This is a genomic window from Hymenobacter arizonensis (genome assembly GCF_900115775.1).
GTDB lineage: Bacteria > Bacteroidota > Bacteroidia > Cytophagales > Hymenobacteraceae > Hymenobacter > Hymenobacter arizonensis.
Map to the genome: position 1 here is coordinate 57672 of NZ_FOXS01000003.1, position 57042 is coordinate 114713.

Genomic DNA, 57042 nt, shown 5'->3' on the forward strand with positions numbered 1-57042 from the left:
TTACCAAGGCGTGCGCTACTATGAGATTAACAAAATGGAAGTAGCGCGGCAGGAGTTTCGGCAGGACCCGTCCGGGGCCAACTTCGTCGAGTTCTTCCGGCAGAATTTCCCCGACCAGCAAGGCTACGAGCAGGTAGGGGCCGCCATGACTCGTAACCCCACCGACACGGAATACATCAGCTCGGCCAACACCACCCTCGACACCCTTATCAATCGTAGTTACCAAGTGGGCATGCTGGGCGCCTCCGGGGCACTGTTCGGCTTGCTTTTCGCCTTCGCCTACTTGTTTCCAAACACCGAATTATTTCTCCTGTTTATCCCGTTTCCCATCAAGGCCAAGTACTTTGTGTTCTTCTACGCGGCCTACGAACTGTATGCCGGCGTGCACCGCACCCCCGGCGACAGCGTGGCCCACTTTGCTCACTTGGGCGGCCTGCTGGTCGGGTTCATTTTGGTAAAGTTCTGGGAAGGTGGCCGCGAGCGTTTCTATTAAGGTATTGATGCGGTTTAGCCGCCTATTGATAAAATTCGTCTTTTTCGCTTAATTCGAGATATGAGCATCGTTCAAGATATCCGCTCTGCTTTCAGCCGCCGCGACAACGCCCTCATGCAGCTCATCCTGCTGAACGTGCTGGTGTTTGCGGTGCTTATTGTGCTGCGCACCGTTCTCACCGTGAGCAGCGCCAGTGGCTACTTCTTGCCCGTGATGCGGCAGTTTGAGCTGTCGTCGGCGCTGCCCGAGCTGCTGCGCCACCCCTGGACGCTGCTGACGTATGCCTTCACCCACAAAGGCTTCTTCCACATCCTGTTCAACTTGCTGAACCTGTACTGGTTTGGCCAACTGCTGCGCGAGTACCTGGGCGACCGTCGCCTCGTGAGCCTCTATGTGCTGGGCGCGCTGGCTGGCGCGGCCATTTTCCTGCTCAGCTTTAACCTTATTCCGGCGTTTCAGCCCGGAGTGGGCACGCCCATGATTGGGGCCTCGGCGGCAGTTACGGCCATCATCGTAGCCGCGGCCACGCTACTGCCCGACTACACCTTTTCGCTGATTCTCATCGGCCCGGTTAAGATAAAATGGATTGCGGCCGTGCTTGTGCTCATTTCGCTAGCGGGCGTGAACGGCGGCAATGCCGGCGGCGAAATTGCCCACCTGGGCGGTGCGCTGGTTGGCTTTCTGTTCATCAAGCAGCTGCAAGCTGGCCGCGACCTGGGCCGCCCTGTGCAGGCCGTGGGCAATTTCTTTACTAAGCTGTTTGCCCGCCGGCCCGCCATGCGCGTGAGCAGTACGCGCCGCCCCGAGCCCGTTACTGCCACCGCCTCCAGCGGTGGCAAGAAGCCCGCTGTGGCCGGCCAGCCCCTGCAGGATGAGATTGATAACATCCTCGACAAGATTTCGCGCTCCGGCTACGAGAGCCTGTCTAAGGAAGAGAAGCAGAAGCTATTCCGCGCCAGTCAGCAGTAAAATAGGCTATTTGCTATCTAAGTTTTTGCCTAGCTTTACGATAAGTGTTGGCTAATAAAGAGACTTAGATAATATGCTGGTATATGCTTGGGGACTGCCATTGGCATTTAGCATATTGGCATGGCCAATACTAATTCTGCTGCACGAACTGGGGCACGCTGTGCCTGCACTGCTATTTACGCGGGCTAGGGTAACCATGTACCTGGGTTCCTATGGCGACAGCGAAAATTCATGGCGAATTCAGGTCGGCCTGTTGGAGATATACCTAAAGAAAGGAAGCATACTCTGGCCCGGGGGAATGTGTGTGTACAGCAGTCAAGACACAAGTAAAGCGCAACAGGCAATAATTCTTATTGGTGGCGTTGCTGTGTCGTTGGCAATTGCCACGCTGGGTTTCTATGGAACGCTGATGTTCGACCTACACGGTTCTGTGAAACTATACATGGCTCTGCTGACGCTACTCGCAGCAATAACCTTGATAACAAATCTGGCGGCTTACGAAACCGAACGTATGGCCACTGATGGCCTACAGCTTAAACGACTGATAACTGGTGAGAAAGCAGTTGCCCCTTTATCGCCAGAACTACAGGCACTAATTGCCCAATCAAGAGAGGTAGCCATTGACTTGGGCTACAATTACATCTCAACGCTACACCTGTTTCTGGCTGACTGCGCCATGCCTTACCACTATTCTTTAGGCAAGCTGTTTTTCCAGGATGAAGAAGCCCAACAAGCATTCTACGAGCAGCATAGAGTAGGACTGGCGAATTGCAATGCCGGCTCTCTGCCGCTTACAACGGAGTTCGAAGAGGCCTTGAGGCTAACTCCAACAACTCAGCGTCACGGCTTGTGTGAAGTACTGCACCCGTGTCACCTATTTCTGGCAGCCAGCGGGATGCCCAATTCCGAGTTCAGTCGAGTTATCCCCGAGCCAACCAATTTGCCGCAGCGGCTGCTGACTCACTACCGCGCTTTCAGCGAATTAGGGATTAATTAACAGTTTAACTATTCACAAAAAAGCCCCGCCAGTTAATACCGGCGGGGCTTCTTTATTGGGCTGACAAATCCTTAAGCAGGCTGGCCCATCTTGTCCAGGGCGTCCATTACTTCTTTCACGTGGCCGCGCGAAGTTTCGAGCATCTGCTTCTCCTCGTCGTTGAGCTGCAATTCAATCACGCGCTCCACGCCGTTTTTGCCGAGGATAACCGGGGCACCGAGGTACACACCGTTGATGCCGTACTCGCCTTGCAGCTCGAGGCACACGGGGAACACGCGGCGCTGGTCGCGCACGATGGCTTCTACCATTTGAGCGGCGGCCGCGCCGGGCGCGTACCAAGCCGACGTACCCATGAGCTTCACCAGCTCGCCACCGCCTACGGCGGTGCGCTGCACAATGGCGTCAAGCTCGGCTTTGCCGATGAGTTCGGTAACGGGGATGCCGCCCACGGTGGTGTAGCGGGGCAGGGGTACCATGGTGTCGCCGTGGCCACCCATTAGTACCGCCTGAATGTCTTTGGGGCTTACGTTCAGGGCCTCGGCCAAGAAGGCGCGGTAGCGGGCCGTGTCCAGAATGCCGGCCATGCCGAATACCTTTTCGCGGGGCAGCTTGGCAGTGAGGTGGGCCTGGTAGGTCATCACGTCGAGCGGGTTGCTCACCACGATGATGATGGCGTTGGGGGAGTGGGCCACCACCTGCTCGGTTACCGACTTCACGATGCCGGCGTTCACCGAAATCAGGTCGTCGCGGCTCATGCCGGGCTTGCGGGGCAGGCCCGAAGTGATAACCACCACTTCCGAACCAGCGGTGCGGGCGTAGTCGTTGGTGACGCCGACCGTGCGCGAATCGTAACCAATAACTGGGGATTTCTGCCAGATATCGAGTGCTTTGCCTTCGGCAATGCCTTCCTTGATGTCGACCAGTACAATTTCGTTGGCAATTTCACGGGTGGCGAGCACATCGGCGCAGGTTGCGCCTACGTTGCCGGCTCCGACTACGGTAACTTTCATAGGAGAGGGTGTTGGTGTTGGGATGGGGTTACGTGGCAAAAGTAAGTACGGGCAGCAGAAGCTTAGGCCCCTGAAGCGGACTTTTTGCTATCAGCTTAGTGGCCGCTGCCAAAGCTGGCCATATCACGGACTACAGCCGTTGTACGGTAAGCACCCGCTCGGTAGTGTCCTCCACCTTAAATCGGTCGTCGACGCGCCAGCCCACCACCCAGCAGATTTTGCCGTCGGCGGAGGTCAGCACGCGCACGTCGTCTTTGAGGTTAAGTGGTACTTTCTGGTCGATGAGGAAGTCGCTGAGCAGCTTCTTGCCCTTGAGGCCCAGGGGCATAAACCAGTCGCCTTCCTGCCACTTACGCAGTGTGAGCGGAAATTTGAGCTTGTCGGCGTCCATCGCAGCGGTGCTTTTTGAGCGCGGTATGATGAAGTGCTTGGCGTCGTCGTGCAGCTCGGCTTTCAGGCGCATGCCGTCGGCCAGCAGGTCGGTTTGGCCGGCTGCCAGCTGGAAGGTGCCGAACTGCGTGAGCCGCCGCGGCGTGATAACCAAGTGCTCCCGGTCCTTCACCAGGCGGTGCGTGGGCGAGTCAAAGCGCCGGCCCGACTCGCCGGGGAAGGCCGCCACAATGTCCTTCACCATCAGCCAGGAGAAGCCGAAGGGGCGCAGCATCTCGTGCAGCACCAGGGCCGTGGCGGCGGTTTTTTGCAGGGTGGCGATGTTGAGGTAGGTTACTTCGGCATCGTCGCGGCGGGCCAGGGCGGTGGTGTCTTCCACGTAGCGGCGCACAATTTCTTCGGCCCCGCCCACGCGCTCGGCGGTGCCGTGCATGGTCTGGTCGAGGTTGGGATTGATTTCGCGGAGCACGGGCAGCACCTCGTGGCGCAGCAGGTTGCGCTGGTACACGGGGCTGTCGTTGCTGTCGTCTTCGCGCCAACGCAGGCCGCGCTCCACCAAGTAGTCGTGCAGGTCTTCGCGGCCCACGCCCAGCAGCGGGCGCACCACAAAGCCGTTTTTCACCTGAATGCCGTGCAGGCCAGCCAGGCCGGTGCCGTGGGTCAGGTTCAGAATCATGGTTTCGGCCTGGTCGCGCTGGTGGTGGGCCGTGGCGATGTAGGCCAGCCCCTGGGTGGCGCGCACCTGCTCAAACCAGCGGTAGCGCAGCAGGCGGGCCGCCATCTGGGTCGAGATGCCTTCCTGCTCAGCAAATTCTTTGGTCCGGAAAAACTCGGCGAAGTAGGGGAGACCGTACTGCTTGGCCAGCTTGCGCACGAACTGCTCGTCGGCGTCGGCGTCTTCGCCGCGCAGGCCGAAGTGGCAGTGCGCCACCGCCACTTGAACCCCGAGCCGGTGCAAAATGTCTAACAATACCACCGAATCCAGCCCCCCACTCACGGTGACCAGAATGGGGTCGTTTTCGATGGAAAACAGGTTGTGCTCCTCAATGAAGCGGCGAACGGTATCGAGCATAGTAAATAAGGTGACGATTAACAACGTCATGCAGAGCGCAGCGAAGCATCTCGCGTGCTGTAGCAACCCAACCGAAACAACGAAGCGAGCGAGATGCTTCGCTGCGCTCTGCATGACGGCCCAGTTTGTGAAGCCGGCATGCCTTTGGGTACTACACCGCAAAGATGGCCGTTAGCGCGGGGCCCATCCGTACCTTTGACCACCGAATGTCCTCAACACGCATCTTTTTTCTTCTGCTCATTGTGCTGCTGCCGTTGCTCGGGCAGGCGCAGCGCTCCGCTCCGGCGCCCGCCCGCCCGGCGCCTGCCCGTCCGGGAGCGGCAAGCAAGGCCCCAGCAAAGGGCGCGCCCATTCAGCTGCTGACGGCTGGCTCGCTGGTGGGCGGCGATTTCAACGGGGCCAAAATTCGCAAGCTGCTCGGCAACGTGAGCTTTCAGCAGGAAGACACGTTCCTGTACTGCGACTCAGCCTACCAGTACCTCGACCGCAACCAGGTGGAAGCCTTCAGCAACGTGCGCGTGCTGCAGAGCGATACCATGACCATCACAGGCGATAAAGGCTTTTACGACGGCGACAAGCGAACAGCCCGCATGGAAGGCAACGTGGTGATGCGCGATACCCGCATGACCCTAACCACGCCCAGTCTGGTCTACGACCTCAATCGCAAAACAGCTTCCTACACCGAAACCGGCCACCTCACCGACCCGCAAAACACCCTCGATAGCCAGCAAGGCTTCTACGATACCAATTCCAAGGTCTTCGTGTTTACGAACAACGTGCACCTCGTCACGCCCGACTCTGAGCTGAACAACGACCTGCTGCGCTATAATACAATCTCGAAAATTGCCTACTTCGACGGGCCTACGCGCATCAAAGGCAAGGATGGAGACTTATATGCAGAGGGAGGGAATTATAACACCATTACCCGGGTATCGAACTTTCAGAAGAACGCCAAAATTGATACGCCCAACTACCGGCTAGGCGGCGACAAACTGGTGTACGATGAGGTGAAACAGTATGGCTTGGCCACCGGCCACGTGAGCCTGATTTCCAAAAAAGACAACCTGACCCTGCGCGGCGATGTGGGCCGCTACTGGCGGGGCCTGGGCCGCACCAAGCTCTACGGCGGCCGGCCAGTGGTGCGCAACATCAGCGAGAAGGACACCTTATATATGGCCGCCGACACGCTGATAAGCATGGAGGCCCGCCCCGGCCAAACCACCACCCGCACGGTACTCTATGCCTACCCCAAGGTGCAGATATTCCGGGGCAACCTGCAGGGCATCTGCGACTCGCTGACCTACGACCGGCAAGACAGCATCATTTACCTCAATCGCGGCCCCGTGCTGTGGCAGGCCAAAAACCAGCTCACGGCCGATTCGATGCAGATTCGCTCGAAGCGGGGCCGCATCGATGAGATGCGGCTGTATGCCAACGCCTTTGCCGTTGACCAGGATACACTCTTGAACTTTAACCAAACCAAGGGCCGCAACATGATGGCCTACTTCCGCGAGAACAAGCTGCGGCGCGTAGACGTGCTCGGCAACGCGGAAAGCATCTTTTATGCTCTCGACAACGACACCGCCACCACGGGCATGAACCGGGTGCTGTCGGCCAACATGCGGATGCTGTTCGTGGATAGCAAGCTGAACAAAATCACAGTGCTCACCAATCCGGAAGCCAAATTCTTCCCGCCCCATGAGCTGAAGCCCGACGACGAGCGTCTCAAAGGCTTTCAGTGGCGGGCCAAGGAACGGCCCACCCGCCGCCAGGTGTTGGGCAAGCAGTTCGACGACCGGCCCAAAAAGCGACCTGCTCCCAAAAAGAAGGCTGCGCCGGCTGCCAAGCGGAATCCCAAAGCAAAAACACCCCCCGCCAAAGTGCCTGCCAAAGCCACCCCGTCCAAGCTCCCAGTGCCCCCGAAGCCGGTGAGTTCGCCCGCCAAGCCCGCGGCCATTGCGCTGCCGCCCAGGCAGCCTGCCACCAAACCAGCACCGCGGCCTTAGCTGCAACCTTTCCTCCTCTTCTGGCACTCTTGGTTCCGGCGGCCCAACCCGAAGCGCTGCGCCGCTTGTCTTCGCCGGCTCAAATCGTTACCTTTGCACCCCTTATGCCGATTTCCCGCCTCACGGTTCTTTTTCTGCTTGTTAGTACGCTCGTACTAGGCTCCTGTGCCAGCAGCTACCAACGTTTGTTGAAGAGCCCCGACGTTAATAAAAAGTACGAAGCTGCCATTGCGTACTACGAAAAGGGTGACTTCTTCCGGGCCGGTACCCTGCTCGAAGACCTGATTCCGCTGCTGAAAGGCCGGCCCGAAGCCGAAAAGGCTCAGTTCTACTTTGCCAATACGAACTACAAGCAGCGCAACTACGTGCTGAGTGCGTTCTATTTCAAGCAGTTCAACGACACTTACCCAAACTCGGAGTATGCCGAGGAATCGGCGTTTCTGAACTCAAAATCGCTGTTTCTGGACTCGCCTGGCTTTGAGCTCGACCAAACCAATACCGTGTCGGCCCTCGAATCCATTCAGGATTTTCTGAACCGTTACCCCGAAAGCAAGTTCAGGGCTGAGACGGAGAATATGTCGCAGGAGCTGCAGAAGAAGCTGGAAAACAAAGCTTTTGAAAGCGCTAAGCTGTACTATCAGCTCCGCTACAACCAGGCGGCCGTGGTGGCCCTCACCAATTTTCAACAAGATTATCCGGCCTCGATTTTTGCCGAGCAAGCCGCGTTTCTTCGCCTAACGGCCCAATATGCGTGGGCTCAGGAAAGCATCGAGTCCAAGCAGCGCGAGCGGTTTTCGGAAGCGGTAAGCTTTTATCAGCAATTTCTGGATGCCTACCCCCGTAGCAAAAACATAAAGGCAGCCCAGGAAATGTACGACGTCAGCCAGGCCCAGATTGTCAAGTTGAAAGACGTTCCTGCGTCGGCCTCTAACTAATTTGTAATTAATATCAGCCCATGAAACCTAATCCTAACACCCCGTCGAGCTCCATCATCACGCGCAACGTGGCCGACATCACCGGCGACAACGGCAACGTGTACGAGGCCATCGCCGTGATTTCCAAGCGCGCCAACCAGCTGTCGGTAAAGCTGAAGGAAGAGCTGAACGACCGTTTGGCCGAGTTCGCTTCGACCGTCGACAACCTGGAAGAAGTGTTCGAGAACCGCGAGCAAATCGAGGTTTCCAAGCAGTACGAGCGCATGCCCAAGCCCACTAGCCTCGCCATTGAGGAGTTCCTGCAGGGCAAAATCCAGTACACCACGCCCGAGCCGGAAGAGATTCCAGTACCCCGCGAGCTGTTCTAGGGGCGTTTGACCCTCCTTCGAGGGTCCTATTATAAAAGAACGTCATGCTGAGCTTGCCGAAGCATCTCTATCGCAGCAGCTAACTAAGTTTAGTATTGCGGTAGAGATGCTTCGGCAAGCTCAGCATGACGTTCTTTTGTGCTACACACAAGCTGAATAGCAATGCCCGAATCCAGCAATCCGCTTCCTACAACGGTCCTTTCCGGACGCCGCATTCTGTTGGGCGTCAGTGCCAGCATTGCTGCCTACAAAGCCGCCCCGCTCACCCGCCTACTCGTCAAAGCCGGGGCCGAGGTGCAGGTCATTCTGACCGAAGCCGCTGCCGCTTTCGTGACGCCGCTCACGCTGGGCACTCTCTCTAAAAAGCCCGTGCTGACGGGCTTTTTGCGTGATGCCGCCGCCGGGGAGTGGCACAACCACGTAGAACTGGGGCTGTGGGCCGACGCCTTGGTGATTGCGCCCGCCAGTGCCAATACTATCGGCCAGTTGGCCAATGGCTTGTGCCCCAATCTGCTGTGCGCCGTGTATTTATCGGCCCGCTGCCCGGTTTTTCTGGCCCCAGCCATGGACGTGGATATGTTTGCGCACCCGGCCGTCACTCAGAATCTAACGCGCCTGCGCTCTTTCGGCAACCACGTGTTCGACTCGCCGAGTGGCGAGCTGGCCAGTGGGCTGAGTGGTCCCGGCCGCATGCTGGAACCGGAGGAGATTGTGGTGGAGCTAGAACGATTTTTTGGGGGAACATGGGCGCGATGAATTTGCTGAGCCGTGCATTTGGCTCACCTGCGTGAACCTCACCCCTGCCGGGCACGGCCCCGGCCCTGCCGGGTACGACCCCTCTCCAAAAGAGAGGGGAGCCTGACGATTAACGAACGTCTTCGTAAGTCTACATCCGCGCCGCCGTGGCTCCCCTCTTTTTTGGAGAGGGGTCGTACCCGGCAGGGCCGGGGCCGTGCCCGGCAGGGGTGAGGTTACCCGCGTCAGAGTTGCCCTAGCCGAATCCCACCGCCCCAAAACGTTTTATCCTTCTCATCTCCCAGAATGCACATCCTTCTCACCGCCGGCCCAACTTACGAGCCCCTCGACCCTGTCCGTTTCCTCGGCAACCGCTCGACGGGCAAGATGGGCTACGCCATAGCAGAAGCCTTTGCTGCCCAGGGCGCGGAAGTGACACTCATCAGCGGCCCCAGCTACTTGCCGGACCCGGCCAGCCCGCGCATCCGCACCGTGCGGGTGGAGACGGCGGCGGAGATGTATGCAGCAGCCTCAGAAGTAGCTTTGGAGGCCGATGTGTGGGTATTTGCCGCCGCGGTAGCCGACTACCGGCCGGCCAAGGTAGGGGTGGATAAGATTAAAAAGTCCGGTGAAACGCTCACCCTGGAGCTGGTGAAAAACGTGGACATCGCAGCTACCCTCGGCCAACGCAAGCGACCTGAACAATTTGCTGTAGGTTTTGCGTTGGAGACTACAAACGAGCTGGCCCACGCTCAGGACAAGCTGCGCCGCAAGAAATTCGACCTCATTGTATTGAATTCCCTGCGCGACGCGGGCGCGGGGTTTGGCCACGACACCAACAAGGTGACCGTGCTGGATGCCGCCGGCCAAATCGTTAATTTTGAGTTGCAGTCCAAAGCCGAAGTGGCCCGCGGACTGGTAAGCCTGATTATGGCCAAATTGAACCCTGCCCCATGATGCGAAAACTTCTCGCGTTTCTGCCGATGCTCTTGCTGCTACTAGCAGATGGGCCCGCGGCCCGTGCCCAAGAGCTACTGGCCGAAGTGCAGGTGACGACCCAAAACGTCACCATCACAGACCCCACCATCGTGACGCAGATGCAGAACGACATCCGCAACTTCCTGAACACCCGTTCTTTTTCTGCCCAAACCTATAGGCCTGAGGAGCGGATTCGGTTGCGTGTCTTCATCGGCATCACGGCCATCCCCCAGAACGGCACTTACAATTCCACTATGCGCCTGATTTCGACGCGCCCGGTGTACGGTACCGGCTACGAAACCAACGTCATCAGCGTGGTCGACCGGAGTTTTAACTTCAACTACTCGCCGCAGAATCCCCTGGACTTCTCGCCCAACAGCTTCGTGTCCAATCTCTCGTCGTTGCTGGGGTACTATGCCTATATGGTCATCGGCATCGACCGCGACACGTATGCCCGCCTTGGGGGAACGCAGTTTTACGAGCTGGCCCGCAACGTGGTAAACTACTCCGCGAACCAGACCAGCACCAGCGAACAAGACGAAGGCTGGCGCGGCACGGGCTCACGGGAGCGCCACTTCCTGCTCGACAACATCACCGACCCGCAATTTGAGTCTTTCCGCACGGGCTTGTATGGTTATTACCGCCAGGGTTTGGACCTGTTTATTGAAAAGCCCGACGAAGCCCGCGCATCGGTGATGACGTCGCTGAGCGGAATTCAGCGCGCCGCGGTCACGCGCCCCGGTACCTTGTTTGCGCGCGCTTTCTTCGATGCGAAAGCTGATGAGATTGCTAACATATTCCGCACCAGTCAGGACCAGCAGCAGAAGCAGCAGCTCGTGACCATGCTCACGGAAGTGGACCCGACGAATTCGGCCAAATACCAAACGGTACTTAAATAATTATGAGTTAAGAATTCATAACGGTCATGCAGAGCGCAGCGAAGCATCTCGCGTGTGTAGTGACTCAATGAGATGAATTACTTAAGCACGCGAGATGCTTCGCTGCGCTCTGCATGACGCAACAACTTTATGTTAGTCGATTTACGAATTAAGAATTACGCTCTTATTGAGCAGCTGGAGCTGCGTCCGTCGCCGCTATTAAATATAATTACGGGTGAAACCGGGGCCGGCAAATCTATTATGTTGGGTGCCATCGGCTTGCTGCTTGGCAACCGCGCCGACTCGCGCATGCTGTTCGATACGGAGCGTAAATGTGTGATTGAAGGCCAGTTTGACATTGCTAATTATCAGCTGCAGGACATCTTCGAAGCCGAAGATTTAGACTATGATGTGCAGTGCATTCTGCGGCGGGAAATTAGCCCCAACGGCAAGTCGCGTGCTTTTGTGAACGACACGCCAGTGACCCTGGATGCGTTGCGTAAAATAGGCGCCAATCTGATGGACATTCACTCACAGCACGACACTTTGCTGCTGGGCGATGCCGTATTTCAGCTCAACCTGCTGGACCTATATGCCGGCTTGGTGCCGCAACGCACCCACTACAGCAACGCCTACCGCCAGTACCGCAAGTTGGAAGCCGACTTGCAAACCTTGGAAAGCCAAGCCGCGCAAGCCAGCAAGGAACTCGATTACAATAGCTTCTTGCTAAACGAGCTGGAGGAAGCCCGCCTCGACACCGAAGACCAGGACGCGCTGGAGCAGGAAGTAAAGCAGCTGGAGCACGCCGAGGAAATTAAGTACAAGCTGAGCCAGGCCCTGCACGGCCTGCGCGACAGCGAGAGCTGCGCCACTGGCACCATGAAAGAAGCATCGGTGCTGCTGGGCCAGGTGGCCACCTATGCCGACAACTTCAAGGAACTGCGTGAGCGCCTGGAAAGCTGCCTGATTGAGCTGCACGACATCGCCGACGAGGTGGAGGTGGCCGAGCGCCGCACCGAAGGCGACCCCGCCCGCGCCGAAGAGTTGCAGGACCGCCTCAACGTGCTCTACACGCTGCAGCGCAAGCACCAGGCCCGCGACCTGCCGGGCCTCATTACGGTGCGCGACGAGCTGCGCCAGAAAGTAAGCTCGGTGTTGGGCCTCGATAAGGAAATAGCCCGCCTGCGCAAGGATTCGGACGCTGCCCTAGCCGCCGTTACCAAGCAAGCTGCCAAGCTCTCGGAAAGCCGCCGCAAGTCGTTCCCGACGTTTGAAAAGCAGCTGGGTTTGCTGCTGGCCGACCTCGGCATGCCGCACGCCCGCATTGTGGTGCAGCACAGCGTGGGGGCGCCTGCTACCAGCGGTACCGACGTGGTGAGCATTCTGTTCACCGCCAACAAAGGCGCCCAGCCCCAGACGCTGAGCAAAGCCGCTTCGGGCGGAGAGTTTTCGCGCCTGATGCTGTGCATCAAGTACATGCTGGCCGATAAAACGGCGCTGCCCACGATAGTATTCGACGAAATTGATACGGGTATTTCCGGCGAGATTGCCGTGAAGGTGGGCCGTATGATGCAACAGATGGCGCAGAAGCACCAGTTGGTGGCTATTTCGCATCTTCCGCAAATGGCCGCCGCCGGCGACGTGCACTACTTTGTGTACAAAGAGGACCGTGCCGACCGTACGGTGAGCCGCATCCGGGAGCTGAACCAGGACGACCGCATCAAGGAAATCGCGCACATGATTGCGGGGGCCAAGCCCAGCGAGAATGCGTTCCAGAGTGCGCGGGAGCTGCTGGCGCTACGGGGCGAAGTGGCTCCGGCGGCGTAACGTTTGTCATTGCGAGCGGAGCGAAGCAATCCGTCCTATTCTCAGCGACCAGCCTAATAATGTGACGAGCCATTTGAGACGAGCCCGCTAACTTGCCGGTGCAAATCCAATGGTTGGGTTTGTCGCATCTCAAGGCTAGTCGCTGAGACCAGGACGGATTGCTTCGCTCCGCTCGCAATGACAGGCTGCAACTACACATTCCACCACAACACCATGCCCAGTAACCTCCTCGCCGGCAAAGTCGGCATTATTTCCGGCGCCCTCAACGACCAATCCATTGCCTGGAAAGTGGCCCAACGGGCCCACGCCGAAGGCGCCCGCTTTGTGCTTACCAACGCGCCGCTGGCCATGCGCATGGGCGAAATCAACAAGCTGAGCGAGGAGTGCAACGCGCCCATCATCCCGGCCGATGCTACGTCGACGGAAGAGCTGGAGGCGCTGTTTTCGGGAGCACAGGAGCAGCTGGGCGGCAAGATTGACTTTGTGCTGCACAGCATTGGCATGAGCGCCAACATCCGCAAAAAGAAGCACTACGGCGAGTTGGATTACAAATTCTTCCAGCAAACCATCGACGTTTCGGCCATGTCGTTTCATAAGATGATGGCCGTGGCCGAGAAGCAGGACGCCATGAACGAGTGGGGCAGCATTGTGGCCTTGAGCTACATCGCTGCCCAGCGTGCCTTTCTCGACTACACCGACATGACCCAGGCCAAGGCCATGCTCGAAAGCATTGCCCGCAGCTACGGCCAGCGTTTCGGCAAGCTGAAGAAGGTGCGCGTGAACACTGTGTCGCAGTCGCCGACTAAGACCACGGCTGGCACCGGCATCACCGGATTTGATGCGTTCTACAACTTCGCCGACATGATGTCGCCGCTGGGCAACGCTCCCGCCGAGGCCTGCGCCGACTACTGCATCTCGCTGTTCTCGGACCTAACCCGCTACGTGACCATGCAGAACCTGATGCACGACGGCGGCTTCAGCACCACGGGCATCTCAGCTGAGATTGTGGATGTGATGACCAAAGCGGCCGGCGCGCAGGAATAAGTGCAGCACATCTTTGAAAGAGAAAGCCCGGCCGGTTGGTCGGGCTTTTTTGTGCTTCTATCATGCTGAGCTTGCGAAGCATCTTATCACGTCTGCTGTAATCGTTGTGGCGTGATAAGATGCTTCGCAAGCTCAGCATGACAGACGAAATGGAAAACGACTCTTGCTCACCTTGCGGATAGCGGCCTGTCGGCAACGTTGCCGGCATCGATTGCGCAGAAAAAACGCGGTTTCGGGGCAGTTACCCGCTAGGTTTACGGAACACTACCCGACAAACTATGAAGCATCTTGTGTTGATTTTAGCCTTGTGCTGGCTGGCGCTGGGCCGTGCTGGGGCTTATGATTTTGTGGTGGCGCAGGATGGCAGCGGTAAGTTTCGCACCGTGCAGGAGGCCATAAATGCTGTGCCCGATTTTCGGAAGAAGGTGACTACCATCTTCATCAAAAAAGGGACTTACAAGGAGAAGCTTATTTTGGCGGGCACCAAGCAATACGTGAAGCTGATTGGCGAGGACCGCGACAAAACCATCCTGACCTACGACGACTACAATCAGAAAAAGAACATTTTTGGGGAGGACAAGGGCACGTCGGGCTCGTCGAGCTGCTATTTGTACGGCAATGATTTTTCGGCCGAGAACCTGACGTTTGCAAACTCGTCGGGGCCGGTGGGGCAGGCAGTTGCGGTATGGGTGGCCGGCGATAGGTCGGCGTTTGTGAACTGCCGTTTTCTGGGGTTTCAGGACACGCTGTATACCTACGGGCCCGGCAGCCGGCAATTTTATAAGAACTGCTACATCGAAGGGACTACCGATTTCATCTTCGGCTCGGGCACGGCGTGGTTTGAGGACTGCGAGATTTTCTGCAAAAAGGGCGGCCTGTACATCACGGCGGCCTCGACGCCCGACACCACGCGGTTTGGGTATGTGTTTCGGAACTGCCGCATCACGGGCGATGCTCCGGCCGGCAGTTTCGCGCTGGGCCGGCCCTGGCGTCCCTACGCCAAAACTGTGTACCTGAACTGCCAACTCGGTCCCGTAATTGGCCCTGCTGGCTGGGACCATTGGGGCAAGGAAACCAACAAGCAGACCGCCTACTACGCCGAGTACCAGAGCAAGGGGCCCGGTGCCGCGCCCAAGCAGCGCGTGCCGTGGTCGCATCAGTTAACCGAGGCCGAAGCCCAGCAATACACACTCCAAAACGTGCTGCGCGGCTGGAACCCGCAGGCGAACTAAGCCCATGAGCCGATTCTTCCTCGCGGGCTTTGTTGCCCTGCTAACTACCGGCGAATCGTGGGCGCAGGTAGCGCCGCCCGCCGGCGCCCTAGTTGTCGCTCTGGATGGCTCCGGGGCTTACCGCACCGTGCAGGAAGCCGTGAATGCCGTGCCCGACCAATCGCAGAAGCCAGTTATCATCTTTATCAAAAAAGGCACGTATCGCGAAAAGCTGGTGGTGCCGACGCTGAAAGTCCGCCTGCGGCTAGTGGGGGAGGACAAGGACCAAACCACCATCACCTTCAACGATCATACCGGTGACGTGGCTGGGCACAATACCTACAACTCGTATTCGGTGCTGGTGCAGGCCAACGAGTTCGCGGCGGAAAATATCACCTTCGAGAATAATGCCGGCTATACCGCCGGACAGGCGGTTGCGCTGCATGTGGAAGGTGACCGGGCGACCTTCAAAAACTGCCGCATGGTTGGCAACCAGGACGTGATTTTTCTGGCCACCGACGGCAGCCGCCAGTACTTCCAGGATTGCTACATCGAGGGCACTACCGACTTTATTTTTGGGGCCAGCACGGCGGTGTTTGACCGTTGCACCATCAAGAGCAAGAAAAATTCCTTCATCACGGCGGCCTCGACTACGGCCCAGCAGCCTTTTGGCTTCGTGTTCCTCAACTGCAAGCTGACGGCCGATACCACGCTGGCCAAAAAGGTGCACCTGGGCCGGCCCTGGCGCCCCAATGCGCGGGTGGTGTACCTCAACACCGAGATGGGCGCCCACATTGTGCCAGCAGGTTGGGAAAACTGGAAGAACCCCGAGAACGAGAAGACAGCTTATTTCGCGGAATACAAATCATCGGGCCCCGGTGCTAACCCAAAGGCGCGAGTTGCCTGGTCGCACCAGCTCACGGCCAAGGAGGCTAAGCGATACAAGCTCAAGACGATTTTCGTGGGTAAGGAGGCTTGGAAGCCGGCTGTGAAATAGCGGAGGCAATTAATTCAGTTGGGCTGACCAACCATTTGCGCTTGTCATGCTGAGCTTGCGAAGCATCTTATCACGTTGCAGCGATTCGCTGCAACGTGATAAGATGCTTCGCAAGCTCAGCATGACAGGCGGTTTTGAACATTCAAGATTAATACCCGCGGCTTAATTCGACCAGATTCTCCAGCAGCTCGCCGTTCTGGAACAAGCTCAAGTTGCGGAGTAGCACGTCTACTTTTCCTTCGTCTTCGAAGGGCTGGCCGCCGCCGGTGTGCTGGGTGAGCAATACGTTGGGCAGAGACCAGAGCGAGTTCTCGGTGGGGATGGGCTCGGTGGCGGTTACGTCGAGCACGGCCCCGCCCAGGTGGCCGGATTGCAGGGCGGCGATGAGGGCCGGCTCGTCGGTGGTGTTGCCGCGGCCTACACTGGCGTAGATGCTGCCGGGGCGCATGGCGGCTACCAAATCAGCGGAGAAAAAGCCTTCGGCGCTACCGGGAAGGCAGTTGACTACAATGTCGGTGTCGGGCAGCACGGCTTTTAGTTCTTCCTTAGAATGTAATTGTGCTTGCGGGTCGGTACGGGCTAGCAGCTGGGTGTAGCACTCAAACCCCGTGAGCTGCAGGCGCACGGCCTGGCCTATGGCGCCGGCCCCGAGAATGACCACCCGCCGACGGCGCAGCAGCTGGGCGCGGTTGCGAACGTAGGCGCCGCCCACCCATTTTTTCTGGGTTTGCAGCACGGCCAACTCGGGGAGGTGACGGTAGAGGGCGAGTAGGCCCGCGACCATGGTTTCGGCACAGGGCCAAGCGAAAAAGTCGCCGAGATTGGCCACCGGAATGCTTAACTGCAGGTGACGGTAGCGCTCGAAGCCGGAAGAATCGATTTGCCAGAAGCGGAGGTTGGGCAGGGCATTGGCGAACCACGCGGGTGGCGGATTGCCGAGCAGCACCTCGGCGGCTTGTAGGGCCTCCTGCTGCTGGTCGGGGGAGAGGTCGTGGCTGAAAGTAGCGGAGATGTCGGCGGGCAGGTGGGCTTCTAAATGCTGCCGGGCGGGCGCACTTAGGGGTGAATACACAAAAAGACGCATGATGAAGCTAAAGCGAAGCGGGAGGCGATGAGGTAGGAGGTAGGTATACGGGTTTCTGCAAAGGTGCTGCCTCAAAGCAGAGATTTTAGAGCGGTTTCGAAGATGCTGCACTGTAGCGCGGACTTTTAGTCCGCGACCCCTCCCAACCAGGCGGTCCGCGGACTAAAAGTCCGCGCTACTTTACACCGACCGCGAAACCGCTCTAGCAGCAGCAACCCGGAGTGGTCGTAAATAATCAGTTGAAAAATGACCTGAACGGTAAGTTTGGCATAGGTAATTGATAACGTGAATATTGCATGCTGATAGCTGGAATTTTTAAGCTCAACGGCCGCCGGATTGGGGTGCATCCATTGGCATAAGGACCCGTAGGAAATAGTAAGCATGGGCCTTTGCTGGCCCCTTTTTTCTTAGCTGCTATGCCCACTATTCCCCGCGACACCAGCTTCGACAGCACCCTGGACGTGCTGCGCGAAGGCTTTCCGTTCATCCTCAACCGCAGCCAGCGCTACCAGACCGACATTTTCCAGAGCCGGCTGCTGCTGCAGAAAGTTATTTGCCTGCACGGCCCGGAGGCCGCCGAGCTGTTCTACAACCCCGAGCGCTTCATGCGCAACGGAGCCGTGCCGCGCCGCATCCAAACCACTCTCATGGGCCAGGATGCCGTGCAAACCCACGACGGCCGCGAGCACCAGCAGCGCAAGCAGCTCTTCATGTCGATGATGAATCCGCAGAGCGTTCAGTACCTCATGGAGATAATGGCAGACGAATGGCGCGCTACGGCCCACGAATGGGAGCAGCAGCGCCAGGTCACGCTCTTCGCCGAGGCGCAGGATATCCTGTGCCGGGCCGCCTGCGCCTGGGTGGGCGTGCCCTTGCCGGAAGCCGACGTGCGCCAGCGGGCCCAGGATTTTGCCCTGATGGTGGATGCCTTCGGGGGCGTGGGGCCACGCCACGGCCGGGGCAAGCGCGCCCGCACCCGCTCTGAGCGCTGGATTCGGGACTTCATCAAGGAGGTGCGTCGGGGCGATGCCACCGTGCCACCAGGCTCACCGGCCGAAGCCATAGCCTGGTTTCGCGGCACCGACGGCGAGCCGTTCAGCAACCAGATGGCTGCCATTGAAATCATCAACCTGCTACGGCCCATTGTGGCCATTACCTACTACATCGCCTTTGCCGCAAAGGCCCTGGCCGAGTATCCGGCCTACCGGCAGCTGCTGCGCACAGTGCCCCGCTACGACCATTATTTCTCCCAGGAAGTTCGGCGCTTCTTCCCGTTCGGGCCATTTCTGGGCGCCCGTGTACGGGAGGACTTCGAATGGCACGGCTACAAATTCCCCAAGGGCACGCTCACGCTGCTCGACATCTACGGCACCCACCACGACGCCCGTTTCTGGCCCGACCCGGATACCTTCTACCCCGAGCGGTTTCGCGACCGGGAACCCACGCCGTTTGACCTTATTCCGCAGGGTGGCGGCGACTACGGTACCGGCCACCGCTGCGCCGGCGAGTGGATTACGATTGAATCGTTGAAGCTGGCGGTGAATTTTCTGACGAGGGAAGTGGAATACGATGTGCCCCCGCAGGACCTGAGCTACAGCCTGCAGCGTATGCCGACTTACCCGAAAAGTGGGGTGGTGCTGGAGCATGTGCGGCTGGTAGTAGGGCAGGACGCGAGGATGGAAGTGCAGGTAGATGAAGGGGCGAGGTGCCCATTTCATTAGGCGGGCCTGCTTGGTAGCACTGCACCCCTGGCGGAACCTCACCCCTGCCGGGCACCCCCGGCCCCTCTCCCGCGGAGAGGGGAGCCTGACGCCTGTCATTGCGAGCAGAGCGAAGCAATCCGTCCTGACGAAACCACACACTTCAATGAAACGAAAAGCCCCGGTACTGCACAGTACCGGGGCTTTGTCACATTATTAAGTTGGTCGCTGAGAACAGGACGGATTGCTTCGCTCTGCTCGCAATGACAGGTATTGTCAGGCTCTCCTCTCTTTTGGAGAGGGGCCGGGGCCGTGCCCGGCAGGGGTGAGGTTCCGCCCGGGGTGAGGTTTCACCAGCGAGCTTGCCTAACAACTAATACCGCGTGCCTTGGTGCGCACTCTCGTCGCCGTCCACGGGCGCACCCATCTTGTGCAGGTTAGCGGCCACCATGCTATCGGGAATGACGTTGCTCACGGCTACCTGCACCTTGTTCATAAAGCCGGAGATGACTTTGTCTTTGCCAGCTAGCAGGGCTTCGTAGCCGTCCTGAGCCACTTTGGCGGGGTCGGCGCGGCTGCCTTGCACCAGTTTCGAGCGCTCCATGTCGGCTTTGCGGAAGAAGTCGGTGTCGGTGACTCCGGGCAGCAGCGAGGTGATTTTGATGTTGTGCTCCTTCACTTCCTCGCGCACGGCTTCGGTGAAGGACGTGACGAAGGCCTTGGTGCCGTGGTACACGGCTTGCAGTGGGCCAGGCAGTTCACCGCCGATGCTGGAAACCTGCAGAATCATGCCGTCGTTGCGGTCCACCATGTCCTTGAGGAAGAGCTTGGTGAAGGTGACGTAGGCGCCGATGTTGAGCTGAATGATGTCGAGCTCACGGCCGATGTCGGTGGTGGTAAACAGGCCGTACTGGCCCTGGCCGGCGTTGTTCACCAGCGCGTCGATGCGGATGCCCCGGTCCCGGACTTCGTCGTACACTTCAAACGGTGCCTCGGGCCGGAACAGGTCTTTGGCGAGGGGCAGCACTTTCACGCCGAATTCCTCGCGTAGCTCCTGGGCGGTCCGTTCCAGTTGCTGCTGGTCGCGGGCAATGATGACGAGGTTGTAGTGGTCTTTAGCGAAGCAGTTGGCCAATTCGCGGCCAATGCCACTGGTAGCACCCGTAATAAGGGCGGCTCTGGGATGGTTTGCCATAGTTGTGGAAAGGTTAGGATGAAGATTATCCTAACGAAGCCGGCCAGCGTGCGGTTATGCTGGGCTTTCTCTTTCCGCTGAACTGCGGTGCTTATTTGCTGGCGCGCCTTAAGCGGCAATTTGGCACGTAATGCTTAGTAAGAATACTCGATGTACTGCTTCCACTGCGCCCATGAGAGCAGGTAAATGTTGTCGATGTTTACTCAACCCTATCAGCCCTATCAGTCCAAGTGGTCAGAAGCTAAGATTTCGCGGAGAGATTGCAGACGCTCAACCATACTTGAGGAACTGCAGGGGAATCGGGACAGACGGGAGTGGTCGGTAGGAAATTATTCTGGTTCGGCTAGGATGCGTTTTTTTTCTTTTTCGTACTCGGCTTCAGTGAGGACTTTCTCATCGAACAGCTTTTTGTTCTCACGCAGGCGTTCGGCGCGCGACTTGGTCGTGGTGCCAGCAGCGGGCGCTACTGGTGCTGCGGGCGCCGTGAAAATTGCTGGTGCGCCAGGGATGATTGATTTTAACTCGTACGAGTGCTCTGGCTTGTACTTCATCGTCCATAAAAACGGGATGAGCAGAAAAACACCGCCTACGATGGCACCTACGTCGGCTTCCTCGTCGCGCGAGAAAGCGGTATTGTAGGTTTCATATCCTTCTTTTTCGAGCCGCACGGACGTGGTGCTGCCCACAATTTTGGAATCGGTGTGACGGTAGGGAGTGGTACCTACGGCTTCCCCGTTGAGATAAACCTTGGCCCCGGTGGGCAACGATTGCAGCATCGTGCTGCTGGCGCAACTACTGGTTAAGATGGTGCCAGCCAACAGCACCGCTACGCCCGAGGCGCATTGGGAAGAAAAGAAAGTCATGTGGGTAGAAATAACAACTGGCCACCTGGCCCGTCGGCGGTAAAGCTAACATCAGAGCAGCCACTAAATGAAGGCCGCAAAAATCTCGCTCGGTTACAGCTTTGTAGGTTGATGAAGAAATGACAAACGCTATGATGCATCAGCATTATGAAGCCGTATCCAACACCTCATCGCCATCATCGGCCATCGTCTTGGCCAGCTTCTCAATATTTAAGCTGCGCGCCGAAGCATCAAATATCTCCCGGTAAGTCCCTTGCCGGGCGTACAGCTCATCGTGCGTGCCGCTCTCCACCAAGCGGCCTTTTTTCATGACGTGAATGCAGTCCGAATCCACGATTTGGGCGAGGCTGTGGGAGATGATGACCACCGTACGGCCCTGCTTGATGGCGTCGAGCGAGTTTTTGATTTGCTCGGTGGCGATGGCGTCGAGGCTGGCGGTGGGCTCGTCGAGGAAGATGATGGGCGGGTTTTTGAGGAAGAGCCGGGCGATGGCGATGCGCTGTTGCTGGCCACCGCTGAGCTGCTGGGCATCGGACTGGTACTGGCGGGGCAGGTCCAGAATCTGGTCGTGCAGGTAGGCTTGTTTGGCGGCGGCTTCGATGTCGGCCTGGGTGGCTTCAAAGTCGCCGTAGCGGATGTTTTCTTCGATGGTGCCCTTGAAAATGTGGTTTTTCTGGAGCACCAGGCCGATGCGTTTGCGCAGGGCCTGGGTGTCGTAGTCGGCCAGTGGGCGGCCGTCGAGGAGCATTTGGCCGCGGTCGGGGGCGTAGAACTTGCAGAGGAGGTTGATGATGGTGCTTTTGCCGGCGCCGCTGAGGCCGACGAGGGCGGTGGTTTTGCCTTCCTCGATGGTGAGGCAAACGTCTTCCAGCGCCCGCGTGCCGCTGGGGTAGGTGAAGTCGACGTTGCAGATGTCGAAGGTGCCGCGCACGTTGCCGGGCTGCAGCGGGCCGGTTTCTTCCACGGCCGCGTCGGCGTCGAGGATGGCGAAGAAGCCTTCGGAGTAGGTGAGGGCCTCGTTCATCTCGTCGTAGATGCGGTGGAGCTGCCGGATGGGCGCCGACACGTTGTTGAATAGCAGAATGTGGAACATGATGGCGCCGATGGAAATTTGGCGGTCGAGCACGAGATAGGCCGTAAGGACGATAATGACGGTCACGCCAATCTGCTCGACGAAGGTTTTGAGGCCGTCGTAGCGGAAGTTGGTTTTGCGCGTCACCAGCTGCGCGTTCACCAGTTTTTGCTGGGTGTCGTTCTGCTTGGCGTCTTCGTAGCGCTCGCGCACGAAGCTCTTGATGACCACAATGGAGTCGATGATGCTCACAATGCCGTGGCTTTTCTCCTCGCGCAGGCCCCGCAGGCCGCGGCGCACGCCCTGCAGACGGTCGGCCTGCCGGTAGCTCAGCCAGAAGTACACCGGCAGCACGGCCAGCGCCACCAGCCCCACCCACAAGTTGGCCACGAACATGACCACCAGGGCCACCAGGGCATTGGCAAACAGCGGCAGGATGTCGATGAAGAAGTTTTGCACCAGCTTCATCAGGCTCTCCACGCCCCGGTCGATGCGGGTCTGGAGCTTGCCGGTCTGGTTGCCCTCGTTGGAGAAAAAGCCCAGCCCGTAACTCAGAATCTTGCCCACGGCCGTCTGCGAGAGCGTGCTGGAGATGTTGATGCGGATTTTCTCGCCGTAGTACTTCTGCCCGAAGGTGATGAAGGTGTTCACCAATTCCTTCCCCAGCAGGATGGCACTAACCCAGCCCAGCAGTGCCCAACCCCCGGCGAGGCCCTGGCCGCGGTCGAGCATGGCTTGCACCGTATCCACGGTGTAGCGCAGCACAAACGGCGTAACCTGGGCGGCCAGCGAGCCCACTAGTGTGAGCAGCAGCGTGGCAATGACGAGCGGACGGTAAGGCCGCACGAAGGGAAGGAGGCGTTTGATGATTTGCCAGAGGCTCATCTAAAAGGCAGCGTTAGGGTTGAGCCTGTTAGACGAGGGGGGCGGGGGTGGGGTTGGGCTATTCTACTTTCCCCACATCCCAGCCATCATATTCAACATCGCATTTGATAGCTAAGTCATTAAAAGCAAGATTGCGCCTATGAAGCTTTTCGGGTGTAAGTACATCTAATTTGGACACCTGAAGTACCCAGTCACCGTCATCTGCTTGATGAAGTTCAACGATACTGTAAGCGTGTTCCTCCAATTCAGTAAATACTTCCAAAAGCTTATTCTTGTCTTCATCAATAAAAAAGAAGCCCCATTTCAAAGTTGAGTCAACATCCCATCCTTCCCCAGTCATTTTGCGAAACATCTGCTTCACGGTTTCTTGCAGTGCGTTCATTCTTTAAATCTATTAGTTCCCAATTTGTAATCTTCCTACTGGCGCGAGTTTAGCGCAGCGTAACTCGTGACCAACTATTGGGCGAGGCTGTGCCTCGCATCAGAACGACGAACGGGCAGTCCTTGGCAGTGCATGACCAGACTGCCGCGCCAGCGGCAGTCTGGTCATGCACTGCCAAGGACTCGCGCCAGCAATGGCAAAGCTCATTTGAAACGCCTCCCTGCCTGCCCCGTAAAGACTTAACGTCTCTTACTGTGTATGCTATGGAAAACCAGCCCCTTACCGCCGCGCCCCACACCGGCCAGCCCCTCAACCGTGTAGATGGCCGCCTGAAAGTGACCGGGCAGGCTCGCTACGCGGCCGAGCACCCGGTAGCCGGCTGCGTGCATGGCGTGCTGGTGACCAGCGCCATAGCCCGGGGCCGCATCCGGCGCCTCGATACCGCGACGGCCGAGCGGGCCCCGGGTGTGCTGGCCATCGTATCGCACCTAAACTCGCCCAAGGTGCCCGGCTACCAAACCGCCGAAACCAACAAAAACCCACGCGTGGAAGGGCAGGAGTTTCGCCTGTTCTTCGACGACCAGATTCATTTCAGCAACCAACCCATTGCCCTAGCCATTGCCGATACGCTGGAACGCGCCCAGCACGCCGCCACGCTGGTGCGGGCCGAATACGAGCGGGCCGCCCACCAAACCAACCTGGCCGCCAGCCTCGGCACCAACCTGGTGCCCGCCAAGGAGAAAGACCACGCCCGTGGCCAAGCCAATGCCTACCGCTCGGCGCCGGTGAAGGTGGAGCAGGAATATCGCACGCCGGTGCACGTGCACAACCCCCTGGAAACCCACGCCGCCATTGCCCTCTGGCAGGGCGACCGGCTGACGGTGTACAACAAAACCCAGGCCCCCAAACTGGCCCAGGAAGACCTGATGCGCATGTTTCAGCTGCCCGAGGCCAACGTGCGCATTCACTCGCCGTTTGTGGGCGGGGCGTTTGGGGGCTCGTCGCGCATATGGCCGCCCGAGATGGCCGCCATTCTGGGGGCCAAAGTGGTGGGGCGCCCCGTGAAGGTGATGGGCCGGCGCGACCACGAGTTCAATATGGTGGGCTACCGGCCGCAGTCCATCCAGAAAGTGGGCCTGGGCGCCCTGCCCGACGGCACGCTGGTAGGAGTGACTCACGAAGCCTTCGGCATGACTTCGCGGCACGAGCAGTTTGCTGAGCGCATTGTGCACCCCACCAAAACGGCCTACCGCACGCCCAACATCAACACCACCTACCGCTTGGTGCCGCTCGACCTGAGCACGCCCTGCTGGACCCGCGGCCCCGGCGAAACCACCGGTTCCTTCGCCCTCGAATCGGCGATGGACGAGCTGGCCTACGCCCTGAACATGGACCCGCTAGCCCTGCGCCTGAAAAACTACGCCGATACCGACCCCGAAAAAGACCAGCCCTGGAGCAGCAAGCACCTGCGCGCTTGCTACGAGCGCGGCGCCGCACTATTCGGCTGGAGCAAGCGTCCGGCTGCGCCCCGCTCCCTGCGCGAAGGCGAATACCTCGTGGGCTGGGGCATGGCCTCCGGCATCTACAAAGCCGAGCGGCGGCCCGCCACCGCCCGAGCCCAGCTCCGGGCCGACGGCACCCTACTGGTGCAAAGCGCCACCGCCGACGCGGGCCCCGGCACCGGCACCATCATGACCCAGATTGCCGCCGATGCCAGCGGCGTGGCCCCCGCCAATATCCGCTTCGAGCTCGGCGACTCGGCCCTGCCGCCGGCGCCCATTCAGGCGGGCTCGCACACCACAGCCTCGGTGGGCTCGGCCGTGCACGATGCCTGCACGGCCCTGAAGCAGCAGCTGCTGGCCCTGGCCCGGCAAATGCCCAAATCAGCCTTGAGTAGAATAAAAACAGCGGATATCGTGGCCGAAAACGGCATCCTGCAAGTGGCCGGCCGCGCCGCCAGCCGCGTCAGCTACGCCGAGGTGCTGAAGCACCACCAGATGCCTTCGCTGGAAGTCACCAAGGAATCGAAGGGCGGGCCCGAGATGGAGAAGCACTCGGGCAAGTCGTTTTGCGCCAGTTTTGTGGAAGTGCAGGTGCACTCGCTCACGGGTGCGGTGCGCGTGAGCCGGGTGGTGTCGGTGGTAGATGCCGGCCGGCTCATGAACCTGAAAACCGCCCGCAGCCAGGTGTACGGCGCCGTGACCTGGGGAATAGGAATGGCCCTGATGGAAGACGCCCGCCTCGACCACCGCTACGGACGCTTCCTGAACCACGACCTGGCCGAGTACCACCTGCCCGTCAACGCCGACGTGCCGGATATCACCGTCGAATTCATTGACCGGCCCGACCCGCTGCTCGACCCCATGGGCGCCAAAGGCCTGGGCGAAATCGGCATGATAGGATTTGCCGCCGCCGTGGCCAACGCCGTGTACCACGCCACGGGCAAGCGCGTCCGCGAGCTGCCCATTACGCCGGATAAGTTGGTGGGGGTGAAGGAGGAAACCGGCAGCCGTAGCTAAACCCAGCACCGCGCATACATATACCTCGCGGGGCTATTTTTCACCATAACACTTGGGAGGCCAGCCTTAATCCTGAGCTTTCACAATAGGATTGACATGCGTGCGGTCCCTGTGTTGCTGTTCAAAATGGCTCCGTTAACGAGCGATGCTTTTTGCATTGAACCGCTTTGCTGCTGGTTTTAAACCTATAGCACCGACCATGAGTTGAGTTTGATTATGGGGAAATCATAACAATTTATTATGAGTTTTGTAATTATCTGTCTATATTCATGTGATGTGCAGCGGTTGTCCGAGTTTATGCGTATAAGGCATAGATATGAATTTTCATATTTAAATGGAACCACCATTAACCCCTTAATTCATGGAGAGTTTGTACCAAGTTGATGAGCCATTGACCAGAACCGCGACTAAGAAGCAAGGGATAGCGCCCGTTGCGCTATTTCCATTGCAGATTACTAAATGGCTGCTGGGAATAACATTTGTGCTGTTGTTGGCCAACATTGCGGCGATGGTTCTGAAGCACACAAGCGCTGTTCAAACCAAAACCTTCTGGTACTTCGATAAATTCTTCAACTTCAATTACGAGAGCAATTTCCCTAGCTTTTTCTCTTCGGTTCTTTTAATAGGAGCTGCGGGAGTATTGCTGCTGCTGTACATTATATGCAAGCATCAAGGAAATAATTACGCAAAGTCCCGATGGTTTCTGTTAAGCCTGGTATTTGTGTTTCTGGCCATTGACGAAAACACCCAAATACATGAAGTAGTGGCCGACATTGTGCGTCCCAAATTGGCTTCTGATTTGTCTGGGCTCCTGTATTGGGCGTGGGTCGTACCCTATTTTATTGCATTTGTAATAATAGTTGCCTTCTTCCTGCCCTTCGTAATACGGCTGCCGAAAAAAACGCGTAGCCTGATTATTCTGGCGGGCTTTATGTTCGTTTTCGGAGCCGTTGGGCTGGAATTAGCCGAAGGTTATTTCTACAAAAAGTACGGGCTGGAGCACATTTACAATGACCTGTTGTATTGTGTAGAAGAACTGCTGGAAATGACCGGTGTAATTCTCTTTATTTACGCTTTGCTGAATCATATGGCTTCGATGAACGCGCTTTTGGTAATTGAAAAAGAAGCGAAAGCAATTGCATAACGCCCCGGTATTTCTTGTTTATTCTTTTCTGGCCTCCGGCTATATTGGGGCCATGAAGGTTCAAGCCGCATACAACAAGTGGGCGTCTACTTACGACGCTGTTAATAATAAAACCCGCGACCTTGAAGGCACGGCCTTGCACCAGTTACTGGCGCCGCTGTCCTTCGCAACCGTGCTGGAAATAGGCTGCGGAACCGGCAAAAACACCAGCTGGTTAGCGACCCGGGCAATTGAGGTGACTGCGGTGGATTTCTCGGCAGCAATGCTGGAAGCTGCAAGGGCCAAGGTTTCGAATCACAACGTAGCGTTTCAGCAGGCAGATATTACTGCCGAATGGAGCTTCGTGACTTCTCCAGTCAACCTTATTACCTGTAGCCTGATTCTGGAGCACATTTCGGATTTAGATTTTGTGTTTCAGCAAGCCAGTCGGGCGCTGCGCCCAGGAGGCTTTTTTTACGTGGGCGAATTGCATCCTTTCAAACAATACCAAGGCAGCCAAGCCCGATTTGAGACGGCAACCGAAATAATTAAAATTGACGCCTTCATCCACCACGCGTCGGACTACATGGCGGCGGCTAAGAGCAGTGGGCTGGAGTGCGTTGAATTCCGAGAGTTGTTCGATGATGAAGACCGAACCACTACGCCCCGAATATTGGCCTTGCTTTTTCAGAAGCGTAGTTAATGCAATTGTGGGCCGTGCATAACCGAGCAGAGTTGGACCTCTGGGTGTAAAATTCCTTTCTTCGCATTGGCCAAGCATATTATGCTTGTTTGTGGTACGTCTGCCAACGCAGGAAACACACCAATTTTCTCCAATATATCCGCAACACACGGTGCGGTTGAAACGCTTTTTTAGGGCACTCAGCACGCCCGTTTAAGCGAAACTGACAAAGCACTTCCCCATGCCCCTCATTCAAAGCTGGCGCTGGTACGGCCCCAACGACCCGGTCAGCCTCGCCGACATCCGCCAGGCCGGCGCTACCGACGTGGTTTCGGCCCTGCATCACATTCCCAACGGGGTGGCGTGGCCCGTGGCTGAAATCCAGAAGCGCCAGGCTGAGGTAGCCGCCGCCGGCCTCACCTGGAGCGTGGTGGAAAGCGTGCCCGTGCACGAGCAAATCAAAACCCGCACCGGCCCGTACCAGCAGCACATCGCCAACTACCAGGAGTCGTTGCGCAACCTGGCCGCCTGCGGCATCCGCACCGTCACCTATAACTTCATGCCCGTCCTCGACTGGACCCGCACCGATTTGGCCTACGAGGTAGAAGACGGTTCCAAAGCCCTGCGCTTCGAAAAAGCCGCTTTTGTGGTCTTCGACACGCAACTGCTCCGGCGCCCCAACGCCGCGGCCGACTACACTGCCGCGGAGCTCGCCCACGCCGAAGCCCGCCTGGCCAGCATGAGCGCCGCCGACCGGCAGCAGCTGCAGCGCAACATCATCGCGGGCCTGCCCGGCAGCGAAGAAAGCTTCACCCTGGAACAGTTTCAGCAGGCCCTCGATGCCTACCAGGGCATCGACGCGGCCAAGCTGCGCGAGCACCTGATTTTGTTCCTGCAAGCCATCGTGCCGGTGGCCGAAGAAGTGGGCATCAACTTGGCCATCCACCCCGACGACCCGCCGTATCCCATTCTGGGCCTGCCCCGCGTGGTAAGCACCGCCGCCGATGTGGCGGCCCTGGCCGCGGCCGTGCCCTCGCTCCGCAACGGCTTGTGCTTTTGCACGGGCTCTTTCGGGGTGCGCCCCGACAACGACCTGCCCGGCATGGTGCGCCAGTTTGCCAACCGCATTTACTTCCTGCACCTGCGCAGCACCCAGCGCGATGCCGCCGGCAACTTCTACGAAGCCAACCACCTGGAGGGCGACGTGGACATGTACGCCGTAATGCGCGAGCTCGTCGGCGTCATGCGCCAGCGCCAGGTCAGCCTGCCCATGCGCCCCGACCACGGCCACCAAATGCTCGACGACCTGCACAAGCACACCAACCCGGGCTATTCCGCCATCGGCCGCCTGCGCGGCTTGGCCGAGCTGCGCGGGCTGGAGCTGGGCATTACGCGCAGCCTGCCACCCGCTTAGGCTGCAAGCTGCAGCGGTAGAGTGCACGCAAAAAAGCCGCTACCAGTTGGTAGCGGCTTTTTTGCGTGCACGGCTTGCAGGCTTAATTGCTGGCTTTCCGGGCGGCTTTGGCGGCTTCTTTGTCGGCTTTGGAGCCCTTCATTTTTACCTTGTCGCCTTTGATTTTGACTTTGTCAACGCCATCGCGCTGGCCGTAGCCCCGGCCGGGGCCGCCGCCGCGCTTCATGCGGTCGGCTTGCATGGCCGTGTACTTCGTGTACTGGTCGGCGGTCAGTACTTCTTTGAACTGGGTGTCGTACTTGGTGCGGTTGGCTTCCATCTGCGTGCGCATCTGGTCGCGGTTGGTGGCGTCGCGGCCCTGGCCGCGCATGGCCTGCATCTCCTGGGTGCGGGCCAGCAAAATTTGCTGTACGCGGGTGGTTTGGTCGGCGCTCAGGCTCAGCTCCTGTGCCATGCGCTGGCTCTGGCGGCTGGCCATTTCTTCGGGCGTGCCTTGGCTGCGGCCGTAGCCGCGGCCTTCTTGTGCGCCGTAGGCAGGCGCTGTTTGGGTGGTGGTTTGGGCGGCGGCAGTTCCTACGGTGAGGGCGAAAGCGGCCATCAGGGGCATCAAAAAGGATTTCATGATTCGAGAGTAAGTTGGTGGGAGGTTGAGATAATTTGGCCTTTCCGGCGCTGAACGAATCGACTTGTTCTGCCAGGGTATTTGCAAACCATCGGCCCGAAATCAGCCCAACTGCCCAAAGCCGGACCAGTAGGGTAGAAGCACCGACCAACAGCCCGAATCCACAGACGGGCTTTGTATTTGGGCTGCCGCCGTTTCCCTAATTCATCCCCAAAACCTGCCCGTATGCGCTGCCAGGCCCTGGCAAAGGCTCGGTTCGTTGCCTACCTTAGGCATCCAAACCCACAGCAATGCTTTTCTCCATGAACAAACTAGTGCTTCTTGCCCTGGCCGGTGCCTGGGCCAGCGGAACGCCCGCCGCCGCGCAATCCACTGAAAAAATTGACGCGGCCGCGCTCGCCAAAATCCGGGACGAGGGCATGAACCGCTCCAAGGTGATGGAAACCGCTTTCTATCTCACCGACGTGAGCGGCCCGCGCCTCGCCAATTCCGATGGCCTGAAGCGCGCCAACGAGTGGGCCAAAAAGCAGCTTACTCAGTACGGCCTCGCCAATGCCAACATTGAGCCCTGGGGCGAATTCGGCCGCGGCTGGGACATCGAGAAGTCGTACGTAGCCATGACCGCGCCCTACTACCACACCATGGTGGGCGCTCCCAAAGCCTGGACGCCCAGCACGCCCGGCGCCATCCGCATGCCCGTGGTGGTGATGAAAACCGCCGCCACCGCCGCCGACCTCGACAAGTACAAAGGCCAGCTGCGCGGCAAAATTGTGGTGATGGACGTGCCCGCCCCGCCCAAGCCCAGCACCGAGCCCGACCTGCGCCGCTACTCCGACGAGGACCTGCAAAAGATGGCCGACCCCGCCGCGCCCCGCCCGGCCGCCAACATGCCCGATGCTGCCGCCCTGGCCGCTCGCCGCGCCCTGGCCGAGCTCCGCACCAAAACCGCCGACATGCTCATTAGCGAAGGGGCAGCGGCCGTGCTCAGCGCCCGCGGCGGCATCTACGGCACCTTCAATACCACCAACGGCGCGCCCTACGCCGCCGATGCCAAGCCGGTGCTGCCCGAAATTGAAATGACCATCGAAGACCAGCTGCGCCTGATTCGCTTGGTGGAAGCCGGCATTCCGGTGGAAGTGGAGATGGAAACTAAAACCCGCTTCCAGACCCAGGACTTGAAGGGCTACAACGTCATTGCCGAAATCCCCGGCACCGACCGCAAGCTGAAAAGCGAAGTCGTGATGCTCGGCGGCCACATCGATTCCTGGCACGCCGCCACCGGCGCCACCGACAACGCCGCCGGCGTAGCCGTGATGATGGAAGCCGTCCGCATCCTCAAAGCCACGGGCATGAAGCCGCGCCGCACCATCCGCATTGCGCTGTGGGGCGAGGAGGAGCAGGGCCTGCACGGCTCGCGCAACTACGTGAAAAACAACTTCGGCGACCCCGCCACCATGAAGCTGCTGCCTGCCCACGAAAAGCTGTCGGCCTACTTCAACCTGGACAACGGGGGCGGCAAAATCCGCGGCATCTTCGCGCAGGGCAACGAAGCCATCGCCCCCATCTTCAGCGAATGGCTCAAGCCCTTCAACGACCTGGGCGCCGCCACCGTCACGCTGCGCAACACCGGCAGCACCGACCACATCGCCTTCGACGCCGTGGGGCTGCCCGGCTTCCAGTTCATTCAGGATGGCCTCGACTACTTCCCCCAAACCCACCACACCAACCAAGACACCTACGACCGCCTCATCGCCGACGACCTCAAGCAGGCGTCCGTAGTAGTGGCCTCGTTTGTGTACAACGCTGCCATGCGCGACCAGAAGCTGCCCCGTAAGGCACTGCCCACGCCGCCCAAGGCGCAGTAGCAACGCTCCACGCCGGAAACATAAAAAGCCCCGCTGACTATTGGTCAGCGGGGCTTTTTCTTGAAGCCATGCTCGCCGCGAAGGTGATTAAAGAGCGGTGTAGAGACGCGACACTTCGCGTTTCGGCCTCCGCGCCGTTCAAGAATCCTTCAACGCCGAGACGCGAATTGTCGCGTCTCTACACCGTTCTGCCGGGCCGCATGCCCGGTGCAATCAATCTGCTTCGCTAATCCACCAGCCCCAGGGTGCGGGTTAATTTATTCTTCGGGATGGTGATGGTAATGCTCTGATCCTGCTTTTCGGAACGAGCCCGACGCCGGTCCACCAAATCCTGAATTTTGTCTTTTTTGGAATCGCGCGACGTCAGCACCTTGGCCACGTCCGTGACCAGCGAAATTGCCCGCGGCACGACCACTCTCACTTCCTGATAGTCAGGGTCGGGCGGTGGAGCGGGGGCGGGGGCTCCCTGCGCCAGGCTACTTGTGACTTTAAGCAGCAACGCAGCAAGTAAAACGGATAGCTTCTTACTTGACATGAATACCGGGTTAGTGCCGCAAAGATGCTGCGCGACTGCTGCTTGGTTGCCCGGTTATCTCAATTTTTCCTTGAAAAGGCGCAACGTTCGTTCCCAGGCCAGTTTGGCGACTTCAGCATTGTAGCGCGCCGGCGAAGTGTCGTTGTTGAAAGCGTGGTTTGCGCCCTCGTACACGTACAGCTCGTACTTGGTACCGGCCGCTTTCAGGGCCGCTTCGTAGGCCGGAATGCCAGCGTTCACCCGCTCGTCGAGGCCGCCGTAGTGCAACATCACCGCCGACTTAATTTTGGGCACGTCTTCGGCCTTGGGTTGCGAGCCGTAGTAAGCCACGGCGGCGTCCAGCTTGGGGTCGTTCACGGCCAGCTGGTTGGCCATGGCACCGCCCCAGCAGAAACCCACGGCGCCGGTGCGGCCGTTGCAGTCGGGCCGGGCACGGAGGTAGTCGAGCGCCTTCAGGTAGTTATTCAGGTTTTTGGCTTTATCGAGCTGGCCAATGAGTTCCCGGCCCTTGTCTTCGTCGGTGGGCGTGCCGCCGAAGGGCGAAAGCGCATCCACCCCCAGAGCCAGGTAGCCGGCCTGTGCCACGCGCCGCGTTACGTCCTTGATGTGCGGCGTGAGGCCGCGGTTTTCGTGAATCACCACTACGGCGCCGCGCTTCTTGCGGCCCTTGGGGTGCACTAAGTAGCCGCGCATGGCCGCGCCATCGCCAATCCAACTCACTTCCTCGGCTTCCAAGTCGTCGGCCTCGGGCGCAACGGTAGCAGCCTGGGCATAGCCCGGCTCCAGCACCGAAAGGGCCGCCACGGCCAAGGCCGTACCACCGGCCAGCTTCGCCAGCCGGTCCAAAAATTCCTTGCGGGTGAGCGGCGCGTGCGTGTATTCGTCGAAAAGGTTGATGATGCGTTGGTCCATGGGGCTAAATGTATTGGGTTAAAGTCGAAAGCAAATTGGCCGGACGTGCCTAGTGCGGGCCAACAAGTGGCGCCGCCGCTTCAGCCAACAACGCACGGAGGGCTGCCAAAGCCCGCTCAGCATCGGCCTGGGCCACAAACAGATGGTCGTGGTAGTAAGCTGCCACCACGTTGCAGCTAATACCTTCCCGAGTTAGGGCCGTGGCCACGGCTGCTGTCAGGCCCACCGCGGCCAGGGACGAATGCACGTTCAGCGTAATCCAAGCCGCCACATACTCGTAAGCCAACCCGTGCGCGTCGGCTATCTCGCGGGTTAAAATCAGCGTGAGGCCCTCTGCTTCCCGAAACGAGCCAAGCGTTTCCGCGGCCCGGATAGCCGAATCCAGAGGAGCTGTGCAGAAGACAAATTCGCCGGCATTAAGCACCGGGTGCATGTTGGCCAGCAGCTGCTTCAGGTTGGTTTCGCCAGTCATGCGTTCTATTCCGCTTCCCGGTTCACAGTATCGGGGCTGAAGGCCGGCACGCAAATCGACCAGTATTCGCACTCCTCATCAAACGGGTTGGAGTAGCGCACCCGCGCCCCGGCCTTGATGAGCAGCGCCTGCCCAGCCTGCAGCTCCACCACCTCACCATCGATTTCGAACCGCTTGCGACCACGCACCACAATGGTGAATTCATCAAAACTCGGCGTTTGGTGGGGCTCGCTCCAATGCGGAGGCGCCACCATGTGGGCCAGGCTATAAGCCGAGGTGCCGGTGCTGGCCCCGCCCACGTGCTCTTCAATGAGCTTGCCGTCGGTGGTAGGAACGATGAAAGGGGAGGGGTTGAGGACGTAGCGTTTTTCGGACATTGTTTATAAGAGTGGTAAAATAGGGAAAGGAAAAAACTCCCCTCCTTTTTTAAGGAGGGGATGTTCGAGCCAACGGCTCGAACGGGGGTGGTTGAACTTGTTGAACGATGTGAGAACGACACCCGAACGATTCAAAAGCAATTCGTTCAACCATCGTTCAACGACCTAACCACCCCAGCAAAGCCTGGCGGCTTAGCATCCCCTCCTTAAAAAAGGAGGGGAGTTGGTCGTTTTGGTAGCTGCTGTTACGGCTTCAGCTTCTCCAGCAACTCAAAAGCGCGCGAATTGTATTTCCAAACAAAAAAATACGGAGTCTGCACCGCTCCAAACTGCACCCGTATCCGCTCCACGGCCGGTAGCATGCTTCCTTCGAAATCGAAGCAGTCCAACTTCAGCACTTCGCTGGCATACCGAATAGCCTCCCAAATGAGCAGAATGCCCGCGCCGCTGTCACGCAGCGCTGGGTCGTCGCCCGAGAGGTGATAGTAGGCTGCTTGTTTGTCCCAAATGAGATAAGCGGCCGAGTGAATCCGCTCCTGCTCGTCCACGGCAAAGAACATCTGCCGGGCGCCGTTGGCGGCCAGCGCCGCATCGTGCCGCTCAAACTGGGCCCACGAATACGGCATGGACAGTCCCTGGCGGTCGAAGCTCATCTTATTGAGCTCGTAAAACCGCTGGGCCGAGTAATCATGCACCACCCGCACCAACTGCTGCGCCTTCTGAAGGTTGCGACGGATGTTGCGGTTGATGCCGGCCTCTACCCGCGCCAGCTCCTGCAGGCCGCTGAGGCGGTAGGTGTAGTAGGTAGTCTGCCGGTACTTATTCCAGTAGAAGGGCAGCCAATTCGTGACGGTGGGGTAAAAGTTCTGCTTGAACGCCGCAAAGTCGGGCAGCTGCTTCAGCAACTCTTCCAGCAGCACATGCTCCTTTTTCAGCACGCCGCGGTATTCGGGCAGCAGGTAAGGCCCCAGCATCTTCACAAAGGGCGGCATGGTCACGTATCGAAACGGGCCCTTCTGCTTGTAGAAGTAGGGCAGCGCTGCCACCACCCGGTCGTGGTCGTGGGCCAGCACCACGTCCCAGTGGCCGCCGGCAGCGCAGGCGTCGAGATACCACGCCTGCGCATACACCGGCACATCGGGCGCGATGCGGCAGAAGTCGCGGTAACGGGCTTTGGCGGGCATTGAGGCAGGCACTTACTTCGGCTTGACTTCCGGGCAGGGGCCTTTGGTGTAGGTGAGCACGCCGGCGTTGTTGGCTACGCAGGAGTTGGAGTAGGTTTTGCCATCGCACCCGCACACCGGCTCGTATTGCATGGTGCACATGCCTTCGGGGTTGATTTTGCTGGGGTCGATGCACGCAGCAGTGGTCGTTGCCGCATCCGTGGGAGGGGCCTGGCGCTGGCAGCCCAGGGCCAGCAGCAAAGCGGCAAATACAAAGCGGGGCGTTTTCATAAGCAGGGAGTATTCGGCGAATCTACGCCGAGGCCCCGAAAGTAGCGTGGGCCCTGGGCCCAGCAAACGCCGCTACTTCGGTATGTTACGGAAAATTTACCGCTAAGCTCAACCCCTGGCGTTGGCCTCCGTATAGCTTGCCAGACCAAACGCGGGTCTAACTCAAAAACCCTATTTTTGAATTTACCCCAGCGCCTCCTCTAGAACATCTTTCACCCCCATTCACCCTTCATTACCATTACCATGTCGTACCACGAAGAAGACAACAACGCCGGCAAAATTTTGTTAGCCGCTATCGCCGGTGCCGGCGCTGGCATCATTGCCGGTATGCTATTGGCTCCCGACAAAGGTTCGGCCACCCGCGAGAGCTGGAAAGGCGTTGCTACTAAATACAGCGGCCAGCTCGGCGAGCAAGCCACCAAACTCGGTTCCGACCTCGAAGCTAAATTCAAAGAATACGCTGGCAAACTCGAAGACCTCGGCCTGACCGGCGCTGGCAGCACCCTGAGCCTGAAAGGCGACTGGAACGACATCAAAGGTCGTTTGAAGCAGCAGTATGCCCAACTCACCGACGAGGACCTGACCTACGCTGAAGGCCAAGGCGATGAGCTAGTAGGCCGCTTGCAGGGCAAGCTCGGCAAAGGCAAGTCGGAAATCACGAAAATGCTGAACGATATGTAAGTTGGCTTTTAGCCCACTTACTACAAAGCCCCGCACCGCAAGGTGTGGGGCTTTTTTGTTGACAATTTCCGGCGCGTATCAGCCGAATAGGTGTTTTATTGCCGCAGCCTAACAACTAGCTTACTTTACCGTTAGATAAAGTACTTCGAACAACCCCATTTTACTATATGTCATGAAAGACGACAACGGCAAAGTCATTTTCTCGCTCATCGCTGGCGCCACCGCTGGCATTGTGGCCGGCCTGCTGCTGGCTCCCGAAACCGGCGACCAAACCCGCGCTCAGCTGCGCGAATCGGCATCAAAGTGGGGCGGCGACCTCAGCAAGCTCGTGAAAGACACGCTGGCCAAAGTGCAGGGCCAAGGCTCGGCCGATGCGCCCGGCCACACCAACCCCAGCGCCGCCGTGAGCGAAGACAAAGAAGCCGCCGACCGCCTGCTACAAGGCCTCAGCGGTAACACATCGGCGGGCCACGACTTCAACGACGACCCCGACTACGACGGTTTCGGCGACGAGCCCCGCCACCAGCCCCGCGGCTAGCACCGGGCCGGGTAGAAACATAATTTTGGCATTTTTAACGCCAGCGTAACCTGCCCGTTTCCGTTCCGTAAAATCACACATAATCGCCTTGAAAGAAGGCCGAAACGTGTTACTAGTAAAATTGCCGACCGTAGGAGCTTCTGCTGAGTTAGGTTAAAAAATTCAGTAGTAAAATCAGACGTGTCCATCGCAAGCTTCTTGTAATAACAGCGGTTTGAAGGGTAAGACGATTATAAAAAGAAAAGCCCCGCACGACATTTCGTGTGGGGCTTTTCGATTATCAGGGCCTGTGCTCACTCACCTGTCATCTCAATCGTCTGTCATCATAAATATCTGTCATCCTGAGCTTGCGAAGGACCTTATCACGCCGGAACGTATTGCAGTAATTACAAACGGCGCAATGGTGATAAGGTCCTTCGCTGCGCTCAGGATGACAGAAGATTAAAATGACAGACGATTTTGAGTGCTACTTCTCGCTCTCTTTCTCCGCCTTGGCCTGCTGCACGTTCTCCGGCTTCATCTGCGGGAAGAACAGCACATCCTGGATGGAGTGCGAATTAGTCATAATCATGCTCAGGCGGTCGATGCCGATGCCCAGGCCGGCCGTGGGCGGCATGCCGTACTCCAGGGCGCGCAGGAAGTCCTCGTCGAGCACCATGGCCTCGGTGTCGCCGCGCTTGCCCAGTTCCAACTGGTCCTCGAAGCGCTTACGCTGGTCAATGGGGTCGTTAAGCTCCGAGAAAGCGTTGCAGATTTCCTTACCGTTGCAGATGGCCTCAAAGCGCTCCACCATGCCGGGACGGTCGCGGTGCTTCTTGGCCAGCGGCGACATCTCTACCGGATAATCGGTGATGAAAGTGGGCTGAATCAGCTTGGGCTCCACGTGCTCGCCGAAGATTTCATCGATGATTTTGGCCTTGCCCATGCTGGGGTCCAGGTGCACGTTTAGCTCCTGCGCGGTTTCGCGCAGCTGGGCCTCATCCATCTCGCCAATGGCTTTGCCGGTGTACTTCTCGATGGCTTCAAACATGGTGTAGCGCTGCCAGGGGCGCTGGAAGTTGATGAGGTTGTCGCCCACCTGCACTTCCGTCTGGCCGTGCAGCGTGGTGGCCACGCGCTCTACCATTTCTTCCACCAGGTCCATCATCCAGGCGTAGTCCTTGTAGGCCACGTAGAGCTCCATCTGCGTGAACTCCGGGTTGTGAAAGCGCGACATGCCTTCGTTGCGGAAGTCCTTGCTGAACTCGTACACGCCATCGAAGCCGCCCACAATGAGGCGCTTCAGGTATAGCTCGTTGGCAATGCGCAGGTACAGCTCCATGTCGAGCGTGTTGTGGTGCGTCTTGAAGGGCCGGGCCGCCGCGCCGCCGTACAGCGGCTGCAGAATGGGCGTTTCCACTTCCAAGTAGCCCTTGTCGTTGAGAAAATTCCGCATCGACTGCACCAGCTGAGTGCGCTTGATGAAGGTGTCGCGCACGCTGGGGTTCACCACCAGGTCCACGTAGCGCTGGCGGTAGCGCTGCTCGGGGTCGGTGAAGGCATCGTAGGTTACTTTTTCGCCGGTGGCCTCGTCTACTTTCTCTTTCACGATGGGCAGCGGGCGCAGCGCCTTAGCCAGCAGCTTCAGCTCCGTGACATGAATGGACGTTTCGCCCACCTGCGTCTTAAATACGTGGCCTTTCACGCCAATGAAGTCGCCCAGGTCCAGCAGCTTTTTGAACACGACGTTATACAGCGTCTTGTCTTCGCCAGGGCAAATTTCGTCGCGGTTCACGTACAGCTGAATGCGGCCGGAGGTGTCCATCAGCTCGGCAAACGACGCTTTGCCCATCACCCGCGACGACATCAGCCGGCCGGCCAGCGTCACCTCCTGGAAGTTGTTCAGCTCGGGGTGGTAATTGTCGTGAATCTCCTTGGCATAAAACGTCACGTCGAACAGTTCCGACGGATACGCTTCAATGCCCAGCTTTTCCAGTTCTTCGAGTTTTTGGCGGCGCTGTATTTCCTGTTCGCTGAGGTGCTGCATGGTGTGTCTGAACCGCGGATTTATCGGATTGGTCGGATTCATCGGATTTCGACGACGATTGCCGTTGGGCTCCGGACCAATACAAAAAAGCAGCGGTGGGTAAAAAGTGAGGTGTAAAAGTACGGCACGAAAAAAGCCGCTCCGAAACGGAGCGGCTTAATCAGCTTTTTTACATACCCAAAATCCGACAAATCTGTCTAATCCGATAAATCCGCGGTTCAGACATTAAGCGGCCATGCGGTACTGCGGAGCATCAGCGGCAATGGCCGGGGCCGTGGGCGGCGTGGGCGCCAGCACCGGCTCAACGCGGGTACGCAACCGGTCCTCCACGAAGCCTGCCTGCAAGTGCACGGGCAGCTCGGCCACCAACTGGCGGTAACGCTCCAAGCCCAGGGCCTTGGCCACGTAGGTCTCGTGCACGCCGTTGAGGTAGCTCACAATGTTGAGCAACGAAGCGTGGAACAGACGAAAGTCGATATCGGCTTCCACGTAGCGCTCAATCTCGCGGCTGGTCTGCGAAATGCGCAGGCGGCCCAGCAGGTCGAAGATAGTGGTGTAGCCCAAGCGCCAGGTAATCTGCTGCCAATGGGCGGCCGTCCACTTGTCAAGCGGGCGGCCCGTTTTCTGGCTGCGAATGGCCGTGTTCGGGTTGGCCTGCACCTGAGCACGGGTCCACTGCGCCTTCATCTTGCGCGTGGTGCGCAGGAACTGGCCAATTTGTGCCTGGGCGTCAATCTCCTTGCTGGCAATGTGCAGCCCAGCTTTGTAGCCCGCCAGCGGCAAGCGGTGAATGCTGAAGTCACCGTACGAACCGGCGGCGTAGAACGACACCGGACGCGGGTAAGCATTCTTCACCACCAAGCGGCCCACCTCGCGGCGCACCAGCTGGCTGTTGTTGCTGCGCACCCCCGTGGTGTACAGGAAAGCCTGCAGGCCCGATAGGATGGCGTGGTACGCCTGCGGGAACGTCCAATGCAGGGCGTTGCGCAGGAAGTTGTCGTCGCCCAACTCGGCGGTGGCGCGCAAGGCGTACTCCGTGCTCCAGCTGGTGTGTAGGAGCTTAGTAAGCGCGGCCACGTCGGCGTCATTCAGCTCGGCCGTGTGGCTGCGGAAAAAGGGCAAGTTCTGGAGACCGCCGAGTACGTCGTCGTTCTCTTGAATGTGATAGTTGATAGCGAAGAAGTAGTTGAGGAAAACCTGCGCTGGAATGGACTTGCGCCAAGTTTCATCAGCTAGCTTCTGCTGCTGCTCGTCGCCGCTGGACTCCACCTGCGGAACGAACGGGATAATGCGGGTTTCCTCTGTAGTCTTCATGGTTAGTAAACAGCTTAAGGCAGGGTTTTAGTTGCCTAATTACTAACTTTTTTGTCAATTTTTACTAACGATTATAGTGCTTATAATTAGCACATTATATTGCATATTGTGAAAAATGCTTCTTTAGACAAAGAGGGTTGATTTGCTAAATAGGTTGACACGCCAAAAAGGTGCCAAAAAAGCCCCCGCACCTAATGGAGCGGGGGCTTTGCAGGAAGGCTACGTGTAATGGCCCAGCAAGCCAGAAGCTTGGCTGTGGGCAGTACGGAGCTTATTTTATCTCATCCTGAATCACGGCTACGGCTTCGCCGATGGTGATGTCTTTCTTGAGTGCTTTGGTGTAGCGCGAAGCGCGGTTCACCTTTACGGTGTCGCCGCCCACAGCGCGCACATCAGCTACTAGGGGAGAGAAGGCTAGGCCGGTAGCGGTTTTCTGGGCCGCCTCGTAGCGGTCCGAAATGGCTTTGGCTTGCTGCTGCTCGGCGCGGTAGGCACTCAGCTTGAGCGAAACGGTGGTTTCGTCCTTGCGTTTGCGCATGCTCTTCACCATTTCATCCATCACTTTAAAGCTGGGGTTGGTGGCCACGCGGGCCTTACTGTTGGCGCGCAGCTTGTCGATAGCGGGCGGGTTGTTCCAGGGGCGGAAACGAGCCGGCTGAATCTCATCCCACTTCAGCGGGTAGTCCATCTCCTTCTCGCCTTGGTCGAGGTAGGAGTAGAGGTCCGGAATTACGATGTCCGATACCACGCCCTTGAATTGAGTCGAGCCCCCGTTCACACGGTAGAATTTCTGGGTAGTGAGCTTCAGCGAGCCGATGGGCTTCACGCTGTTCAACTCAGCGGGCAGGGCTTCGTCGAGGTCGAAGATGCGCTGCACGGTGCCTTTGCCGTAGGTGCTGGTCGAGCCCATTACCACGCCGCGGCGATAGTCCTGCACGGCCGCGGCCAAAATCTCCGAGGCCGAGGCGCTGTATTTGTTCACCAGCACCACCAGCGGGCCGCTGTACTGCACGCGCGGGTCGTTATCGGTCAGCACCTGCGTCCGGCCTTGGCCGTCGCGTACCTGCACCATGGGGCCACTTTCCATAAAGAGGCCGGCCATCGACACCGCATCGGTGAGCGAGCCGCCGCCGTTGAAGCGCAGGTCAAAAATCACACCCTTCACGCCCTCGGCGTTGAGCTTGGCCAATTCCTTCTTCACGTCGTCCGACGAGCTGCGGCCGCCGTTGTCGTTGAAGTCGGCATAGAAACCGGGCAGGCGCAGGTAACCAATTTTCTGGCCCTTGTCCGTGATGATGGACGACTGCGCGTATTTCTCGTCTACCACCACCACATCACGGATAATGGGAATCACCTTGGTGCTGCCATCGGGCTTCTTCACCGTGAGGCGCACTTCCGAGCCTTTCTTGCCGCGAATCAGCGTCACGGCCTTGGCTGTGCGCCAGCCTTCAATGCTGACAGGCTCGGCCATGCCCTGCGCAACCCGGATAATGGCATCGCCCTTTTTCAAGTCGCCCTGGCGCGAAGAAGCCGAGCCCGGGATGATTTCATCGACGTAAATCAGGCCATCCTTCTCGCGCAGCGTGGCACCAATGCCCTCGAAGCGGCCGGTCATTTCGTAGTCGAAATCTTCCTTAGCTTTGGGAGCGAAGTACTCGGTGTGCGGGTCGTAGGCGTTGGCAATGGTGTTGGCGAAGGTGGACAGCCGCTCGTTAGCGTCGGTCTCGCTTAGGTCGGTAAACTGGTCGTCGTAATACTTCAACACACGCTTGCGCGCCTCAGCTTCCATTTGGGCGGGCGTGCGCACGGGCTCGGCGGCCGTAGGCGCCTCGGGGTTGGCGGCGCTGGGAGCAGCAATAGCGGCGCTGGGCTTCGCTTCCTTGGCTTTTTCCTGCGCTTCTATCATTTCCGAAACCCGGCTCAGCGTTTCGTACTTCAGCAGCTTGCGCCACATCTCGCGCTGGGCTGCTTTATTGGCCGGGAAGGGCGCTTTTTCAAAATCGGTCTGGAAGGTCTCTTCCACCGTGAAATCAAAGGGCTTGGCCAAAATCTCGCGGTAGAGGCTTTGCATTTCCTTGGTGCGCTCGGTTATCAGCTTGGTGCTGAGATTAAGAAATTCGCTCGAGCCGCTCTTCAACTGGTCGTCGATTTCGGTTTGGTAGCGCCGCAGCTGTTCCACATCACTAGCCAGCAGAAACTGCTTGCGGTAGTCGAGGTGCTTGAGGTAGAGCCCGAATACCCGCTTGGAAAAGTTGTCGTCAATCTTTTCGGGTTGGTAATGAGCCTGGGTGAGGCCTTGTAGCATGGTGCCAATCAGCACCTGGTCCTTGGTCGGCACGGCCGAGTCGGCCCGGCGCATGAGCCGGTAGGATGCCAGAACAAACACGGCTGCCACCAAAAAGGCATACAAACCGACTTTCAAGCGGGGAGAGGACATTAGCAAGAATATAGATACAGGTATGAAAATCAAATGTACGGAGCACAGCAAGCACTTCCGGAGGCTTAATGCTTACGTTAAAAACGCCCCCGGGGGTGAAATAAGTGCCCGAATAAGTGAGCCGCTTGTGCTCCTATTATACAGACCAGTTTGGGTGGGGAGAAGTTGCAACAAAAAAGCCTTCCCCGAATGGGGAAGGCTTTTTTCAGTTATCAGGCCGAAGCCTAGGAGCAAGATTAGTACTTGTAAATCTTGTCGCCGTTGTGACGACGGAACTCCTCTTCGAAGTAACGAGCATCTTCTTCGTTGCGGGGCTTCACGCCCATCACGATGCCGCCTTCTTTAATGCCTTGCTCGTATTCAGCAGCGTGCTCCTCGGGGATGCCCGAGCCTACCAAGGCGCCTACTAGGCCACCCGTGAGACCACCGGCACCAGCGCCGGCCAAAGCAGCGGCCAACGGACCAGCGATAACCAAGCCCAAGCCGGGCAGAGCTACCGAAGTACCAATGGCTGCGATAGCGCCGATGATAGCACCAGCCGTGCCACCAATGGCCGAACCTACGCCAGCACCTTCCATGGCTTTGTCGCCAAGCTCGGTGTGGGCAGTGTCATCGCCAAAGTGAGTTTTGCGGGTATCGTCCGACATCAGTACGTTCACATCGTCTTTCGAATAGCCACGCGAGGAGAGCGACTGATAAGCGCGCTCAGCGCTGTCACGGTCGCGGAACATGCCGCTCATGTTCGTGCCACGGCTCGAATCGTAAGGCTGACCGGTTACGGCGTGGGCCGCGTGGTCGGCAGTGTTTTGTACGCCGTCAACGGCGCGGCCAACTACTGCACCGGGGGTGCCAGCCATAGCAGCACCTTTGGCAGTTGCGCTGAAGTCGTCGCCTTCAACCGAGTTAGTAGGAAGATTAACGGCGGGAGCGCCGGAGTTGGTAGTACCCAAACCGCTGTCGTTGCCGGGAGTAGCGTTGTAGCTGCTGCCCTCGTTGCTAGAGCCTACGCTGTTGCCGAGGCCAGTGCCCGTGGCACGGGTGCCAAAGTTTGCGCCTGCGCCAGTACCGATATTTTGCGGGTTGTTTGGATCGTTCTTGGTGTCCATGGTGAAAGGAGTTGAAAAGTGGAAAGGATAGCCAACCTAGCGGCTGGTTGAGTCCTTAACGGGACCACCGCAGTAGAGGTTACATCCAACTTATTCCTTAACTTTTCACTACTGTCTCCGAAGCGCTAGCGAAGCGCGAAAATTGAAGCCAATAAGGCTTAGTAAGCGGCTCAGGCGAAGTTCTGAAAGTTGGCTTCATCGCGCCAGAACGCCCGGCATTCGCTGATGAGGTCTTTCAAAAAATCTTCGTTCTGCTTAAGTGAGCGCCACTCGCCCATGCCCATTTTCTCGCACAGCTTGTAAAAGTTGTCGCCCTGGCCTTTGGAGCCCTGCACCTTGACGAGGCAGCTCAGGGGCGGACGCCCTTCTTCGTATTCGCTCATGGAAATTTCAGCCAGCATTTCGTTCAAGCGTGACTTTTCGTGTGAAATTTCCAGATTTAACCCCAGTTCGGCTTCCTGCACCAAGGTGAGGTAGCTTACTGTTCCGGATTGTTGACGGGAATAGCGGATTAAATAAGTGCGTATGCGACCAATCATGGCGGGGCAACAAATGAACGAAAACCGTTTTGGGGGCTGAAAAGTAGTGAAATTAAACGGGAAGGCACCGCTGCTCAGCGCCACCTCAACCGGATAACTCATTCCCCACTGGATGTTGCCCTACCAGAATCGTTCCGAAATCGGAGGGGCTGGTCGGTGACTACCCGTGCGTTGCGTAATTGGCCTTTAAAAGAGGCTGTTAAATCCCTGATAATTGCCAACGCCGCGGCTGTGAAAACAATAAAGGATAAGGCTTCGACAAGCGAAGCCTTATCCTTTATTATCAGTTAATCAACTTATCAAACTACTCGAATCGAACTCGAGCTACCGCCCCTGGCGGCGGCGGATTTCTTTTTGGATGAGCAAAAACTCGCGGCTGCTCTGGCCGGAAATGGCGGTATTTTCATCGGCCCGGCGCAGGAGGTAGGGCATCACGGCCGCCACGGGACCGTAGGGGAGGTACTTGGCGGTGTTGTAGCCGGCGTTGGCGAGGTTGTAGGTGAGGTTGTCGCTCATGCCATAGAGCTGGGCAAACCATACCCGGGGGTCGTTGGGGGCCAGGCCGGCTTGCTGCATCAGTTGGGTGAGCAGCAGGGAGCTGGCTTCGTTGTGTGTGCCGGCGCAGATGCTGATGCGGTCGATGTGGTCGACGCAGTACTGCAACGACTCGTCGTAAAGGGCATCGGTGGCGTTTTTGGTCGGGTTGATGGGGTTGTCGTAACCGCGTTGTTTGGCTACGCGGGCTTCTTTTTCCATGTAGGCACCGCGCACGAGCTTGGCGCCTATGAAGTAACCTGCTTCCGCGGCGGTGTCGTGGGCGGCTTTGAGGGCATCGAGGCGGTCGTGGCGGTAGAGCTGGTAGGTGTTCCAGACAATGGCCGTCTCGCGGTTGTACTTGGCCATCATGTCGTAGGCCAGCAGGTCGATGGTGTGCTGAAACCAGCTTTCCTCGGCATCGACGAACAGGCGCACACCGTGCTGGTGGGCGCGGGCGCACAGAGCGTCGACGCGCGCCACGGCACGGGCGTGGGCGGCTTCCTCCTGGGGAGTGAGGAGCTTGCCGGCCTGAATTTTCTCTAGGATGGCCACGTTGGCCACGCCTGTAACCTTGAATACCGAAAACGGGATGTGCTTGGAGCGGTGGGCCTCGTCGATAGTGGCCAGGATTTCGTCGCGGGTGTGGTCGTAGCTGCGGTCGCTGCCTTCGCCTTCCACCGAGTAGTCTAGGATGGTGCCGATGTTGTACTTGCCCAGTTCGTTAGTTACCGGGCGGCATTCGGCAATGGTTTCGCCGCCGCAGAACTGCTCGAAGATGGAGTGCTTGATGAGGAACTTGGTGCCGGGCAGGCCCCACTTCAAGGCCGACTTCATGAGGCCGCTGCCGGTTTTCACGAGCGTGCCGTTGTTCATGGCCGCAAACAAGGCGTACACCTTGCGCAGTTGGACATCGGACTTAGAAGCAAAAGCCACGCGGGTGTCTTCGAAAGAAATGGGCGGGGCCTGGGTAGGGGAGGCGGGTGACATAAAAAACGGCTGGAGGGTGGGAATGGGGCGAAACCAGTAGGGCTGGCGAAGGTAACCGGTAAACAACGTTTCGAGGAAACGAGTTACGTTTGCCGAGCTTTTCGGCGTGGGCCGGGAACGTGCCCTCATCTGTTGCTTAGCAAAATGCTCCCCGTTACTGATACGTTCTTTACCAGAATGTTGGCCAAAAAAGGCCAGCCCCTTCTCATTGCTGGCCCGTGCTCGGCCGAAACCGAGGAGCAGGTGATGGCCACCGCCCACGGCTTGAAGGCTCTGGGAAAAATCGATTTGTTCCGGGCCGGCATCTGGAAGCCACGCACCCGGCCGGGTTCTTTTGAAGGCATGGGAGCCATTGCGCTGCCCTGGCTGCAGCGCGTGAAGGCCGAAACCGGCCTGCCCACTGCCATTGAGGTAGCCACGCCGCGGCATGTGGAAGAAGCCCTGCGCCACGGTATCGACGTGCTCTGGATTGGGGCCCGCACCACCGTCAACCCGTTTGCGGTGCAGGAATTGGCCGATGCCCTGGCCGGCACTGGCGTGCCCGTGATGGTGAAAAACCCCGTGAACCCCGACGTGGCCCTGTGGGCCGGCGCGCTGGAGCGCATGGAGCGGGCCGGGATTACCGATTTAGCGGCCATTCACCGCGGATTCAGCACGTTTGCGCCCAGCCGCTACCGCAACGCGCCCACCTGGATTTTGCCCATTGAGCTGAAAACCCGCTTTCCGCACATTCCGCTCATCTGCGACCCGAGCCACATTGGCGGCCGCCGCGACCTGCTGCTGCCCATTGCCCAAAAAGCCCTGGACCTGGACTACGATGGCCTCATCATCGAATCGCACCCCGACCCGGACCACGCCCTCAGCGACGCCGAACAGCAGGTGACGCCCGTGCGCCTGGGCGAAATCCTGGATGCGCTGCAGTACCGCGGCAACGCCTCCGAGAGTTCGCCGGAGTTTATGAACCACGCCGAGGAGTTGCGCCAGAAAATGGACGTGGCCGACCGCGAAATAGTAGAAGCCTTGGCCCGCCGCATGGCGCTGGTAGAAGAGCTGGCCGAATACAAAAAGGAAAACAACGTGAAGATTCTCCAGCTCGACCGCTGGCAGGAAATCTTTCACACCCGCCAAGAGTGGGCCTCGCGGCTGCACGTGAACGAGAAATTCGTGGGCGAGCTCTACAAGCTGATTCACCTCGAAAGCATTCGCAAGCAGACCGAAGTGCTCAACGGGCGCCCCGTGGATGGGCCGACCCACCTGGGCCCGGGGCTGTAGGCCAACGTTCTAGGGCACGCGTTGGTAAGTGTCGACTGGAGAGTCGGATATACAGCGGTTGCGGTAGTCGAGCACTAGCTTCTGATTGTCGAGCGTGAAAGGAACCTCTAGCGACTGACTTACAACGTCGGTGAGGGCTAGCACCGGAACGGGGGCGGTGGTGCCGCACGGCGCAGCCGTACCCTGCGCATAGGTTCCCTGGCTAACTACCAGGCCATCTTTAAAAAAGGTGAAGCTGGTGGCTGTAAAGGTGACCGTCTCATCGTACACTTGTCCGGCCGGGCAGTAGCATTCCTCGCGACTGGTAAGTTTCCAGGTGCCGACCAGCCCGGTGGCGAGGTCTGCGTTTTTTTTACAGCTTACCAGCCCAAGGGCCACTACTGCGAGCAACAGGAAGGTGGTGGGGTGTTGCTTCATGGGGACTTGGGTGGCAAGAGCTTGGATGCAGCAGATTACTACTTTGTGTTCGTGCGCTTGTAGGTTTCTCGCGGGGCATCGCAGGCAATGCCATAATCCAGCACCAGCGTGTTGCCGGCTACTGTCACGACTACGTCTGTCGGCGAATGATTGGGAGTGGCGTAGGTTAGGCGCGCCACGGGTATCAAGGTTGAGCCTCCGCAGGTACTGCCCTCCGTGAAGATGTATGCACCATTCGCTGACAGCTGGCCGGCCTTATAAAAGGAGAATTCGCTGTTGGTGAACGTGACCGTTTCGTTGGGCACTGGGGTGGGCGCGCAGAAGCATTCCCGGTTGGTGAGCTTCCACGTGCCTGCCAGCCCAGTTAAAGAGTCTGATTCTTTTTCGCAGCCGCTGAGCACGCTACCAGATACCAACAGGGTAAGCAGATAAGGATGAAATAAGCGTGGCATGATTAGAAAGGGTAAGATTAGCGGCGCTTGTAGTAATAGCCGAGGCCGTCGGCGTAATCTTCCACGATAACCAGCTCGGTTGAAGTAATTCGCTCGATAAACTCTTTCTCCTGCCCGCTCCGGCGGCCGTAGGCCAGGAAGGTTTGCGGGCAGCGATTGACGTAGGAGTTGGCCTGAAATAGCGTGTACGACGGCGAGGCCGTGGCAACTCCGTTGCGTATAAACGTGGCTTTATTGTTAGTGAACACAATTTCGTGCTTTTCGTCGGGCGCGGCAGCCTGAATGCCGCCCGTTGGGCCGCCGTCAGTTTGGGTAAGCTCCCAGTGCCCGACTAGCAACTCCGCCTTGGCGGCTTCGGGAGTGACCGGGCTTTTGGAACAGCCCGCCAAAAGGCCAGCTGAAGCCATGAGTATGCACAGGTAAGAGCGGAAATGAAGTTTCATAGCAGAAAAAAGATAGTGAGTAGCGGAGAGTTTGTGCACCAGGCAACGAGTAGGTGGCGAAGCAGAACGGTGGAGCCAACTGGGCGAAACAGGTTGCACTAGACTGCTGACCGCCGCAAGCCCTCAATGGTTGCTCGACCTAGGAGAAAGCCACTGAAAAATTTATCCTGACTTTTGCCCCATGGATAGTTCTGTTTTAATCGGGCCCGAAGCCCTGCCGGCTCTTGCCGAGCTGCTGTATCGTCCGGCCGTGACCCGCGTGTTTGTGCTGGCCGATAGCAACACCTCTCGGCTGTGCCTGCCCCTGCTGGAAAAACACCTGCCAGCGGATTATTGCCTCATTCAGATTCCGGCCGGTGAAGAATACAAAACGCTGGAAAGTTGCGCCACTGTGTGGGCTACGCTTACCGAGCAGCGCGCCGACCGCCACGCCGTGCTGGTGAACATTGGCGGGGGCGTGGTTACCGACCTGGGCGGCTTTGCGGCGGCGCTCTATAAGCGCGGCATCCGTTTCGTGCAGGTGCCCACCACGCTGCTGGCGCAGGTAGATGCCAGCGTGGGCGGCAAAACCGGCGTCGATTTTCAGGGCTACAAAAATCAATTGGGTGTGTTTCAGGCGCCGGCCGCAGTGTTTATCGAGCCGCAGTTTCTGCAAACGCTCGACCCGCGGCAACTAAAGTCCGGCTACGCCGAAGTGCTCAAGCATTGGCTGATTGCCGACGCTGACGCCTTCAACCAGCACCGCCGCCTGGGTTGGCTCACCGACGACTGGACCAGCATCATCCGCGAGTCGGTGGCGCTCAAGCAGCGCATCGTAGCCCAAGACCCCCTGGAAAGCGGCCCGCGCAAGCTGCTCAACTTCGGCCACACCGTAGGCCACGCGCTGGAAAGCTACCTGCTCACCCAGCCCGGCCGCGAAGCCCTGCACGGCGAAGCCGTTGCCGCGGGCCTGGTGTGCGAAAGTTGGCTGTCGGTGCAGCGCGGCCTGTTGAGCGCCGACGACCTAGACAAAATCGAAACTTTCGTGTTCTCAGTGTTCGACAAGCTGGCGTTTGTGAGCTTGGAAACCGCGGCCATTGCCGAGCTGGCACTTCAGGACAAGAAAAATTCGGGCAGCACCATCAATTGCACCCTGCTCAATGGCATTGGCAACGGCGTGTTTGACCAGCCCGTGACTGTGGCCGAGATTGCCGAATCGCTGCGGTACTACCACCGGTTGTAGTGCTTCCAAGTGCGTCAGTCCGTAAATAACGCTTAATACATTCAGGCGTCTGCTAAGGCGGGCGTCCATTTCTTTATGCACTTATCCTGGCCTGGTAGCCCGCTCCGCGGCACCGCCCAACTCCCGGCTTCCAAAAGCGAAGCCAACCGCGCCCTTATTCTGCAGGCCCTGGCCGGTGGCGGCACACTCAGCAACCTCTCCGACGCACACGACACCCAACTCATGCGCCGCCTGCTGGCCGCAGCCCCCAGCACCAACGTGCTCGATGCCGAAGACGCCGGTACCGTCATGCGCTTCCTAACGGCCTACCTCAGCGTCACGAACTGGCGCGGCCAGCTCACCGGCACCGCCCGCATGCAGGAGCGGCCTGTTGCTGTGCTGGTCGATGCGTTGCGCCAAGCGGGTGCCAGCATCAGCTACCTCAAACAAGAAGGCTATCCGCCGCTGGAATTGGCCGGGTTCGCTGCCGACCCCGGCGCGACTACCGAACCTACGACGCTAGCCGTGCGCGGCGACATCAGCAGTCAATACATCTCGGCGCTGCTCATGGTGGGGCCGCGGCTGCCGGGTGGGCTGCGCTTGCAGCTCACCGGCCATATCGGCTCGCGCCCCTACATCAACATGACAGTGGCGCTCATGCAGATGTTCGGGGCCGACTATACGGCCCAAGACGACACGTTTGTGGTGCGCCCCAATGCTTACCAGCCTACCGACTACACGGTGGAATCCGACTGGTCGGCGGCCAGCTACTGGTACTCGCTGGTGGCCCTGGCACCCGCCGGCTCCGAGATTACCCTGCCGTGGCTGCGTGAGGAGTCGCTGCAAGGCGACCAAGCCATTGTGGGCATGATGTCTCATTTTGGTGTAGAAACGACGTTTTTGCCGGATGGCATTCACCTGCGGCAGCAGCCCGTGCCCGAAGCCTCCGGAGCACTGGCGTTTGATTTCACCGACTGCCCCGACCTGGCGCAAACCGTGGCCGTAATAGCCGCCGCTCGGGGCCTGCCCGTGGAAATGACGGGCCTGGAAAGCTTGCGCATCAAGGAAACCGACCGCATTGCGGCCCTGCAAACGGAGCTGGCCAAGTTTGGCGGCGACCTGCGCGATATGGGCGAGGGACGCTTCCGGGCTGAGTCAAGCGGATTCATAGTCAACAACCAATCGGTGGCTACCTACCACGACCACCGCATGGCCATGGCCTTTGCGCCGCTGGCCATGCTGGGAAGCCTCACCATCGAGTCGCCCGGGGTAGTGAAGAAGTCTTATCCGCAGTTCTGGAGAGAACTGGCCAAAAGCGGCTTTACTGTAAGCGAAGCTGAATAAAGTAAGCGGCTGATTCGCGCAGCCGACTGCCATACCAGCTGAACAGTTCGCCGTCGACAATCTCAACCTGTGCGCTGGGGCAAAGCTGCTGGAATTCCGCAAGGTGCTTCTCACCAAACGGATACGGCTCAGATGATAGAAAAATGCGCTGGGGAGCAGCCGCGGCAAGTTGCTCGGCGCTCACTTCCGGGTAGCGCGCCAAGCCAGCGAAGGCGTTGGTGAACCCGGAGCGGTGCAGTAGGTCGTCGATAAAGGTGCCAGTGGCGGCCACCATGTAGGGCTTCTTCCAAATGAAATACGCTACGGATACTGCTGCTGCAGGGAAAGCTAGCTGCGAAAAGGAGGCGTCAATCTCATCTGCCAGCGCGGCTGCTTTATCCTTGGCCCCGGCAATAAAGCCGACGCGCCGAATCATGTCCAACGATTCGGGCAAGGTGCTGATGTCGCTCAGCCACACGGGGTAGTCGGCCGCTAATTGCTCGATTCCGATTTGATAGTTCTCCTCTTTGTTGCCAAGAATTAGGTCGGGCTTGAGGGCGGCAATCTTTTCGAAATCGAAGTTTTTGGTGCCGCCAACTACCGTAGCTTTTGTGCGGGCATCGGCGGGGTGAATGCAGAATTTGGTAAGCCCAACCACCTTCTCGCCCAAGCCCAAATCAAACAACAGCTCCGTTTGGGAAGGCACCAGCGAGACTATGCGCTGCGGCGGAAAGGGCACCGCCACGCGCCGGCCCATTTGGTCGGTCACGGTGAGTGGAATAGAAGGAATGAGTGGCAGTTCCATCTTAGAGCAGTCGTCCTGAAAAACTGTCATCCTGAGCGCAGCGAAGGACCTCATCACGCAAAAACATTAATTGTTCAGCGGTGATAAGGTCCTTCGCTACGCTCAGGATGACAAAAAGCAACCGGCTTACTTGAAATACCGGAAGTCGTGGCCGTCTTCGATGCGAAGCAGCGTCTCGTAAATCAGGCGGGTCACGCTGTCTACGTCGTCTTTGTGCACCGTCTCCACCGTGGTGTGCATGTACTTCAGCGGCAGCGAGATGAGAGCCGAGGCTACACCCGAGCCGGAATAGGCAAAGGCGTCGGTATCGGTGCCGGTAGCGCGGGTGGCGGCGGCCCGCTGGAAGGGGATGTCAGCCTGCTTCGCGGTGTCTATGATGAGGTCGCGCAGGTGGTTTTGCACGGCCGGGCCGTAGGTGATAACCGGGCCTTTGCCGCAGGAAATATCGCCGGCCGTTTTCTTCTCGTACATCGGCGACTGGCTGTCGTGCGTCACGTCCGTGATAATGGCCACGTCGGGGTTGATGCGGTGGGCCACCATTTCGGCGCCGCGCAGGCCGATTTCCTCCTGCACGGCGTTCACGATGTAGAGGCCAAAGGGCAGCTTTTTCTTGTTCTCCTTCAGCATGCGGGCCACTTCTGCTATCATGAAGCCGCCCACGCGGTTGTCGAGGGCGCGACCCACGTAGAACTTATCGTTCAGCACCGTGAATTCATCCTCAAAGGTGACAACCGAACCTACGTGCACGCCCATTTCGGCCACTTCCTCGGCACTACTTGCGCCACAGTCCAGAAACACGGTTTCGATGGTAGGTGCTTTGTCCTGCTCCACCTTGCGCACATGGATGGCGGGCCACCCAAACACGGCTTTTACAATGCCCTTTTCACCGAAGATGTTGACCCGCTTGCTGGGTGCCACCAAGGGGTCGGAGCCGCCGTTGCGACGCAGGTACAGGTAGCCTTCTTTGGTGATGTAATTTACGAAGTAGGAAATTTCATCGGCGTGAGCCTCAATGACAACTTTGTATTTCGCCTTGGGATTAATCACCCCTACCACCGTGCCGTAGGTGTCCACGAAGTACTCGTCGATGTACGGTTTTATGTACTCCAGCCACAATTTCTGGCCTTCTTTTTCAAAGCCGGTAGGAGAGGGGTTGTTGAGGTAGGTTTGGAGAAACTCGAAGGACTCGGGACGCATTTTAGAAGATTTTTCGCACAGAGTTGAAGGAGTAAAAAGGAGTATCGCCGAGAAAGAGTAAAAAGCTCTGTGAAACTCCTTTTTACTCCTCTAACTCTGTGCGAGAAATTACAGCGGAATGTTGCCGTGCTTCTTGCGCGGCATCACGTCTACCTTGTTCTCAAGCATTTTGAAAGCCCGAATGAGCTTCTGCCGGGTCTGCGAAGGCAGAATTACCTCATCTACGAAGCCGCGGTGCGCTGCGCGGTAGGGGGTAGCAAATTTTTCCTGATACTCGTCTACTTTCTCCTGCAATTTGGCCGCCGGGTCGTCGGCAGCGGCGATTTCGCGCTTGAAAATAATTTCAGCCGCGCCCTTGGCGCCCATCACGGCGATTTCGGCGGTGGGCCAGGCGTAGTTCATGTCGGCGCCGATGTGCTTGGAGTTCATCACATCATATGCGCCACCGTAGGCCTTGCGGGTGATGACGGTGATGCGCGGCACAGTGGCTTCGCAGAAGGCGTACAGCAGCTTGGCGCCGTTGGTGATGATGCCACGCCACTCCTGGTCGGTACCAGGCAGGAAGCCAGGCACGTCCTCAAGCACCAGCAGCGGAATGTTGAAGCAGTCGCAGAAGCGCACAAAGCGCGCCGCTTTGGTGCTGGCGTTGATGTCGAGCACGCCCGCCAACACGGCCGGCTGGTTGCCCACGATGCCGATGCTGCGACCCGCCAAGCGGGCAAAGCCTACCACAATGTTCTCGGCAAAGTTCTGGTGGACCTCCAGGAAGGAATTGGTGTCAATGATGCCCTCGATTACCTCGCGGATATCGTAAGGCTGGTTGGCGTTGTCCGGAATCAGGCGGTCGAGCGCGGGGCGGCTTTCGTCGCCGTTGGCTTCGTAAGGCTGGGCGGGGGCCGTCTCTTCGCAGTTCTGAGGCATGTAGCTCAGCAGTTGCTTAATGTGCGTGATGCACGCTACTTCGTTGGCGCAGCTAAAGTGTGTGACGCCGCTTTTAGCCGAGTGGGTGCTGGCTCCACCAAGCTCCTCGCTGGTGACCTCTTCATGGGTCACGGTCTTCACCACGTTGGGGCCAGTCACGAACATATAGCTCGTGTTTTCCACCATCAGAATAAAGTCGGTGATGGCAGGCGAGTACACTGCGCCGCCCGCGCATGGCCCCATGATGGCCGACAGCTGCGGCACCACCCCCGAGGCGAGGGTGTTTTTGTAGAAGATGTCGGCGTAGCCACCGAGGCTCACCACGCCTTCCTGGATGCGGGCGCCGCCCGAGTCGTTCAGGCCAATAACGGGCGCGCCGTTCTTCATGGCCAGGTCCATGATTTTAACGATTTTCTCGGCGTGGGTTTCGCTCAGCGAGCCGCCAAAAACCGTGAAGTCCTGGGAGAAGACGTACACCAGCCGGCCGTTGACCGTGCCGTAGCCCGTTACCACGCCATCGCCCAGGTAGTGCTCTTTATCAAGGCCGAAATCCTTGGCCCGGTGCATCACAAACTTGCCAATTTCTTCGAATGAGCCTTCGTCCATCAGCAGGTCGATGCGTTCGCGGGCGGTGAGCTTGCCTTTTTTGTGTTGGGAGTCGATGCGGGCCTGGCCGCCGCCGAGCAGGGCTTCTTCGTTTTTGCGGGCCAGCAGTTCGGTTTTGGACAGGTGGGCGTGAGCGTGCGGGTCGGGCATAAGTCAGGGTAAGCGCGCTGGTGGGAATGAAGCGCGGAGTGGGAGGCCAAAGGTAGGTTACGGGTAGATTATGGCCGCGATATTCCGAAAGCGTTTCGAAGTCAAGTTAGGGGTAAGTAAAAATCGTCTGTCATGCTGAGCTTGCGAAGCACCTTATCACGTCACAACGAGTCGGGGGTACGTGATAAGGTGCTTCGCAAGCTCAGCATGACAGACGAAGCAAGTGCATGGAGAATAGCTTACAAGTTCTTGCCCAGCAGCATGAGCATAAACGCGTACTGCCGAGCCGTATCATCAATGGACTTAAAGCGGCCCGATGCCCCGCCGTGGCCGGCGCTCATGTCCGTATGCAGCAGCAATTGGTTCTTATCGGTTTTCAGGGCGCGCAGCTTGGCTACCCACTTGGCCGGCTCATAGTACTGCACCTGCGAATCGTAGAGGCCGGTCGTGACCAGCATATTGGGATAGGCCTGGGCCTTTACGTTGTCGTAGGGCGAGTACGAGAGCATGTAGTTGAAGTAGTCTTCATCGGCGGGGTTGCCCCACTGGTCGTACTCGCTGGTAGTGAGCGGTATGGTGGGGTCCGACATCGTCGTAACCACATCGACAAACGGCACGACGGCAATCACGCCCTTATACAGGTCGGGGCGCATGTTCAGCACCGCGCCCATGAGCAGGCCGCCGGCGCTGCCACCCATAGCAAAGAGCTTATCGGTGGCGGTGTACTGCTGCTTGGCTTTGCTGCCCGCCACCGTGGCTTCCTGAGGCTTGGTGAGGTAGAGCGAACAGTCGATGAAGTCGTTGAAGCTGTTCTTCTTATTTAGCATGCGACCATTCTCAAACCACTGCCGCCCCATTTCCTGCCCTCCGCGAATATTGCAGAGCGCATAGACGAAACCCTGGTTCAGCAAACTCAGGCGAGCGGCGCTGAACGTGGGGTCCTGCGAAGCGCCGTAAGAGCCGTAGGCATACTGCAGCAGCGGTGCCGTGCCGTCCAGCTTTGTGCCCTTCTTGTACACTAAGGACATGGGAATGAAGACATTGTCACGCGATTTTACGAAAATGCGCTCCGTCACGTAGTCCCGCTTGTTGAAGCCGCCTAGCACCGGCTGCTCCTTGAGCAGGGTGCTGGTGCGCGTGCTCATGTCGTATTCAAATATGGAGGCCGGCGTGGTCAGCGAGGTGTAGTTGTAGCGCAGCAGGGGAGTGTCTTGTTCCGCGTTGGTGCCGATGGTGGCCGTGTAAGCCGGCTCCTCAAACGGGAGGTAATGCTCCTGCTTGTCTTTGAAGCTCACTACGTGTAGCTGGCGCAGGCCGCCTTTGCGCTCGTTCAGCACCAGGTATTCACGAAAAAGCGCGAAGTTGTCAAGGAAAATTTCGGGGTGGCGGGTAATGGCATCGCGCCAGGATGCTTTGGCAGTATTGATTACGGGCGTCACCATGAGGCGGTAATTGGGCGCCTCCCAGTTGGTGCGCACGTAGAACTTGTCGCCCAGGTGCTCTACGTGGTAGAGGTGGTCTTTCTCCCGGCGCAAAAACGTGTTGAACTTAGCCGTCGGGGTCAGGGCATCGATGTAACGGTATTCGGATGACAACGAACTGGTCAGCTCAATAGCCACGTACTTCCGCGATTTCGAGCGGCTCACACGCACGTTGAACGTGTTGTCGTGCTCCTCATACACCACGGCATCGGTTTTAGGGTCAGTGCCCACCGTGTGCCGGTATACCTGGTAGGGCAGCAGGGTGGTTACATCTTTTTTAGTGTAGAAAACCGTCTTGTTGTCGGCGGCCCACACCACTTCGCCCCCGGTATTGGCAATGCGCTCCGGAAAGAGTTGGCCCGTGAGCAGGTTCTTAAACCGCAGCGTGTAGAGGCGCCGGCTAACGGTATCAGCGGTGAAAGCCAACAGCTGGTTGTTGTCGCTCACAGACCAGTCGCCAATTTGAAAATAGGGGCGGCCTGTGCCCATTTCATCCCCGTTTAGCAGGACTTCTTCCGATTCAATGGTGGCGCCCTTCTTGCGGCAGTAAATGGGGTATTCGCTGCCGAACTCAAAGCGGGTATAGTAATAGTAGCCATTGTCGCGATACGGCATCGACGCATCTTCCTGCTTGATGCGCCCTTTTATTTCTGCAACCAGCTTCTTTTGCGTAGCCTGGGCACCAGCCATCTGCTTCTCAAAATAAGCATTTTCCGCGTTCAGATACTTCAGTACTTCCGCATTGGTAGGCTGGTTTAGCCAATAGTAATTGTCGGTGCGCGTGACGCCAAAATTGGTAAACACTTTGGGCTTAATAGGCGCTACCGGTGCCAATTGCGCCAATGCGCTACCACTGAGCAGGGCCATACTAACTCCAGCCAAGATTGCCTTGTGCAGAAAATTCATGATGAGAATTAGAATTGTTTCAAATCGATTAAAATTGGTCAAAACCTAGACTCAAGGTAATAGATAAGCAACAAAAAAAGCCGGTTCCATTGCTGGAACCGGCTTCTTCTTTACTGCTCTTGCAAATGCAAGTGCTACAACTGAATTACTTCTTCGAGTCCGTGTCGGGCGCTTCGGGCTTGTCGGCCGGACGCTCGTCACTCGCCAGGTTCTGGGCTTCGCCGCTCTTGCTCACCGCAAAAGTCAGCTCTTCCGCACCTTCCGCATAGTCGGCGGTGATCACGTCGCCGTGCACCACCTGCGCTTTCAGGATTTCCTCAGCAATCGGGTCTTCGATGTACTTCTGGATGGCGCGGTTCAGCGGGCGAGCACCGTATTTCGGGTCGTAGCCTTTGTCGGCCACATAATCCTTGGCCGCTTCGGTCAGCTCGACACGGTAGCCTAGGGCCTGCACCCGCGAAAGGAGCTTGCTGAGGCTGATGTCGATGATTTTGTGAATGTCCTTCTTGTCGAGCGAGTTAAAGACGATGACGTCATCCAAACGGTTCAGGAATTCGGGCGAGAAGGTCTTCTTCAGGGCGTTGGTGATGGTGCCCTTGGTCAGCTCGTCCATGTTGTCTTGGCGGGCCTTGGTGCC

Annotated in this window: 51 protein-coding genes and 1 pseudogene (2 of these 52 running past the window's edge); 24 read left to right on the forward strand and 28 right to left on the reverse strand. The window is 58.3% G+C overall.

Annotation, left to right across the window (positions count from 1 at the left end):
- From BMZ66_RS11960 to BMZ66_RS11970, 3 genes are all read left to right on the forward strand, one after another.
- On the forward strand, positions 1 to 493 hold the 3' portion of the coding sequence (locus BMZ66_RS11960) for a rhomboid family intramembrane serine protease (protein WP_092673261.1). 293 nt of this gene lie to the left of the window's left edge; only the last 493 of its 786 coding nucleotides appear in the window; its start codon lies beyond the left edge, outside the window; the stop codon is at positions 491 to 493.
- Between the two features lie 60 nt (positions 494 to 553).
- On the forward strand, positions 554 to 1462 hold the full coding sequence (locus BMZ66_RS11965; protein WP_092673264.1) for a rhomboid family intramembrane serine protease: 909 nt from the start codon (positions 554 to 556) through the stop codon (positions 1460 to 1462).
- Between the two features lie 196 nt (positions 1463 to 1658).
- Positions 1659 to 2459: a hypothetical protein gene (locus BMZ66_RS11970; protein WP_143080175.1), complete on the forward strand. Its 801-nt coding sequence runs from the start codon at positions 1659 to 1661 to the stop codon at positions 2457 to 2459.
- A gap of 71 nt (positions 2460 to 2530) precedes the next feature.
- Here BMZ66_RS11970 and mdh read toward each other — a convergent pair whose 3' ends face one another.
- Complete coding sequence (gene mdh / locus BMZ66_RS11975) at positions 2531 to 3469, reverse strand: malate dehydrogenase (RefSeq protein WP_092673270.1); 939 nt, start codon at positions 3467 to 3469, stop codon at positions 2531 to 2533.
- Between the two features lie 130 nt (positions 3470 to 3599).
- Positions 3600 to 4931, reverse strand: a complete 1332-nt coding sequence (gene tilS, locus BMZ66_RS11980) for a tRNA lysidine(34) synthetase TilS (RefSeq protein ID WP_092673273.1) — start codon at positions 4929 to 4931, stop codon at positions 3600 to 3602.
- A gap of 206 nt (positions 4932 to 5137) precedes the next feature.
- On the opposite strand from tilS, the gene BMZ66_RS11985 reads away from it, so the two are divergent.
- From BMZ66_RS11985 to BMZ66_RS12030, 10 genes and pseudogenes are all read left to right on the forward strand, one after another.
- Positions 5138 to 6937 (forward strand): OstA-like protein, encoded by a 1800-nt coding sequence (locus tag BMZ66_RS11985; RefSeq protein WP_177204703.1) that lies wholly within the window; start codon positions 5138 to 5140, stop codon positions 6935 to 6937.
- Between the two features lie 104 nt (positions 6938 to 7041).
- Positions 7042 to 7872 (forward strand): outer membrane protein assembly factor BamD, encoded by an 831-nt coding sequence (locus tag BMZ66_RS11990; protein WP_092674708.1) that lies wholly within the window; start codon positions 7042 to 7044, stop codon positions 7870 to 7872.
- Positions 7873 to 7892: 20 nt separating this feature from the next.
- Entirely contained in the window at positions 7893 to 8240 is a 348-nt protein-coding gene (locus BMZ66_RS11995; RefSeq protein WP_068197730.1) for a DNA-directed RNA polymerase subunit omega, read from the forward strand.
- 162 nt (positions 8241 to 8402) lie between these two features.
- A pseudogene (locus BMZ66_RS12000) lies at positions 8403 to 8975 on the forward strand (flavoprotein); the annotation flags it as partial.
- Between the two features lie 306 nt (positions 8976 to 9281).
- On the forward strand, positions 9282 to 9932 hold the full coding sequence (locus tag BMZ66_RS12005) for a phosphopantothenoylcysteine decarboxylase domain-containing protein (RefSeq protein ID WP_092673282.1): 651 nt from the start codon (positions 9282 to 9284) through the stop codon (positions 9930 to 9932).
- Entirely contained in the window at positions 9929 to 10852 is a 924-nt protein-coding gene (porD, locus tag BMZ66_RS12010) for a type IX secretion system protein PorD (RefSeq protein ID WP_092673285.1), read from the forward strand. Before BMZ66_RS12005 ends, porD begins: the two co-directional genes overlap by 4 nt.
- 129 nt (positions 10853 to 10981) lie before the next feature.
- The gene (gene recN, locus BMZ66_RS12015; protein WP_092673288.1) at positions 10982 to 12658 is read left to right on the forward strand and encodes a DNA repair protein RecN; all 1677 of its coding nucleotides are present in this window, start codon (positions 10982 to 10984) and stop codon (positions 12656 to 12658) included.
- Positions 12659 to 12871: 213 nt separating this feature from the next.
- Positions 12872 to 13702 (forward strand): enoyl-ACP reductase FabI, encoded by an 831-nt coding sequence (locus tag BMZ66_RS12020; RefSeq protein WP_092674711.1) that lies wholly within the window; start codon positions 12872 to 12874, stop codon positions 13700 to 13702.
- 278 nt (positions 13703 to 13980) lie between these two features.
- The gene (locus BMZ66_RS12025) at positions 13981 to 14934 is read left to right on the forward strand and encodes a pectinesterase family protein (protein ID WP_092673290.1); all 954 of its coding nucleotides are present in this window, start codon (positions 13981 to 13983) and stop codon (positions 14932 to 14934) included.
- Between the two features lie 4 nt (positions 14935 to 14938).
- The gene (locus BMZ66_RS12030; protein WP_092673293.1) at positions 14939 to 15910 is read left to right on the forward strand and encodes a pectinesterase family protein; all 972 of its coding nucleotides are present in this window, start codon (positions 14939 to 14941) and stop codon (positions 15908 to 15910) included.
- A gap of 148 nt (positions 15911 to 16058) precedes the next feature.
- Here the strand turns inward: BMZ66_RS12030 and BMZ66_RS12035 are convergent, their stop codons facing one another.
- Positions 16059 to 16982: a D-2-hydroxyacid dehydrogenase gene (locus BMZ66_RS12035; protein WP_369407593.1), complete on the reverse strand. Its 924-nt coding sequence runs from the start codon at positions 16980 to 16982 to the stop codon at positions 16059 to 16061.
- A gap of 428 nt (positions 16983 to 17410) precedes the next feature.
- On the opposite strand from BMZ66_RS12035, the gene BMZ66_RS12045 reads away from it, so the two are divergent.
- The gene (locus tag BMZ66_RS12045) at positions 17411 to 18715 is read left to right on the forward strand and encodes a cytochrome P450 (RefSeq protein ID WP_092673302.1); all 1305 of its coding nucleotides are present in this window, start codon (positions 17411 to 17413) and stop codon (positions 18713 to 18715) included.
- Between the two features lie 352 nt (positions 18716 to 19067).
- Here the strand turns inward: BMZ66_RS12045 and BMZ66_RS12050 are convergent, their stop codons facing one another.
- The 4 genes from BMZ66_RS12050 to BMZ66_RS12065 form a co-directional block, all read right to left on the reverse strand.
- Complete coding sequence (locus BMZ66_RS12050) at positions 19068 to 19889, reverse strand: SDR family NAD(P)-dependent oxidoreductase (protein ID WP_092673305.1); 822 nt, start codon at positions 19887 to 19889, stop codon at positions 19068 to 19070.
- A gap of 329 nt (positions 19890 to 20218) precedes the next feature.
- On the reverse strand, positions 20219 to 20752 hold the full coding sequence (locus BMZ66_RS12055) for a PEGA domain-containing protein (protein ID WP_092673308.1): 534 nt from the start codon (positions 20750 to 20752) through the stop codon (positions 20219 to 20221).
- A gap of 145 nt (positions 20753 to 20897) precedes the next feature.
- Positions 20898 to 22709, reverse strand: a complete 1812-nt coding sequence (locus BMZ66_RS12060) for an ABC transporter ATP-binding protein (protein ID WP_092673311.1) — start codon at positions 22707 to 22709, stop codon at positions 20898 to 20900.
- A gap of 58 nt (positions 22710 to 22767) precedes the next feature.
- Entirely contained in the window at positions 22768 to 23091 is a 324-nt protein-coding gene (locus BMZ66_RS12065) for a ribonuclease E inhibitor RraB (RefSeq protein WP_092673314.1), read from the reverse strand.
- A 263-nt stretch (positions 23092 to 23354) separates the two neighbouring features.
- On the opposite strand from BMZ66_RS12065, the gene BMZ66_RS12070 reads away from it, so the two are divergent.
- From BMZ66_RS12070 to uxuA, 4 genes are all read left to right on the forward strand, one after another.
- Positions 23355 to 25610, forward strand: coding sequence for a xanthine dehydrogenase family protein molybdopterin-binding subunit (locus BMZ66_RS12070; protein WP_092673317.1), 2256 nt, complete (start codon positions 23355 to 23357; stop codon positions 25608 to 25610).
- Between the two features lie 361 nt (positions 25611 to 25971).
- Positions 25972 to 26754, forward strand: coding sequence for a DUF8692 domain-containing protein (locus BMZ66_RS12075; RefSeq protein WP_234795074.1), 783 nt, complete (start codon positions 25972 to 25974; stop codon positions 26752 to 26754).
- Positions 26726 to 27436 (forward strand): class I SAM-dependent methyltransferase, encoded by a 711-nt coding sequence (locus BMZ66_RS12080; protein WP_234795075.1) that lies wholly within the window; start codon positions 26726 to 26728, stop codon positions 27434 to 27436. The genes BMZ66_RS12075 and BMZ66_RS12080 overlap by 29 nt, the downstream gene beginning before the upstream one ends.
- A gap of 220 nt (positions 27437 to 27656) precedes the next feature.
- Complete coding sequence (uxuA, locus tag BMZ66_RS12085; RefSeq protein ID WP_092673323.1) at positions 27657 to 28829, forward strand: mannonate dehydratase; 1173 nt, start codon at positions 27657 to 27659, stop codon at positions 28827 to 28829.
- A gap of 82 nt (positions 28830 to 28911) precedes the next feature.
- Here uxuA and BMZ66_RS12090 read toward each other — a convergent pair whose 3' ends face one another.
- Positions 28912 to 29451, reverse strand: coding sequence for a DUF4890 domain-containing protein (locus BMZ66_RS12090; protein ID WP_092673326.1), 540 nt, complete (start codon positions 29449 to 29451; stop codon positions 28912 to 28914).
- 302 nt (positions 29452 to 29753) lie between these two features.
- Between BMZ66_RS12090 and BMZ66_RS12095 the strand changes: the two genes are divergently transcribed.
- Positions 29754 to 31316 (forward strand): M28 family metallopeptidase, encoded by a 1563-nt coding sequence (locus BMZ66_RS12095; protein WP_092673329.1) that lies wholly within the window; start codon positions 29754 to 29756, stop codon positions 31314 to 31316.
- 226 nt (positions 31317 to 31542) lie between these two features.
- Here the strand turns inward: BMZ66_RS12095 and BMZ66_RS12100 are convergent, their stop codons facing one another.
- From BMZ66_RS12100 to BMZ66_RS12125, 6 genes are all read right to left on the reverse strand, one after another.
- Positions 31543 to 31815 (reverse strand): hypothetical protein, encoded by a 273-nt coding sequence (locus BMZ66_RS12100; RefSeq protein ID WP_092673332.1) that lies wholly within the window; start codon positions 31813 to 31815, stop codon positions 31543 to 31545.
- 90 nt (positions 31816 to 31905) lie between these two features.
- Entirely contained in the window at positions 31906 to 32763 is an 858-nt protein-coding gene (locus BMZ66_RS12105) for a dienelactone hydrolase family protein (RefSeq protein ID WP_092673335.1), read from the reverse strand.
- Between the two features lie 49 nt (positions 32764 to 32812).
- Entirely contained in the window at positions 32813 to 33235 is a 423-nt protein-coding gene (locus BMZ66_RS12110; protein WP_092673338.1) for an ACT domain-containing protein, read from the reverse strand.
- A 5-nt stretch (positions 33236 to 33240) separates the two neighbouring features.
- Positions 33241 to 33612, reverse strand: a complete 372-nt coding sequence (locus BMZ66_RS12115; RefSeq protein WP_092673341.1) for a cupin domain-containing protein — start codon at positions 33610 to 33612, stop codon at positions 33241 to 33243.
- Between the two features lie 245 nt (positions 33613 to 33857).
- Positions 33858 to 34796, reverse strand: coding sequence for a GNAT family N-acetyltransferase (locus tag BMZ66_RS12120; protein ID WP_092673344.1), 939 nt, complete (start codon positions 34794 to 34796; stop codon positions 33858 to 33860).
- Between the two features lie 12 nt (positions 34797 to 34808).
- Complete coding sequence (locus BMZ66_RS12125) at positions 34809 to 35066, reverse strand: Kazal-type serine protease inhibitor domain-containing protein (protein ID WP_092673347.1); 258 nt, start codon at positions 35064 to 35066, stop codon at positions 34809 to 34811.
- A gap of 243 nt (positions 35067 to 35309) precedes the next feature.
- Here BMZ66_RS12125 and BMZ66_RS26430 point away from each other — a divergent pair, with 243 nt between their 5' ends.
- The gene (locus tag BMZ66_RS26430; RefSeq protein ID WP_092673350.1) at positions 35310 to 35747 is read left to right on the forward strand and encodes a CsbD family protein; all 438 of its coding nucleotides are present in this window, start codon (positions 35310 to 35312) and stop codon (positions 35745 to 35747) included.
- Positions 35748 to 35919: 172 nt separating this feature from the next.
- Positions 35920 to 36285: a YtxH domain-containing protein gene (locus tag BMZ66_RS12135; RefSeq protein ID WP_092673354.1), complete on the forward strand. Its 366-nt coding sequence runs from the start codon at positions 35920 to 35922 to the stop codon at positions 36283 to 36285.
- A 466-nt stretch (positions 36286 to 36751) separates the two neighbouring features.
- On the opposite strand, the gene lysS is transcribed toward BMZ66_RS12135, so the two are convergent.
- The 6 genes from lysS to BMZ66_RS12165 all read right to left on the reverse strand — a co-directional run bounded on the left by lysS (position 36752) and on the right by BMZ66_RS12165 (position 45231).
- Positions 36752 to 38311 (reverse strand): lysine--tRNA ligase, encoded by a 1560-nt coding sequence (lysS, locus tag BMZ66_RS12140; protein WP_092673357.1) that lies wholly within the window; start codon positions 38309 to 38311, stop codon positions 36752 to 36754.
- A 225-nt stretch (positions 38312 to 38536) separates the two neighbouring features.
- Positions 38537 to 39625, reverse strand: a complete 1089-nt coding sequence (locus BMZ66_RS12145; protein ID WP_177204704.1) for a hypothetical protein — start codon at positions 39623 to 39625, stop codon at positions 38537 to 38539.
- A 271-nt stretch (positions 39626 to 39896) separates the two neighbouring features.
- Positions 39897 to 42062, reverse strand: a complete 2166-nt coding sequence (locus BMZ66_RS12150; protein ID WP_092673360.1) for a carboxy terminal-processing peptidase — start codon at positions 42060 to 42062, stop codon at positions 39897 to 39899.
- Positions 42063 to 42298: 236 nt separating this feature from the next.
- On the reverse strand, positions 42299 to 42793 hold the full coding sequence (locus tag BMZ66_RS12155; RefSeq protein WP_234795098.1) for a hypothetical protein: 495 nt from the start codon (positions 42791 to 42793) through the stop codon (positions 42299 to 42301).
- A 545-nt stretch (positions 42794 to 43338) separates the two neighbouring features.
- Complete coding sequence (locus tag BMZ66_RS12160; protein ID WP_092673363.1) at positions 43339 to 43707, reverse strand: hypothetical protein; 369 nt, start codon at positions 43705 to 43707, stop codon at positions 43339 to 43341.
- A 324-nt stretch (positions 43708 to 44031) separates the two neighbouring features.
- Positions 44032 to 45231: a proline dehydrogenase family protein gene (locus BMZ66_RS12165; RefSeq protein ID WP_092674721.1), complete on the reverse strand. Its 1200-nt coding sequence runs from the start codon at positions 45229 to 45231 to the stop codon at positions 44032 to 44034.
- A 144-nt stretch (positions 45232 to 45375) separates the two neighbouring features.
- Between BMZ66_RS12165 and BMZ66_RS12170 the strand changes: the two genes are divergently transcribed.
- Positions 45376 to 46503 carry a chorismate mutase gene (locus BMZ66_RS12170; RefSeq protein WP_092673366.1) on the forward strand — a complete coding sequence of 376 codons (1128 nt, stop codon included), beginning with the start codon at positions 45376 to 45378 and terminating at the stop codon, positions 46501 to 46503.
- 9 nt (positions 46504 to 46512) lie between these two features.
- Here BMZ66_RS12170 and BMZ66_RS12175 read toward each other — a convergent pair whose 3' ends face one another.
- The 3 genes from BMZ66_RS12175 to BMZ66_RS12185 are packed head-to-tail and all read right to left on the reverse strand — an operon-like array spanning position 46513 to position 47815.
- Positions 46513 to 46920, reverse strand: a complete 408-nt coding sequence (locus tag BMZ66_RS12175; protein WP_092673369.1) for a hypothetical protein — start codon at positions 46918 to 46920, stop codon at positions 46513 to 46515.
- 38 nt (positions 46921 to 46958) lie between these two features.
- Complete coding sequence (locus tag BMZ66_RS12180) at positions 46959 to 47372, reverse strand: hypothetical protein (RefSeq protein ID WP_143080176.1); 414 nt, start codon at positions 47370 to 47372, stop codon at positions 46959 to 46961.
- 17 nt (positions 47373 to 47389) lie between these two features.
- Entirely contained in the window at positions 47390 to 47815 is a 426-nt protein-coding gene (locus BMZ66_RS12185; RefSeq protein ID WP_092673375.1) for a hypothetical protein, read from the reverse strand.
- A gap of 181 nt (positions 47816 to 47996) precedes the next feature.
- Between BMZ66_RS12185 and aroB the strand changes: the two genes are divergently transcribed.
- Positions 47997 to 49037 (forward strand): 3-dehydroquinate synthase, encoded by a 1041-nt coding sequence (gene aroB, locus BMZ66_RS12190; RefSeq protein ID WP_092673378.1) that lies wholly within the window; start codon positions 47997 to 47999, stop codon positions 49035 to 49037.
- Positions 49038 to 49112: 75 nt separating this feature from the next.
- Positions 49113 to 50360 carry a 3-phosphoshikimate 1-carboxyvinyltransferase gene (locus BMZ66_RS12195; RefSeq protein WP_092673381.1) on the forward strand — a complete coding sequence of 416 codons (1248 nt, stop codon included), beginning with the start codon at positions 49113 to 49115 and terminating at the stop codon, positions 50358 to 50360.
- On the opposite strand, the gene BMZ66_RS12200 is transcribed toward BMZ66_RS12195, so the two are convergent.
- The 5 genes from BMZ66_RS12200 to BMZ66_RS12220 form a co-directional block, all read right to left on the reverse strand.
- Positions 50338 to 51174 carry a helical backbone metal receptor gene (locus tag BMZ66_RS12200; RefSeq protein WP_234795076.1) on the reverse strand — a complete coding sequence of 279 codons (837 nt, stop codon included), beginning with the start codon at positions 51172 to 51174 and terminating at the stop codon, positions 50338 to 50340. The two genes, BMZ66_RS12195 and BMZ66_RS12200, sit on opposite strands and share 23 nt — an antisense overlap.
- 96 nt (positions 51175 to 51270) lie before the next feature.
- Positions 51271 to 52341, reverse strand: a complete 1071-nt coding sequence (locus BMZ66_RS12205; protein ID WP_092673384.1) for a M42 family metallopeptidase — start codon at positions 52339 to 52341, stop codon at positions 51271 to 51273.
- Positions 52342 to 52449: 108 nt separating this feature from the next.
- A complete protein-coding gene (locus BMZ66_RS12210) occupies positions 52450 to 54018 on the reverse strand; it encodes an acyl-CoA carboxylase subunit beta (RefSeq protein ID WP_092673387.1) in 1569 nt (522 codons plus the stop codon).
- A 239-nt stretch (positions 54019 to 54257) separates the two neighbouring features.
- Positions 54258 to 56405 (reverse strand): S9 family peptidase, encoded by a 2148-nt coding sequence (locus BMZ66_RS12215; RefSeq protein ID WP_234795077.1) that lies wholly within the window; start codon positions 56403 to 56405, stop codon positions 54258 to 54260.
- A gap of 145 nt (positions 56406 to 56550) precedes the next feature.
- Positions 56551 to 57042 carry the 3' portion of an ATP-dependent Clp protease ATP-binding subunit gene (locus BMZ66_RS12220; protein WP_092673393.1) on the reverse strand. It continues 2115 nt past the right edge of the window, so only the last 492 of its 2607 coding nucleotides appear in the window; its start codon lies off the right edge, out of view; it ends in the stop codon at positions 56551 to 56553.

Bases quoted from the DNA above. Each gene is read 5' to 3' on its own strand.
- BMZ66_RS12045 (WP_092673302.1), top strand. From the start codon at position 17,411: ATGCCCACTATTCCCCGCGACACCAGCTTCGACAGCACCCTGGACGTG.
- BMZ66_RS12185 (WP_092673375.1), bottom strand. From the start codon at position 47,815: ATGAAACTTCATTTCCGCTCTTACCTGTGCATACTCATGGCTTCAGCT.
- BMZ66_RS12115 (WP_092673341.1), bottom strand. From the start codon at position 33,612: ATGTCCGAAAAACGCTACGTCCTCAACCCCTCCCCTTTCATCGTTCCT.
- BMZ66_RS12135 (WP_092673354.1), top strand. From the start codon at position 35,920: ATGAAAGACGACAACGGCAAAGTCATTTTCTCGCTCATCGCTGGCGCC.
- BMZ66_RS12050 (WP_092673305.1), bottom strand. From the start codon at position 19,889: ATGGCAAACCATCCCAGAGCCGCCCTTATTACGGGTGCTACCAGTGGC.
- BMZ66_RS26430 (WP_092673350.1), top strand. From the start codon at position 35,310: ATGTCGTACCACGAAGAAGACAACAACGCCGGCAAAATTTTGTTAGCC.
- BMZ66_RS12160 (WP_092673363.1), bottom strand. From the start codon at position 43,707: ATGATTGGTCGCATACGCACTTATTTAATCCGCTATTCCCGTCAACAA.
- BMZ66_RS12170 (WP_092673366.1), top strand. From the start codon at position 45,376: ATGCTCCCCGTTACTGATACGTTCTTTACCAGAATGTTGGCCAAAAAA.
- BMZ66_RS12215 (WP_234795077.1), bottom strand. From the start codon at position 56,405: ATGAATTTTCTGCACAAGGCAATCTTGGCTGGAGTTAGTATGGCCCTG.
- BMZ66_RS12110 (WP_092673338.1), bottom strand. From the start codon at position 33,235: ATGACTGGCGAAACCAACCTGAAGCAGCTGCTGGCCAACATGCACCCG.
- uxuA (WP_092673323.1), top strand. From the start codon at position 27,657: ATGCCCCTCATTCAAAGCTGGCGCTGGTACGGCCCCAACGACCCGGTC.
- BMZ66_RS12020 (WP_092674711.1), top strand. From the start codon at position 12,872: ATGCCCAGTAACCTCCTCGCCGGCAAAGTCGGCATTATTTCCGGCGCC.
- BMZ66_RS11985 (WP_177204703.1), top strand. From the start codon at position 5,138: ATGTCCTCAACACGCATCTTTTTTCTTCTGCTCATTGTGCTGCTGCCG.
- BMZ66_RS11970 (WP_143080175.1), top strand. From the start codon at position 1,659: ATGTACCTGGGTTCCTATGGCGACAGCGAAAATTCATGGCGAATTCAG.
- BMZ66_RS12070 (WP_092673317.1), top strand. From the start codon at position 23,355: ATGGAAAACCAGCCCCTTACCGCCGCGCCCCACACCGGCCAGCCCCTC.
- BMZ66_RS12065 (WP_092673314.1), bottom strand. From the start codon at position 23,091: ATGAACGCACTGCAAGAAACCGTGAAGCAGATGTTTCGCAAAATGACT.
- BMZ66_RS12165 (WP_092674721.1), bottom strand. From the start codon at position 45,231: ATGTCACCCGCCTCCCCTACCCAGGCCCCGCCCATTTCTTTCGAAGAC.
- BMZ66_RS12180 (WP_143080176.1), bottom strand. From the start codon at position 47,372: ATGCCACGCTTATTTCATCCTTATCTGCTTACCCTGTTGGTATCTGGT.
- BMZ66_RS12125 (WP_092673347.1), bottom strand. From the start codon at position 35,066: ATGAAAACGCCCCGCTTTGTATTTGCCGCTTTGCTGCTGGCCCTGGGC.
- BMZ66_RS11965 (WP_092673264.1), top strand. From the start codon at position 554: ATGAGCATCGTTCAAGATATCCGCTCTGCTTTCAGCCGCCGCGACAAC.
- BMZ66_RS12075 (WP_234795074.1), top strand. From the start codon at position 25,972: ATGGAGAGTTTGTACCAAGTTGATGAGCCATTGACCAGAACCGCGACT.
- BMZ66_RS12210 (WP_092673387.1), bottom strand. From the start codon at position 54,018: ATGCCCGACCCGCACGCTCACGCCCACCTGTCCAAAACCGAACTGCTG.
- BMZ66_RS12025 (WP_092673290.1), top strand. From the start codon at position 13,981: ATGAAGCATCTTGTGTTGATTTTAGCCTTGTGCTGGCTGGCGCTGGGC.
- BMZ66_RS12005 (WP_092673282.1), top strand. From the start codon at position 9,282: ATGCACATCCTTCTCACCGCCGGCCCAACTTACGAGCCCCTCGACCCT.
- BMZ66_RS12030 (WP_092673293.1), top strand. From the start codon at position 14,939: ATGAGCCGATTCTTCCTCGCGGGCTTTGTTGCCCTGCTAACTACCGGC.
- BMZ66_RS12175 (WP_092673369.1), bottom strand. From the start codon at position 46,920: ATGAAGCAACACCCCACCACCTTCCTGTTGCTCGCAGTAGTGGCCCTT.
- BMZ66_RS11995 (WP_068197730.1), top strand. From the start codon at position 7,893: ATGAAACCTAATCCTAACACCCCGTCGAGCTCCATCATCACGCGCAAC.
- BMZ66_RS12200 (WP_234795076.1), bottom strand. From the start codon at position 51,174: ATGACAGTTTTTCAGGACGACTGCTCTAAGATGGAACTGCCACTCATT.
- lysS (WP_092673357.1), bottom strand. From the start codon at position 38,311: ATGCAGCACCTCAGCGAACAGGAAATACAGCGCCGCCAAAAACTCGAA.
- BMZ66_RS12095 (WP_092673329.1), top strand. From the start codon at position 29,754: ATGAACAAACTAGTGCTTCTTGCCCTGGCCGGTGCCTGGGCCAGCGGA.
- BMZ66_RS12145 (WP_177204704.1), bottom strand. From the start codon at position 39,625: ATGAAGACTACAGAGGAAACCCGCATTATCCCGTTCGTTCCGCAGGTG.
- BMZ66_RS12090 (WP_092673326.1), bottom strand. From the start codon at position 29,451: ATGAAATCCTTTTTGATGCCCCTGATGGCCGCTTTCGCCCTCACCGTA.
- BMZ66_RS12150 (WP_092673360.1), bottom strand. From the start codon at position 42,062: ATGTCCTCTCCCCGCTTGAAAGTCGGTTTGTATGCCTTTTTGGTGGCA.
- porD (WP_092673285.1), top strand. From the start codon at position 9,929: ATGATGCGAAAACTTCTCGCGTTTCTGCCGATGCTCTTGCTGCTACTA.
- recN (WP_092673288.1), top strand. From the start codon at position 10,982: ATGTTAGTCGATTTACGAATTAAGAATTACGCTCTTATTGAGCAGCTG.
- BMZ66_RS12155 (WP_234795098.1), bottom strand. From the start codon at position 42,793: ATGTTCCGCGACCGTGACAGCGCTGAGCGCGCTTATCAGTCGCTCTCC.
- BMZ66_RS12205 (WP_092673384.1), bottom strand. From the start codon at position 52,341: ATGCGTCCCGAGTCCTTCGAGTTTCTCCAAACCTACCTCAACAACCCC.
- BMZ66_RS11990 (WP_092674708.1), top strand. From the start codon at position 7,042: ATGCCGATTTCCCGCCTCACGGTTCTTTTTCTGCTTGTTAGTACGCTC.
- BMZ66_RS12055 (WP_092673308.1), bottom strand. From the start codon at position 20,752: ATGACTTTCTTTTCTTCCCAATGCGCCTCGGGCGTAGCGGTGCTGTTG.
- mdh (WP_092673270.1), bottom strand. From the start codon at position 3,469: ATGAAAGTTACCGTAGTCGGAGCCGGCAACGTAGGCGCAACCTGCGCC.
- tilS (WP_092673273.1), bottom strand. From the start codon at position 4,931: ATGCTCGATACCGTTCGCCGCTTCATTGAGGAGCACAACCTGTTTTCC.
- aroB (WP_092673378.1), top strand. From the start codon at position 47,997: ATGGATAGTTCTGTTTTAATCGGGCCCGAAGCCCTGCCGGCTCTTGCC.
- BMZ66_RS12195 (WP_092673381.1), top strand. From the start codon at position 49,113: ATGCACTTATCCTGGCCTGGTAGCCCGCTCCGCGGCACCGCCCAACTC.
- BMZ66_RS12120 (WP_092673344.1), bottom strand. From the start codon at position 34,796: ATGCCCGCCAAAGCCCGTTACCGCGACTTCTGCCGCATCGCGCCCGAT.
- BMZ66_RS12105 (WP_092673335.1), bottom strand. From the start codon at position 32,763: ATGGACCAACGCATCATCAACCTTTTCGACGAATACACGCACGCGCCG.
- BMZ66_RS12060 (WP_092673311.1), bottom strand. From the start codon at position 22,709: ATGAGCCTCTGGCAAATCATCAAACGCCTCCTTCCCTTCGTGCGGCCT.